The sequence below is a fragment of the Micromonospora sp. NPDC001898 genome, assembly GCF_042891255.1.
Taxonomy (GTDB): Bacteria; Actinomycetota; Actinomycetes; order Mycobacteriales; family Micromonosporaceae; genus Micromonospora.
Genome location: NZ_JBIATC010000009.1, coordinates 1 through 57,671, shown reverse-complemented (window position 1 = coordinate 57,671; position 57,671 = coordinate 1). Strand labels below are relative to the sequence as shown.

The following is a 57,671-nucleotide window of genomic DNA, read 5'->3' as shown; positions in this document are numbered from 1 at the left end:
GAACGTTCGCACGCTCATCCGCGCGTGGCCGGCCAGCTCGGACAGGGTCAATGGTCGATGGAGCCGGTCGAGCGCCCAGTCGCGGGTCATGGACGTGGTGGACGTGGAAGGCTCGGGCACCGGACGTTCGATGAACTGCGCCTGGCCGCCGTCGCGCCAGGGCGGCACGACGCACAGCCGCGCCACCCGGTTGGCGACCTCGCTGCCGTGGTCGCGGCGAAGGAGGTGCATGCACAGGTCGACCCCGGCGGCGACCCCCGCCGCCGTGAGCACGTCTCCGTCGTCGACGAACAGCACCCCGGGATCGACCTTGATCCGGGGGAACATCCGTTGGAAACGGTCGGCCTCGTTCCAGTGCGTGGTCGCCACGCGGCCGTCCAGGAGGCCGGCGGCGGCGAGGACGTACGACGCGGTGCAGATCGACACGATGCGGGCACCCGGCCGGAGGTGGGTGAGTGCCTCGGCCAACTCGTCAGGAAGCAGGTTCCGGTCCTCCGGGGGACCGCACACGAACGGGGGGATCACCAGGGTGTCCGCCGTCTCGAAGACCTCGACCCCGTGCCGCACCGCGACGACGAAGTCCGCGCTCGTCGCGACCGGAGCGCCGTCGAGGCTACAGGTGACCACCTCGTAGAGCGGGTCGCCGTCCTCGCCCGTCGCGCTGCCGAAGATCCGCACCGGGATGCTCAGCTCGAACGGATAGACACCCTCAAGAGCCAGGACGACGACGCGATGCATGGCCAGATCCTTTCACATGTTGGCGATCTGGCCACTCGAAGCACGTACCCGCCTCCCGCAGTGTTGGCCGTACGCCGATCGGCGATTCGTGCGGGAGCAAAGGAAAGATCATGCGTGCTGTCAGTCAGGACTCGCTCGGAGGGCCCGAGGTGTTGAAGGTGGTCGAGGTGGACCGCCCGGAGCCGGGGATCTCGGAGGTGCTCGTCCGGGTCCACGCGGCCGGCGTCAACCCGACCGACTGGTGGCACCGGGCCACCGGGGGGCTGCTGGGCGAGACGCCGGTCAGGCTGGGGTGGGACGTATCCGGCGTGATCGAGGCGGTCGGGCTCGGTGTGACGATGTTCAGGCCCGGCGACGAGGTGTTCGGCATGCCGCGCCTTCCGCAACCGGCGGGCACGTACGCGGAGTACGTGACCTCCCCGGCTCGGCACCTCACCCGCAAGCCGGCCGCGCTCTCCCACGTGGAGGCCGCCGCGCTCCCGGTGGCGGCGCTCACCGCGTTCCAGTCGTTGGTCGACACCGCCGAGGTGCGCCCGGGTCAGCGGGTACTGGTCCATGCCGCGGCGGGTGGCGTCGGCCACCTCGCCGTCCAGATCGCCAAGGCACACGGCGCGTACGTCATCGGCACCGCCCGCTCGGCCAAGCACGCCTTCGTGTACGGCCTCGGTGCCGACGAGGTCATCGACTACACGCGGGTCGACTTCGCGTCGGCGGTGAGCGACGTCGACATCGTGATCGACACCATCGGGGGCGACTACGGGCCGCGTTCCCTCCAGACGTTGCGCGACGGCGGCATCGTGGTGTCGCTCGCTGCGCCGGCGGAGGCCGATCTGGCGTCGAAGGCGCGCGAGCGCGGCGTACGGGCCGGCTTCACGATCGTCGAACCCGACCACGCGGGGATGAGGGCGATCGCCTCGCTCGTCGAGACGGGGCGGCTGCGCCCCGAGATCGAGGTGGTCCTGCCGCTTGAGCAGGTGGCCAGGGCGCACGAGATCGGCGAGACCGGCCGCACGACTGGCAAGATCGTCCTTGCCGTCATCGACTGATCGAGGTCGGGGCCGGGGCGTCCTCGCCCCGGCCCTCGGCGTCCTCCGCTCACCCGCATCGGATCTTCGCCGCATCGGATCTCCGCTCCGCCTCGGACGACTGCGCGAACCGGGGGTCGGTGACCAAGGCTGCCGCCCCGGGGCCGGCCATGGGCGCCTGAAGCGATCGGGGACGTGCGACACAGATCCAGCCGACCATCTGGTCGGTAGTGCTAGGTTCGATGGATGGTAGAAGCGACCGAGCTTCCTCGGGCCGCCGGCCGGCGGGAGTGGGCCGCCCTCGGTGTCCTGACCCTCGCGGTGGTGCTGCTCGCCGTGGACGGGACCGTGCTGGCCCTTGCCGTGCCGGCGTTGACGGCGGATCTGAACCCGTCCGCGACGCAGTTGCTCTGGATCGGCGACATCTACTCGTTCGCGCTGGCCGGCCTGCTGGTGACGATGGGCAACCTGGCCGACCGGATCGGCCGGAAACGGTTGCTGCTGATCGGCAGCGTCGGGTTCGGGCTGGCATCCGTCCTCGCCGCGTTCGCGCCGTCGGCCGAGTTGCTCATCGCGGCCCGGGTCCTGCTGGGCGTGAGCGGTGCCACTCTGATGCCCTCGACCTTGTCGATCATCCGCAACATGTTCGAGGTCCCGGCCCAGCGCACGCGGGCGATCGCGATCTGGTCCGCGGGCGCCACCGGTGGCGCGGCGCTCGGACCGTTGGTGGGCGGGGCACTACTGGAACAGTTCTGGTGGGGCTCGGTCTTCCTCATCAACGTCCCGGTGATGGTCGTTCTGCTGATCGCCGGAGCACTCCTGCTGCCGGAGTCGCGCAACCCCGACTCGGGGCCGATCGACCTGCTGTCGGCCGCGCTGTCCGTGGCGGCGATCCTGCCGGTCGTGTACGCGGTCAAGCACACGGTGTCCGCCGGCTTCGATCCCCAGGGTGTTGGGGTCGCACTGATCGGCCTGGCCGCAGGGGTCTGGTTCGTCCGGCGTCAGCGTCGACTCACGTACCCGCTCGTCGACGTCTCGCTGTTCCGAACGCCCGCCTTCGCCGGCGCGGTGAGCGCGAACACGATCTCGATCTTCGCCTTCAGCGGACTCCTGTTCTTCTTCTCCCAGTACCTGCAACTGGTCCGTGGCTTCAGCCCGCTGCGGGCAGGCATCGCCGAGCTGCCGTCGACGATCGCCGCGATCGGGGTGATCTTCTTCGTCGGCGCGATGATCACACGGCTCGGCCGTGGACCCGCGATCGGAGCCGGACTTCTGGTCGCCGCCATGGGGCTCGTCCTGCTCGCGGTGGCGGAGGGCCTGCCGACCTATCTGTGGATCGCCGTCGCCATCGCCGTCATCGGACTGGGCGTGGGTGTCTCGATGACCCTGGCAACCGACGCCGTCATCGACGCCGTGCCCCGTGAACGTGCCGGCGCGGCCTCGTCGATCTCCGAGACCGGCTACGAGTTGGGCATCGCCCTCGGCATCGCCGTTCTCGGTTCCATCCAGACGCTCTTCTACCGGCTCCGGCTCACGGTTCCCGCCGACGTGTCACAGCAGGACCGTGAGGCGGTGACCGAGTCACTCGCCTCCGCGACCCGCGTCCTCGCGGACCGTGGCCCCGAAGCCATGGCGCTGCTCGAACAGGCACGGCACGCCTTCACCGGCGGCATGCAGGTCACCGCCGTCATAGCGGCGGCGCTCACGCTCCTCGCCGGCATCATCGCCTGGCGCGTGATACCTCCTGCAGGAAAGCGTCCCGTCCAGCCAGCCGATCCACAGAAGCGAAACTAGGACAGCAGATGCCAGGCGATCCGACACCGCACACGCGGAACACCGAACGAACCCGCCGTGCCGTCCTCGACGCCACAGCCCGCGCGCTCGCCACCCATGGGGGCGGCGTCACGCTGGTCAGCATCGCGGAAGAAGCAGGCGTGTCCAAGGGCGGACTGCTGCACCACTACCCCACGCGCAACGTGCTCCTGCTCGCGGTCGCAACCGACGTGCTGGAACGATTCCGAGCGGAGGTCATGAGGTTCCTCGATCTCTCCGAGAACCACCCCGGCAAGGTCCTACGCGCCTACGTCCGGGCGCTGTGCGGCGGCAGCGCCGAGGCGATGAACTTCTTCGCCTACTCCGGGCTGTGGAACAGCGTGCACATGGTGCCCGGCGTGACCGAAGCCGCCCAGGCCGACGCCGAACAGTGGGCCGACGCCTTCGCGCAGGACGGCCTGCACCCCGACTGCGTCCTCATCGTCCAGTACGCAGCCGAAGGCATGGCGGCAGCCGCGCACTACGACCCGTCGATCACCGCCGACCGGCTCGCGCACGCCCGCGAACTCCTCATCGCCCTCACCAATCGCAACGCTCCGTGACAAGATGCCGGGCCGCTGGCGGGCGTACGCTGCCGCGATGAGCGCACCATCTCGCATCCTGATCTACGGGGTGTACGGCGCGGGCAAGTCCACCCTCGCGGCGCGCCTGGCCGAGCGCCTCGGGGTGCCGTGGTACCCGGTCGACGACCTGCTCTGGCAGCCCGGCTGGGTCGAGGTGCCGGTCGCGCAGCAGCGCAGCCGGATCGAGGAGATCTGCCGACGGGACCGCTGGATTCTCGACGGGGCGTACCACGGGTGGCGGGATGTGCCACTGGCTCGCGCCGACCTGGTGGTCTGCCTGGACTACCCGCGTCGGTTCTCCGCGTGGCGGCTGCTGCGCCGTACCGTGCGTCGGCTGGTGACGGGGGAGGAGATCTGCAACGGCAACCGCGAGTCGCTGGGCAGTGTGCTGTCCCGGGACTCGATCCTGGTGTGGCACGTCACCGCGTTCGGCCGGGCTCGCCGGCGGATGCGGGCCTGGCAGACGGATCCGTCCGGGCCGCCGGTGTTGTTGTTTCGCTCCCCGGCAGCCCTGGACCGCTGGGTGACCGGTCTACCTGGCCGCTGAGAGGTTCGCCGGCGATGCCATCGGCCGGTGGCGGCGGTGACCGTGTCGTGGGTCCGTCGTTCGGCCTGGTCGAAGCGCATGGGTAGCAGTGGTGCGGTCTGGTCGAGGGCCTGGATCTGGGATTTCTCGTCGACGCAGACCACCACGGCCTTGTCCGGGGGGTCGAGGTAGAGCCCGACCACGTTGCGATCTTGGCTTCCAACTGCGAGTCGGTAGAGAACTTGAACGTCTCGGCCCGGTGGGGTTGCAGGCCCCAGTCCCGCCAGATCCGGGCGACCTCGGCGAAGCTGACCGGCGTGCCCGCCCTGGTCAACTGGTCGGCCAGGGTTCTGGCCGACCAGTGCGTGATCCCCAGGCCCTGCGGTGGTGGATTCAACGTCGCGCTCACCACGGCGGCCTCTATCGATGACCGGCGGGCGCCCAGTGCGCGGCAGGTCCGCCAAGGCGTCGATCCCGCCGGTGACGTACCGGGCCCGCCACCCGATGACGGTCTGGCGGGTCGTCCCGCCCCGCCGCGCGATCTCCGCGTTGGGCAGCCCTTCCGCCGCCAGCAACACCATCCGCGCCCGCTGCACATGCCCGGCCGGCGCGGTAGACGAACGGGTCAACTCACGAAGACGAACACCATCACCCAGACGGAGAACCAACGGCGCAGCTACAGAAACGCCTCACTCTTCCGCAACCCAACCGTAAAGCCACTTCAGACACGCGACACTAGGGCTATCTCGTGGATTTTGGTGGAGCGAGGCTGAGTCCGGGCGACGATCCGGCAAGGCGGAGGTTCGTCCGGATACCGGTGTCGTATCCGGACGAATCGTTTGGCGAACAGGGCGAGGTCATGGGCCGGGCCGATCGCAGCCGACAGTTCAGGCTGGGCCGGGCGCGACGAAGGAAAATTGCCGATCTCCGCGTTCGTACGCCGGCCGCCAACTGGTGCGGCACTTCCAGTTCGCGCGAGCTGAGCGGCTCGGCGGGCTTGTGCTGCACCGCGGCTCGCTCCCTGACGATGCACTAGAACCGCTGTGCTATTTTTCGCACCACAACGTTGGCATAATAGACCTGCAGGCGAGGCCCAGCGGGTGGCGTGGAGATGTCATGCAGACACTGCACATTGATCCGGTCCGGAGCAGTAAGGGTGACCAGGGCGGTGATGCTGGTGCTTTCATAGGAGCTGGCGAAAACCGAAACGGCATCCCCTCTCAGCAACCCGCCGGCCCCATTGAAGAGGCCACATCTCAGGGTGTCCGTCTGCGTAGTGGAATTGATGAGCATGGTCCCCATGGTGACGTCGTAGTGGCCGGCCGGCAGTACCGGTCCTGGCAGGACCGTGGTGAGACCGCCAGCGCCCTGTGCCAGGAAAACCGGCGCGGACGTCTGGTACTGCGTCGCCGCGGTGCCTGCCGACGGCCAACTCAACGGTCGCTCGGTGGAGTCGCACGCCTGGCCAGCCTCACTGTCAATCACGCGGAGCGCACCAGAGCCGATCGTGTAGCAGGCGCTGATCTGGCCGGAGCCGGAGTGGGGAATCGCCGCCGAGGCAATCGTGGGCATGATCGCCAGAGTTATCGCCAACAGCACCGCACCTGTCAGTAGACGCCTCGTTCTGCGGGGTCGGGGGGGCTGAAAGGTCATCATCTACTCCTTCGTGGTTCTCGAGGGATTCCGACTCGTTCTACATTGACTCACGGCGACAGGGGGCCGTCAGGGCACGTCCTGAGGTAATGACCTGTAGCGCAACTCGACGACTCCTGAAAGGTATCCCACATCTCGCGCGACCCGGTCAACAGCAAGATGTTCGTATTTACGTCTGTCGATAAAGACGCGCTCTGGATCGATGGCTTCGATCTCGGGCATGCTGAAGCCGATCACTGGCTCGCCGTCCGGACCGTTACCCTTTTACGGGATTTCTCCGCTAGTGTCGCGTGTCTGAAGTGGCTTTACGGTTGGGTTGCGGGAGAGTGAGGCGTTTCTGTAGCTGCGCCGTTGGTTCTCCGTCTGGGTGATGGTGTTCGTCTTCGTGAGTTGACCCGTTCGTCTACCGCGCCGGCCGGGCATGTGCAGCGGGCGCGGATGGTGTTGCTGGCGGCGGAAGGGCTGCCCAACGCGGAGATCGCGCGGCGGGGCGGGACGACCCGCCAGGCCGTCATCGGGTGGCGGGCCCGGTACGTCACCGGCGGGATCGACGCCTTGGCGGACCTGCCGCGCACTGGGCGCCCGCCGGTCATCGAGGCACCTTCACCAGCGCGCCGGACCTGATCAACGCGATCCGCACCTTCATCGACGCCTACAACGAACGCTGCCAACCGTTCGTCTGGACCAAGACCGCCGACCAGATCCTCACCAAGACCAACCGTCAAAGAACTGAGACACGCGACACTGGCAGCCCTCGCCCAGTCCTGCGCTCGGGGCTGGGTGACAATCTGGGTGACGACGGCGTAAAGGCGGCGGTGGACGTCCACGGACCACGGTGGATGGCTGTGCCAGCCGGGGCCGGATGCTGCGGCAGGCAACCACCCGGACGTCAAAGCTAGAAGGCAACCACGTACTGGATGAAACCGCGGTTTTCGGCGACCTGGTCGTACAGCCGCCGGGCCGTGTGGTTGTCCTGCTTTGTAGTCCAGTACAGCCGATCACAGCCTTGCTGGCGAGCCCACGCCTCGGTGGCCCTGATCAGCGCCCGGGCGACTCCCTTGCCGCGCGCGTCGACAGCTGTGAACAGGTCTTGCAGATAACACACGTCGGGCGACGTCGTGCTGGCGTGGACCAAGAAATGGGCAATACCGACCAGTCGACCATCCAGCCGTGCCCCAAGCGCGTGCACTCGGGCGCCGCGCCGGAATTCCTGCCAGGCATGGTCATACCGCTCCGCGGGCCACGTGCGTCCATAGAAGGCGTTGTAGCCGCAAAACAGCTGCTCCCACACCGGACGGTCATCTGACTGGAGCCTGGTGACGCTGATCATCGGTCCCTTCCTCATCCAGTGAACAGGGGTGTGATCCCGTGAGCTCATGGCCACTCCGAGCGTCATCGTCCGGGACGAAGCACCACCCGTGTGGCAACCGGACCCTACAGTTCCCACGTTCAGCGTCAAAACATTGCAGGCGCAGACACTAGGCTTATGGCTCATTCGACTTCGATCTCCGCGCGTTGAAGTCAAGTCCGCATCCGAAGCATTTCTGTAAGACTCATGAGCGCAATGATTGCAGTGGCTTCCAATGCGGCCACAATGAGGCAGGCTGTAGACGATAGAGGTTAGTTCCTGACGGGACTGCGCGGAGATCCGGTCACGGTCGAGGATGGCGACGGCACGGTTGGCGAGGGCTTGTCCGGTGGTGGGGTGATCGTGGACGAGTCCGCGTCGGGCGGTGAGCAGTGCCCACAGGTTGTGGATGTTGAGGTCGATGAACGGTGGCTGGCATCGAGGCGTTCGACCAAGTGGCGCAGGAGTCTGGTGCCGCGCCATGCGGTGCTGGTGGTGGGCATGAAGGAGTCGTCGGATTGGTGGTAGGGGATTTCGCCGACCAGTAGGCCGAGTAGTTGAGGCCGCGCGTTGGCAGGCGTCGTCGGGGTGCGCGCGGGCGATGAAATCCCGGAGTGGTTCGGGGGGCGCTGTTGCGTTGGCGGATCGGTGGGCACGCCGGTGATACCTGCCCGACACCGCGCTCGACCAGCAGTTCCTCCACATCCCGGTAGGAGAGGTTGAACCGCAGATACCAACGGACCACCAGCACGATCACCTCAGGCGGAAAACCGGAATCGACGAACGCTGACGGCGGCGGGGACCAGGACCGGGCGCGGGACGACGACCACACCGGCCAAGCACGCCACACCGGGCAAGCCGAATTGGATCATGCTTTCGCCCAACGCAACAGACCCCCCGGGGCCGGTCGCCTATCGAATTCACCACCGTAAATGCACGAACAAAAGTAACGACAGTTCGGATGCCAGTGGCAGATATTGACAAGCCTAGGACTGGTGGGCACACTCGTCAATGCTCGGTGCGCTCGGATGGCGGCGCTCGCCGCGCCGCGCCGTCGGGCCCCAGCGGTCTTCGCCGTCCCTCTCCCGGAGGACTCACATGCCCCTGCCCAGGTTCCGGCGACCGCTGCTGGCCGCCGTCGCGGCGGTCGCGCTCGCCGCCGTCGGCGCCGTCGCCGCCCCCGCCTCGGCCGCCACCCCGCAGCCCGTCTACGCCCCGGCCGGCGGCATCGCCGACCCCGGGGTGGTGCGGCACAACGACAACTTCTTCGTGTTCGCCACCGGCGGTCGGGCCCCGGTGTACCGCGGTGGCACCGCTTCGGGGCCGTGGACCAGCCTCGGCACGGTGCTCGGGTCGGTTCCCGGATGGGCCGAGAGTGGCGCGGTGTGGGCACCGGATGCGGTGCACACACCGGCCGGCTGGGTGCTGTACTACTCGGCCCCGGCCAAGGGCAAGAACGGGCAGCGGTGCATCGGCGTCGCGACCTCCGACACCGTCGGCGGGACGTACCAGCCGGTCGGCGACGCCCCGCTGATCTGCCCGGGTGGCACGCATGGTGCCGACGACGCCGCGCCGGGCCGGCCGGTGGCCGCCGCCGGCGTCATCGACCCGGCACCGTTCGAGGACACCGAGGGCCGCCGGTTCGTGCTGTACAAGACGCAGCAGACGCCGTCGTCGATCCGGATGCTGCGGGTCAACGACAACGGCACCCGCTGGATCGGCAACCCCAGCGCCGAACTGGTCCGCAGCGCCGGCATCATCGAGAACCCGGTGCTGCGCCAGCGGGGCTCCACGTTCGTGCTGTTCGCCTCCCGGTACGGCTACAACAACTGCAGCTACGCCACGGTGTACCTCACCTCCACGGACCGGTGGAACTTCCACGGCCAGGCGGAGCACCCGCTGCTCACCACTGGCAACACCGGCATCTGCGGCCCGGGCGGCGCGGACCTCGTCCCGGCCCTAGTCGAGGACGAGCAGCGGATCTTCCTGCACGGCTGGGTCTGCTCCGGCACCACCCCGTGCCGGCAAGGGGCCGACGGCTCGCTGCCCGCCGGGGCCCGCCGCGCCCTGTACGCCGCGATCCTGCGCTGGGACGGCGCGACGCCCCGCGTCGGCGCGTTCCTGTGACCCACCACCGAGCAAGAAAGGACGACATGCGCATCAGAGCACGCATCGCCGGCCTGCTGGCCGCCGTGCTGGCCGCCGGGGCACTCACCATCGTGACGTTCGCGGGGCCGGCGTCGGCCGCCGCCATGGAGCTGCGGGTGGTGACCGCCAACCTGGCGTTCCGCCAGGCCCCCGGCGTCCGGCAGGACTGGACGAAGATCGGCCCGTACGCCGACATCGTCTTCTTCCAGGAGGCGAAGAACGTCCGGCTCGCCGACGTCCTCGGCGACGGGTGGATCGTCCGGCAGGACACCTCCGCGGAGGACCGGCAGGGCAGCGCGGTGGCGATCCGCCGCGCGCTGGCCGCCGAGATCGTCGACTTCGAGCTGGTCAAGGGCACCGACGGCGCGTCCTGCGGCGGCGAGCCCATCATGACCCGGTGGATCACCAAGCTGCGTCTGCGGCTCACCAACGGCCGACCGGTGCGGCTCGCGTCGCTGCACATGCCGCCGCCGCGCTGCCAGTCCGGGCCCGGCAGCCCGTATGCCGTGATGGCCGACAACGTGGTCGAGTTCGCCAACCGGTCCGACGTGCTGACGATCCTCGGCGCAGACTGGAACAAGATCGTCGACCAGGACCCCAACGAGATCGGCGCGCGCACCGGCCTCAAGCCGCGCGGCCCGAACAGCGGCCTACGCATCGACGGCTTTTACGTCTCGCCTGCCATCACCACCCGGGACGTGCGCCACCTCGAACAGACCGGCAGCGACCACCGGCCGGTCCAGATGCACGTCGGGATCCCGACGGCGTAGTACCCGCCGGCCGGCGCGGCAGCCGTGGCGGCGCCGCCGCCGGTCAGGGGGCGGATGGCCCGAGACCACGACGCATGACCAGAACGGCTAACGAATCAACTCGAACGAGGCCATCCCGGAGGTCAACGTCGATTCGTCTGGGTCAGTGCGTCCGGCCAGGTAGGTGCCGAGCATGGTGTACACGCTGCGCAGACCGGCTGGCGAGTGGTCCGGGGCCTCGGTCACCACGGCGATCTGGCGCGGACCGCCTGGGGCGAAGCCGTCAGCGCCTCGCCGCCCTGGATCGCCGTCACCCGCGAGCGCCTTGCGGCCGGGGACATTGACCCCGTGGACGCCGTCGCCGAAGCCCTCTGGCATCACCGCCATGCCCGTAGGGCGGGACGGTGACCGATGGGAGCCATCTACACCTCGGCGGCCTTCCGCGAGTACGTCAGGGCGCAGGTGGCCTACGCGGACATCCTGCTGACCAAGCACTCCGAGTCGGCCCCTGAGCCTGTGCCGCTGCGGCCGACTCCATCCCTGCGACGATCGCCGACACTGGCTGGAGATGCGAACCCACTTCAGGCAGTTCCTCGTCGGGGAGCAGTACAGCAGCGAAGTACAGCAACCCAGCCCACCGAACCCGCCCCACCGAACCCAACCCGAAGCGACCCCAGCACGCCGGCCAACCTCGAATGACACCCGATCCGACCGGCCTGCCGAGAGTTCGGGACGAAGAGGTCGTCGGTTCGAATCCGGCCACCCCCGACAGAGGTCAGAGGAAAATTTCCTCGATGAATGTGCCCTCCGGTGCTGCTATGCAGCAGACGGCACGGCGGACATGACACAGGTCGAGGCCCGGACGGATTGACGGCGAGCTGCGAGGCCCACGCGGTCTAGGGTGCGCGACGGCTGAAGCCACGCGCGCTGGTAGCGTGACGCGTCTCGCGCGAGAGGTGGAGTTTGCCCGGTGCTCAGGATGGCGCTGCGTAGGTCAGTCGCGGTGGTGGCCGTCTGCATGGTGACCGCGTGCGGTTCTTCAACGGTTCATACGGCGGATCGATCACGGGGCGAAACGATCCCCTCCACGGCGCAGGCGACGGGCTCGGCCACAGCCACGAAGCCAGCCTCCCCAGCAGTTCCGGCGACCGGCGGGTCCGGCTACTCCGCGACGCTTTCCGCACGCTTGCTGACCACGGACTCACTGCCGCCCGGATTCACTGTGGAGATCGCGACAGTCATGGCGTCGGATGCTGGAAATCAACGCTCAGGCGTCGACGTGTCCTGTTCGGAGAGCATGATCCCGCTGCTGTCGGCCACGCGCCTAACCGGGACTCCGTCCGCGATGGCCGCAGCCACCCTCAGCCATGACGCGGATCCCGATGACCCCTGGGTGGGAACCGAAGTCCTCAGGACCTACGCCGACGACGGCGCACGACGAGCAATGACCGACCTGCGAACCCTCATCAGCCGTTGCCCCAGCGTCGCGTCGTCCCGCTTCGGCGACAACTACCGCTACGCAACGGCACCAGGGCCGCGGCTGGGCGATGACAGTATTCACGTCAGCTGCAGCATGACGTCCGGTTCTGGCACGCTGGAATCCGGCAGCATACTCGTCCGGATCGGAACCACTTTGGTGGCCGTCCAGGAGGCGGGCAACTTAGCCGGCGACCGCAAATTCCTCACCCAGCTCGTTGAAGCTGCGCTCCGCAGATACCAGACGACCGAATCCTGAACGGCCTTACGTGCCCCGGACGACGGGGGCTGTTTGTGCAGGTGAGTGCCTGTGGCACTGCTGGTCAAGATCGCTCGTTGGTTGCTTGGCGGTCAAGGCGTTTAGCCGTGAGACAGTGGTCGAGTGGGTCGCATCTATCCGGAGTTCCAGTTCGACGCACCCGGCGAGCACCGGGAGTGCTTCCATGACATCGCGCTTGCGATGGTGTCACGGCATGGGGTGACGTACGAGGAGGCGGTACGCGTGATCAGTCGTCTCTGGGGGGAGCAGGACCACTTCGGCGAGTACAACTGGCTGATCTTCCATGAGGACCCCGAATACTGGGCGGATCACCTGCACAGACTCCGCATCGATTGGTGATGGCGAAGGACGCCCGGCGGTCTGGGGCAGGCAGGGGCACACAAGACACCGTGAAACGTCGTCAACCGGCGAGCAGGCCATGGCAGCCCGCGACGCCATGTGAGCAGGTGTCGGACAACATCGCCGCCACGACACGCCGCGCTCGTGCAGGATCCGCCGCACGGTCTCGACGCTGACCTCCGCGACGTGGCCGGCGGCGACCAGATAGTCGCGCGGCTTGGTCAGGGACCAGCAGGAGAAGGATCGGCCGAGGAAGTGGGGGTCGCACCGGGCGATGACGCAGATCCAGTCTCAGGTCTGCGTCATCGATCCGTCCCGGTGCGCCCCGCTCCACTGTGGGTTCAGCGCGTCGAACCCCGATCGTTGAAGGCGTGGATCACGTACCGGACCTCTGGCCGTCTACCCAGCGGCCACCATCCCCCACGCGAGTCGCAGGGAACAGCCTGCGACACGTCCTCAGAACCGACGGATTACACGGTAAACGTTCGAAGACGCGGCACTAGATGCTGGCGTTCCACCGCGTGAAGATGGGGTACGGGGCGCTGCCGCCACCGCAGACCTCCTGGTGCGCCTTCGACTTGTACACCAAGGCGTACACGGCTGCGCACCCGCCGCTGTGCATGGCCATCAGGTATCCGCTGGACGAGTCGTAGAGCCACTGCTGGTTCGGCACGTTCATGCAGATGTACTGCTGGACGACCGCGCCGGCGGCACTGCTCGTGTCGCGGACGTCCAGGCACTTCTGGCTGGCGACGTTGCGTAGCTGGCCGTAACCGGGGGTCGCGCCCGGGATGTACTCCCACTGCTGGTTGGTGCCACCGTTGCAGTTGTACTGCTGGACCTGCAACTGGTTCGAGGTGGAACCGCCGGGGACGTCCAGGCACATCGGATTGCCCACCACGATCGTCGCGCGGTTGACGATTGTCGTGGTGGAGAACATCGGCCCGGTCGTGGACGCCGGCGCCGCGGACGTCGGCGCAGATCCGGCGACCACGCCGGTGGCCGCGGCGAGGACGGCCATAAGGGCGGCGGACAGGCTCCGTCTGAAGTTGAACATGATGCTCCTCTACAGGCATGTCGAAGCTGTGGCGCGAGGCCACTGACGAACAGGATTGGTTGCGTTTCCCGGATGTTTCGCGGCCCGGTCAGCATTCGGGCCGCAGGGTGCGGTGGAGTCGATGGACCCTTCCGGCGAGGTGGCGGCCGAGAGGAACGGCGGCAATAGCAACCCGGCCGTGCCGGATTGGATATGCGCAGCCCGGAGCAGGTAGCCCCAGGTGCAGGATCCTCGGTCGACACCTACCTTTTCTGCCAGGCTCGCTGGGCGCGCACCCGCCGCTGGCAGTGCCTTTCGTCGCGGACGTCGAGGCATTCATGGCTGTGTCTGGCGAGGTGGTTCCGCCGAACGCGTCTTGGCGTATCCCGCCCACCAGGTTGGCGATGGAGGTGTGCGCCGTCGAGGCTGAAGCGGTGGCGGCGCTGGGCGGGGTGCTCGCGGTGGCGGCGGGCCGGAGCGGGGGAGCAGCCGCGAACACTGTTTTTGTTCACCTCGGTCTCATAAGATCCTTTCGGAGGTTCGAGACGTCTTTGCCTACCGATCGATAATCACCAACTCCTCGGCAGGCGAAAAAGTAACATGACCGTTACGCTCGCCGCAAGTATTCGTCATATCCACTCTGCGTCAGGTTGATCGTGTCTGAGTGGTGTGGCCAGTGAATCCATGCGCTGTGGTGCGGTCATTGATCGACTACTCCGGACCATGGCTGGAGCCTTGCCGCAGCCACTCGTCGCACTTGTCCTGGTCCGCACATTTACCGACAAGGAGCGGTGCGCGCCGGTGTGGGCGCGCAAGCGGTAGACCAAGTTCTCTTGCCATGCTATTTGCCGTCGACCCGCCCATTTAGGATGCGGCCCGGCGTGATCTTCAACCCCGCTTGTCGTGGTCTCGGGCTATTCGAGGTCTTCGTTCTCTCGGTGCAGTTGTTCGGCTGGTGGCCGGTGGCGGCGTCGCCGCTGTCCCCCAGCAGCGGGTTGAACAGATCGAGCTGGCGATGGCGTAGAAGGTGGTTGAGGTGAGGCCGTCGAGTCGCACCCGGCCCGGGGTGTTCCGCAAGACCGGGGTCACCTCGGGCGGGTCTGGTCACCCGGTTCGCGGCACAGACCGGTGCGGTTCCCCGGCGCGGGGAGCGGTGAGGCCGACACCCTCGGCAGGGGGCGTCAGCGCGGCGTCTCCCCGGTGTTCGGCGTGCGCCGCGTCGCGCCGCTGTGGCCGACGCTGTCGACGGTGGCGGCGATCAGGCACATCCCGGAGCTGCCCAGTCGCGGTGCGGAGGGCGTGAAGCCGGCCCGGGTGAGCAGTGCGTGGTACTCGTCGGGCGTGCGGTCCTGGCCGGCGAAGAGCACCATCATCGTCAGATCCCGTAGCGCCGCCTGCGGATCGGCGCTGTCGTGGGCCTTCTCGACCAGGAGCAGTTGGCTGCCGGCCGGCATGACGTCCCGGACGGTGCGCAGAATGTCCACGGCGGCAGCATCCGGCCAGTTGTGGATGACCGACTTGAGGATGTAGACGTCACCACCGCTCGGCACCGCCCGGCGGATGTCGCCGGTCTGCACGGCACACCGCTCGTCCAGGCCGGCCTCCCGCACGGTCGCTGCGGCGTGTGCCGCCATCGAACCCTGTTCGACGGCGAGCCCCCGGGCCTTCGGGTAGCGGGCCAGGACACCACACAGCAACGTGGCGTCGCCCGCCCCCAGGTCCACCACGAGCCGCGCGGCGGTGAAGTCGTAGAGCGCGAGGATCTCGGACAGGGCCCGGGCGGAGTTCCAGCGCATGGTACGGGCGAAACCGGCGGCGAGGTCCGGCTTCCCCGCCGCCATCTCCCACAGCCCGCGTCCGTGTCGGGCGTGGAACGCTGACTCGCCGGTGAGCAGGCAGTGGTCCAGTTCCTGCCAGGCGCCGTAGTACTCGTCGCCGGACATCAGGGCCTGACCGTGCAGCGAACCGGTGTCGCGCCGCAGCAGCCGCCCGAGCGGCGTGACGCGGTACGTGCCGTCGGGCTCGCACCGGACGATTCCGAGCCCCTCCAGGGCCGGCAGGTACCGGTTCAGCGCGGGCGCCGGTATTCCGGTCCGCGCGCTGATGCCGGCGACCGGAAGGGCGTCCTCGGCCAACAGGTCGGGTATCCGGAAGCGAGCCGCCGAGGCGAGCAGTTGCGTGACGGCGTGTCCTTGAAGCAGCGTGGCGAGACGTTCGACCTGGGCAGGATCGGGCGGTACTTCCACTGTCGGACCCCTTCTCGCGTACGGAATCGGTGCCGCCCGCCCTCCGTGGACGCGTTGCCGGCCGGTGCTGCTCCGCTCAGCCCCGGACAGGCGGGTACGCGGCCTGCCGGCCCGGCCCCGCAGCGGTCGCCGCCCGGACGTCCCGGACGTCCTCGGCCAGCCGCCCGAGCACCCACGCCACGGCGGGAACGTTGGCGTCCAGGGCCTCCCGGTTGAGGGTGTCGAGCCGGTCGCAGCGCTGGTGGTAGCAGTGGTCGAACATCTGCCCGGCCAGGCCCCCGAAGCGGGCCTGCTGCGCCGGCGTCTTGACCTGTAGGTTGCCGCCGTCGATCCCGCCGGTCGGGATGCCCACGGCCTCGAACGCCAGGTGGTCGGACCCGACGGACTCCGGGCCGGTGCGCTCGTAGGGCAGCCCCCGCCGGTCGAAGTACCCGGCGAACAGGTCGGCGAGCACGTGTCCGCCGCCGGTCCCCGGGTCCCAGACGAAGCGACCGAAGTTGGGCGAGGCGATCAGCTCCCCGTTGAGCACGGCCGCGACGCGCCGCCGCTCGTCGCCGGAAAGCGCGGCCACGTAGTGCCCGGAGCCGACGTTGACCATCTCCTCCGCGCCCCACCAGGCGAACCGCACCTTGTTGGTCACGGCGTGCTGACGGTTGGCCAGCGCCAGGGCCACCTGTAGGACCGTGGCGGCCATCGCCGCGTTGTCGTTCATCCCGGGTGCCTCGGGGACGCTGTCGAGGTGGGCGCCGAGCAGCACGACGTTGTCCGGGTCGCCGCCGGCGGTCTCGGCGAGCACGTTCACGGTGGTCCGGGCGACGGCCCCGGCCCGCAGCGTCAGGTGCACGCGGGCGCCGTCGCCGCGCGCGGCGCGTGCCAGCGCCTCCCCGTCCCGCTGGGCGACCGAGGCGGTCGGGATCGTGAACGCCTCCGGGGTGAAGGCGTGGAACCGGTAGCTGTTCTCCGGGGACGGGGTGACGTAGTACAGCAGCACCCCCCGTGCGCCCAGGCCGGCGGCGACCTGCTGCTGACGGGTGTAGCCGCAGGCGGCCCGCGCGAGCACCACGACCGCCCCGGCGGCGTCGACGCCGGCGTAGTCGGCCGGGTCGCAGCCGGTGCGCCCGTCGATCGGCGCCGCCACGGGCGCCTCGATGCCCTCGGCCGGCGTCGACGGGGTGAACCGGGTCATCAGCACCGGCACGTCACCGCCGCCGGCCCCGTCGACCCGTAGCCGCTCGGTGGTGATGTCGAAGTCGGTGTAGGGGACGGTCTGCTCCACGACCTGGTACCCCGCGGCCCGCAGCACGGTGCTGACGTACCGGGCCGAGCGGGCGAACCCGACGCGGTTGTAGCCGCGGTCGCCGCCGCTGGCGTCGGCGATGTGCTGGAGCGCCGTCAGGTGACGGTGGACCCCGGCGCCGGTGACGGTCGCGGCCAGCCGGTCGGCCAGGGACCCCGGCGCGGCCCGGGCGGCGCCGCCCGGGGGCAGGGCGACACCGGCCAGCAACAACGCGCCGACCAGCCCGGCCAGTCTGTGGTACACCCTCACGCTACGCACGACACCTCCGGTTGTTGTCGGGCACGGTCAGTCGGCCCGGTGCGACTGGCGCACCGATACGGGAAGCTCGGCCAGCCCGCGCAGGGTGGCCGTGGGTTCGTACGCAGCCGGGCCGGCCGGTGTGAGCCGCAGCCCGCCCGCGCGCAGCGCCCCCAGCACCTCGCGCAGTTGGTGGGTCGCCAGGCCGGCGCCCAGGCAGGCGTGCGCGCCCCGCCCGAAGGCCAGGTGCAGGCCCCTGCGCCGGGTCAGGCGCACGGCGTCGGGGTCGGGGAAGACCGCCGGGTCGCGGTTCGCCGCCGCGATGAACAGCACCAGCACGTCGCCCCGCCGCACCGCCTGCCCGCCGACGGCGTGGTCGCGTACGCACACCCGCGCGTCGGCCTGCACCGGGCCGTCCAACCGGATCAGCTCGTCGATGAGGGCCTCGTCGGTGTCCCGGGTCGCCGGGCCGGCCAGCAGCTCCGGGTGCCGGACGAGCCGGGCGAGGACGCCGCCCAGGAGCCGGCTGACCGACTCGTAACCGGCGTGCAGCACCGCGCGCAACGAGTTGGCCAGCACCGCGGCCGGCACGTCCTGAGCCCGTGCGGCGCGCCGGGCCGCCCCGACGAATCCCCGCTCGTCGGCGTCGGCCAGCCACTGCGTGACGAGCCGGCTCAGCTCAGCCCGCGCCTGGTTGCCCGGCTCCGCCCGGGCGGGTTCGATGCCGGCGTCCATGCTCCGCACGATCGCGTTGGACCACTGCTCGAACTCGGCGCCGTCGGGCGGCGGCACGCCCAGGAAGGCGGTGATCGTCCGCAGCGCGACGGGGCGCGCGAACCGGCTCACCAGGTCGACGGCCCCGGGCTGCCCGGACAGTTCGGAGAGTTGCCGCGCGGCGATCGTCGCGAACTGCTGTCGCACGGTGGTCAGCGGCTGCTCGTGCAATGCCGAAACGAGCAGGTGCCGAATGGCGCCGTGCTCGGGAGGATCGAGTGACTGCACGCTCAACTGGGTGTCCGGGATTTCGACACCGATCCGCCGGAAGTCGGAGCCGAAGTTCGTGGTGTCGCCGAGCACCTGTCGGCACTCCGCATACCCCGTGACGACCCAGGAATCCAGGAACTCGTGCCAGTGGACCGTATCCGTTTCCCGGAGTTCCCGGTAGAACGGGTACGGGTCCGCGATCACGGAAGGGGCCAGTGGATCGTAGATCGGGTCACGCACCGCAGCAGTGGCCTCGTCCGCCACAGGAGACGTCCCTTCCGAGGTGGTGGGCTGTTCGCGGGCACATGGCGCCGCGGCCGTCCGGACGCGCCGGACGGCCGCGGCAGCGCGACGTGTCAGTGGATGTAACGCATTTTGGTCCCCCTTCCGCTCGGCTTTCGGATCGTCGGTGAAGCTGACGGCGATCCGGCAGTAATCCGTGATACGGGTAGGACGAGGCCAGGAGTGCCACACCCCGAAACGGCGAAACGCCGAGATTAAGTTTCAGAGGGTGGGCGCCCCCGTGCCATTCGTCAACCTGCCACAGGAGCTTCGGGGTGTCAACGTTCGACGTCGAACAATGCGCCGACCTTCATATGGTGAACCTTGTGCGGTAAGTCCGACGTATAGCCGGGCCTCTTTTGCTAACCGTCGATCCTGCTGATGTTGCGGATCTTGTTGGACGCGTCCAGGGCGGCCACCTTGTACGCCTCGGCCAGGGTCGGATAGTTGAAGACCATGTCGACCAGGTAGTCGACCGTGCCGCCGCAGCCCATGACCGCCTGCCCGATGTGGACGATCTCGGTGGCACCGGTCCCGAACACGTGCACGCCGAGCAGGCGGCCGTCCGGCGAGACGAGCAGTTTCAGCATGCCGTACGAGTCGCCGACGATCTGGCCGCGGGCCAGCTCGCGGTAGCGCGCGACGCCGACCTCGAACGGCGTCGAGCTGTCGGTGAGCTGCTCCTCGGTCTTCCCGACGAAGCTGATCTCGGGAATCGTGTAGATGCCGATCGGCTGCAACTCGTGCAGCTCGCGGACCGGCTCGCCGCAGGCGTGCTGCGCCGCCAGCCGGCCCTGCTCCATCGACGTGGACGCCAGCGCGGGGAAGCCGATCACGTCACCGACCGCGTAGATGTGGTCCACCGCGGTGCGGTAGTTCGCGTCGACCGCGATCCGGCCGCGACGGTCTGCCGCCAGCCCGGCCGCCTCCAGCGCCAGGTCGTCGGTCTGGCCCTGCCGGCCGGCCGAGTACATGACGGTGTCCGCGACGATCTTCTTGCCGCTCTTCAGGACGCACAGCGCCGCGGTCTGGTGCTTCTCCACGGCGGCGACCTCCTCGCCGAAGCGGAACGTCACGGACAGGTCGCGCAGGTGGTACTTGAGCGACTCGACGACCTCCTCGTCGCAGAACTCGAGCATCCGGTCGCGGCGTTCCACCACGGTCACCTTGGTGCCGAGCGCGGCGAACATGGACGCGTACTCCATGCCGATCACGCCCGCGCCGACCACGACCATGCTGCGGGGCACGGCCTCGAGGTTGATGACGCCGTCGGAGTCGACGATCGTGCGGTCGTCGAAGTCGACGCTGTCCGGGCGGGCCGGACGGGTGCCCGCGGCGATGACGGCCCGGTCGAAGGTGATCCGGGACTCGTACCCGGAGCCGCCGTCCACCCAGATCGCGTGCGGGTCGGCGAACCGCCCGGTGCCGGTGATCAGCGCGACCCGGTTGCGGGCCAACTGGTTGCGGATGACGTCGGTCTGCCGGCTGATCACATGTTGGGTCCGGGCGGCCAGGTCGCTGACCGTGATGTCCTCCTTGACCCGGTAGCTGCTGCCGTACAGGTCCCGCTGGCTCATGCCGCTCAGGTAGAGCACGGCCTCGCGCAGCGTCTTGGAGGGGACGGTGCCGGTGTTGATGCACACCCCACCGATCATGTCGCGGCGGTCCACGATGGCGACCCGCCTGCCGAGCTTGGCGGCGGCGATCGCGGCCTTCTGACCGCTGGGCCCGGAGCCCAGCACCAACAGATCGTAGTCATACACGGCGTAAGCCTCGCAAGCTCACGCAACCCCCGCCAGTGAGGTCGGCAGCCGCTCATTCTGCACCGGGACGCCGCCGCCCGAACGGGCCGGGGGCCCGCTGCCCGTACGGCCGAGCGGCGGGTGTCCCGACCACCCGGGACACCCGTCTCTGGTGGACGGGCGCGACCGCCGGACAGACTGCCGTGCGCCGCTACCGCAGCGGCCGTGGCGCGTTCACCGTGCCGCGAATCAGCGGCCGCCGGCAGCGACGGGTGAGACTCCCCGCCGGCCCGCGCGGTGCACCGACCCACACGGCCGGATCCGGCTCGTGGAACTGCGAAAGGAACCTCGACGATGGACGCTCCGGGCGGACCACCCCACGTTGTCTGTGGGCCGATCGTGCGCCGGGTCGACCCGGGCAGCGTGGCGGTCTTCGTCGCCGTCCGGTCCGCCTGCACCGTCGCCCTCACCGTGTTCGAGGTGGGCCCCGGTCCGGACTTCACCCCGGGTGCCACGGTGGCCACGGGCAGCCGGGCCGCGGTCCGGCTCGGCGGCAACCTGTACGTGGCCACCGTCCAGGCCGTCGGTGGCCTCCAACAGGGCCGGCTCTACGGCTACGACCTGTCCTTCCCGGGCTCCGCCGGCGGCTGGCCGAGCCTGCTGGCCGCAGGGGCGGTGGCCGCCGACAGGACCGCCGCCCGAACGCTGCTCAGCTACGCCGGTGACCCGCTGACCAAGGGGGGCGCGCCCGAGTACCCCAGTTTCGTGACGCCCCCGGCGGACCCCGGACAGCTCCGGATCTTCCACGGGTCGTGCCGCAAGCCGCACGGCGAGGGCCACGACGCGCTGGCCGTGCTGGACCCGATCATCGCGGCGGCCGGCGGGAACCCGAGGCTCCGCCCGCACCAGCTGGTGCTCGGCGGTGACCAGATCTACGCCGACGACGTCGCCGACGTCCTGCTGGCCATGGTGCACGGGCACGACGCGGTCCCTGCCCGCGACGGGCTGCCGGCCGTACCGGCGTCGCCCGGCATCGGGGCCGCCCTGGGCCTGCCGCCGGAGCTGCTCCCCGACGGCTCCGCCAGCCCGCCCGCCGACCGGCTGTTCACCCCCGGCAACCGGGCAGTGACCCTGGCCCGGGACGCGAAGTTCACCTCCGGCGAGGCCGACAGCCACCTGATGTCGCTGCGCGAGTACGCCTGCATGTACCTGCTGACCTGGTCGGACCAGCTCTGGCCGGCGACGTACCCGAGGTTCGAGCACGTCTTCCCGGCCGACACCCGGATCCTGCGCGACCCGCAGAGCGGCGGACCCGGCGACACCGTCTACGACCGGCTGCTGGCCGGTCGCGCCTACGACGCCAGCAGCCAGCAGCAGAAGATCATCCACCGCTACCTGCGGTGGCGGGAACAGAGCCTGCGGCTGATGAACTTCCAGCGCGGGCTGGTGGCCGTGCGCCGGCTGCTGGCCAACGTGCCCACCTACATGGTCGCCGACGACCACGAGGTCACCGACGACTGGAACATGACCCGGGAGTTCGTCACCGGTGCCGTGATCACCTCCGAGCTGGGCCGGCGCGTCGTGCGCAACGCGATGGCCGCGTACGCGGTCTTCCAGGCCTGGGGTAACACGCCGGACCGGTTCGCCGAGCAGGGGGCGGCCGGCGAGCCGGGCCGGGACCTGCTGGCCGCGCTGAGCGGCTGGCTGGCCGCCCCGGGGGCGGTGGACGACCTGCGGCTGCGGGAACGCCTCGGCCTGCCCACCGCGGTCGGAACCGACGGTCGGCCGGTCCGCCCGGCCGGCGCGCTCACCTACCACTTCACGGTCACCTGGCCGCGCTACCAGCTCGTCGCCCTGGACACCCGCACCTGGCGGGAGTTCCCGGCCGGGGCCGAGCACCCCGGCGGGCTGCTGCTCGCCGACCACCCCCTCAACGAGATGATCAGCGGCGGCGGGGTGCTGGACGACGAGTCGGTCACCGTGCTGGCGCAGCCGGTCGCCGTGTTCGGCATGCCGTTGCTCGAACAGGTGGCCCAGCCCGCCATGAAGGCCCTCGCCGGCCGGTACGAGGCCGACGCCGAGGACGCGTGGATCACCAGCGACGCGGCCACCCACAAGTTCCTCGGCCGGCTGCTCTCCGCCGCCCCGCCCGGCCCCGACGGGGTCCGGCGTCGGCGGATCGTCATGCTCGGCGGCGACATCCACTTCGGCTCGGCCGAGCGGATCCGCTACTCCGCGACGCTGCCGTACGCCTGCGGCCCCGACCCGGCCCACCCCTTCCAGGGGGTCAACCGCACCGAGGGTGTGATCGCCGGCTTCGTCTCCAGCGCGTTGCGCAACGAGGTGTTCCTGACCCGCATGCTGCACGACGTCGGCTACGTGCCGCTGCTGGACAGCCTCGGCCGGATCGACCTGGTCGGCTGGGCCAACGAGGACGAGCAGCGGCAGGGCCGGCGCTTCCAGGCAGGGGTCCAGGCCACCGTGGCCGGCGACGCCGTCTCCGGATGGTGGGTCTCCGGTCGGCCAGCGATCAGCGAGTACGACCGGCTGAAGCTGCTCAGCCGCCCGCCGGAGTGGAGCATCCAGGTGCAGTTCGCCCACCACGACGAGGCCGACCCGACGGTCCGGCGGGACGGGGCACCGGAAGGCGTCCTGGACCCGACCGGGTTGCCCCGCGACCAGGCGCTGGCGCAGTACCTGGCCGCTGCCCGCAACCTCGACGGGTACCTCGGCAGGTGGGGCAACGGCAAGGAGATCGTCGGCCACAACAACCTCGGCGAGATCACCTTCGACTGGCCGGCGGGCGAGGGCAAGACGGCCACCCAGCGCCTCTGGTGGCACCTGCCCTCGGAGACCCGGGCCGCCGCGCTGACCAGTTACACCATCGACCTGTCGTACGGCTGCTCGCTGCTGGCCGACCCGCCGTACGGCTACGTGCTGCGCCCCGACGACCACGACGCCCGCTCCGGGGCCAAGGCGCACTACGACGGCGCCGACCGGCCGCCCGCCCTGGTCACCGACCGGTGGGTTACCCGGTTGCAGGCCGACCTGGCCACGCTGGGGTTCGGCCCGGCGCGCAACCCCGGCGAGTTCGACTCGACGACCTACTGGGCGGTGCGCGAGTTCCAGACGTACGCCCGCGCGGCCCGGGTCGCCCACGAACCCGCCGGGGCGACCGCCGCCCGGTACTCCGACCGGTTGGCGCCCGTCGACGTGCCGGAGGCCGAGCGCTATCCCGGACCGGTCAGCGGGGTGGCCGACCTGGCCACCCAGCTCGCCGTCCGGCACTGGCTGGACAAGCGCTGGCGCTGTCCGGTGGTGGTGGAGGCGTGGCAGGTCGCCGGCGGCAGCCCACAACAACTCGCCGCCGGAAACGTCTGGCACGCCGACACCGCCCACCCGGCCGACCAGCGGCTCTACTCGCGGGTGGTGACCGGCCGCCCGGCCGACGCCGGGCCCGCGCCGGCCAACCACCCCGAGCTGATCCCGCTGGGCGGCTGGAGCAGCCGGCCCGCCGCACCGCAGTGGGCCGGCCCGCTGGTCGAGCCGGTGGTCGAACTGCTCCCCGAGGCGCTGATCCCGCCAAGGGAGGGGGAGGCCGGCGTGCTGTCGCTCGCCGCGCTGGTCGCCGCCGCTGGCAGCGCCGACCCCGTGGTGGCCGACCCGGCCCGCCGCCGGCTGTCCACCTTCAAGGTGCTGCGGGCGGTCGCCGAGAACACCCGGCCCGGCTCCGCCGGCGGCTGGTTCGACGTGCTGGACGGCACCGACGCGGGGGTGCTGCGGATCGGCCCGTTCGGCTGGCCGGCGGACGGGCCCCGTGCGACGCCGGTGACCCTGCCGCCCCGGCCGGACTGGCGCACCGAACCCGGCCAGCTCTGGGCCTGGCTGGCCGCGTTGCGCGCCACCGACCGCGACGCGTACGAGGCCATGGGCGGGCTGGCCGGGTTGTCCGCGACGCCCGGCTGGGGCATCGACGGCAGCGCCCTGCTCCACCCCGAGCTGCGGGTCGGTCGGGCCCGACCCGCGATGAGCGACCACACCGGCGGCGCGGGCCAGCCGATCGAGAACGTCGTCGAGCTGCTCGACCTGCGCGGCTGGCACTGGGTGCACCGCTTCACGACGGGCCTGCGAACCCAGCCGGGAGTCCGGCACAGCATCTGGCGCTTCGCCCGCCAGGGCCTGCACGACCTGCTCAGCACCGCGTGGGATCCGCCCGGCGCGGCCCCGGTGACGGTGCCGGACGTGCCCGGCCCGGACGGCAATCCCCGCCGGGTCCGGGTCGGTGACCTGTTCACCTCGGAACGGGCGGTGGCCCAGCTCGCCTGCTGGCAGGCGTACCGCGCCGGACACCTCGTCGCCCTCGGGCCGCCGGTCGCCGGCGAGCCGCCCGAGCAGCGGACCGTGCCCCGCGCCGCCACCGAGCTGCGCACCGTGCTGACCGTGGCCCGGACCCTCGGGCCGGACTTCAGCGGCCCGCCCACCGGCTGGACCGACGCCCACGAGGCCGCCCTGATCACCGCGATCGGCCAGGTCGCCGGGGCCACGGCCGACGCCGAACTGCCCGCCGCGCTGGCCGCGGTGCGGGCCTGGCCGGCGTGGCCGGGCGGCACCACGTACCAGCTTCCGGTCGCCGCGCTGCCGGCGGCCGACCGGACGCTGTCGCCGCGGCGTGGCTCGCTGCGGCTGGACACCGGCGAACTGTCCCGGGTGACCGGATGAGTCCCCGCCGTTCCCGACGCGACGACGACCACCACCGCAGTGAAGGAGACCCGGACGCATGAGCGACGACGTCGAGCGGAACCGTAACGTCCTCGCCCTGCTCTGGGGCGAGCTCCGCACCCTGGCCGAGCCCGTGCTCGGCTCGTACGACCCGTGGCGGCGGGCCCGGCTGATGCGGGCGCTGGGCTGGGACCTGGAGGCGATCAGCGGGGTCGACGCGCACACGTTCGAGACGTGGGTCGGCACCGTCGGGACGGCGGTCGACACCCTGGACGCGGCGATCGCCGACGGCCTGCCCGACTCGCTGGCCGAGCTCAAGAAGATCGCCACCGCGGCCGGCACCGCGTTCGGGCAGGTCGGCACGCTGCCCCCGACGGTGCGCGGGAAGCTGCCCCCGGTGGACGGCCTGCCCGAGGCGCTGGTCGACGACCTGGTCGACCACCTGATCCTGACCTACCTGCTGCGCCGGGCACCCTGGACGGTGCCGCTGCTGACCCTGCTCGGCCTGGTCACCCCCGGCGTCGAGTTGCCGCCGAGCCCGCCGATGCCGGCCGGTGACGCGCCGATCCGGCTGCCCCGCCACCGTGACGAGCTGCACCTGGAGCGGCTCGTTGAGCTGGTCGCCGACCCCGGCGGGTACCTCAAGGACCTCTATGCGCCCGCCGGCTGGGACACCCCGGAAGCCGTCGAGGAACTGGCCGCGCGGCTGCTGCCCCGGCTGGCCGCGACGCTGCGCGCGTTCGGGGTGGACGCCGCGCACGGGGTGCGGCCGGGCATCGGCCCCGACCAGGGCGAGGCCGGGCTGCGGCTGGCCGACGGGCTGCTCCGGGTCCGGTTCGCCGTCGCCGGGCCGCCCGGCGGCGGGGAGCCGGCCGCGCTCACCGGACAGCCGGGACCGCACCCGCTGGCCGGCCCGGCGGACGCCGACGCCGACGCGGACGCGGACGCCCAGCTCCACCTCGGCGTCACCCTCGCCCTGGCCTGCTGGGACGGCCTGCTCACCGGGATCGTCGCCCCCACCGGCGAGGCGCACCTCGAAGGCGCGCTCGGTCGGTGGAACGTCGCCGTCGACCTGGCCGGGGCCGGCCCGGCCATCGCGATCAACTCGGCCGGCGTGACGGTCGCCGGCGGCGGACCGGCGGTGAAGTTCTCCGCCGAGGTCGCCCGGATCGCGCCCAAGGACGAGCCCGGCTGGGTCATCGGCGCGCCCGACGGCACCCACCTGGCCATCGGGCAGCTCGTGCTGCGCGGCCGGGCGGCGCTCGGCACCGGCCGCGACGACATCGAGCTGATGCTCGCCGCCGGCCGCGCCGAACTGGTGGTCAAGGCCGGTGACGGCGACGGCCTGCTGGCCCGGCTCCTGCCGGCCGACGGCCTGCGGTTCGGCTTCGACCTCGGCCTCGGCTGGTCGCTGCGGACCGGCCTGCACCTGTCCGGGGCCGCCGCGCTGACCGCCGAGTACCCGATGCACCTCTCGCTGCGCGGCGTACACCTGGAGGGGCTGCGGGTCGCGCTCGCGGCCAGCACGCACACCGCCAGCGTCGGCCTGACCGTCACCACCACCGTCCGGGCCGAGATCGGTCCGCTGCACGCGGTCGTGGAGAACATCGGCATCCGCGCCGACCTGACCTTCCCGCCCGCGTTGCCGGCCGGCACCGGCAACCTCGGCGGCGCCGACCTGGTGCCCCGCTTCAAGGCCCCGGACGGGGTGGGGCTGCGGATCGACAACGGCTTCGTCAACGGCGGCGGCTACCTGTTCATCGACGAGCCACGCGGCATGTACGCCGGGGCGCTCCAGTTGGGCATCGCCGCCAAGGACGGGCTGTCGCCGATGCGGGGCTTCCTGCTCCAGGCCACCGCGATCCTCAACACCCGCAACCCGGACGGCAGCCGACTGGCCGAGGCCGACGGCGAGCACACCTTCTCGATGCTCGTCGTCGGCACCTTCCAGTGGTACCCGGGGCTGATGCTGTTCTGGGGCATCTCGATCACCGGCCTGGGCCTGGTGGTCGGGCACAACCGGCGCAGCAACCCCGAGGAGGTCCGCAACGCCGCCCGCGCCGGAACCCTGGACTCGCTGCTGTTCCCCGAGGACGCGGTGGGCCGCGCCCCGGCGGTGATCGCCACGCTGAGCCGGATCTTCCCGGTGGACCCCACGGGCACCGTGCTCGGCGCGATGGTCCGGCTGAACTTCCTCTCCGGGCAGATCGTCGCGGACCTGGCCGTGCTGGTCGAGTTCCCCGACCCGGTCCGGGTACTGCTGCTCGGCAGGCTGGTCATCGACTTCCGGCCGGCCGGTCGGCTCCGGCTGGACTCGGTCGGCATCGTCGACGTGGCCCGCAAGGAGATCAGCCTCGACGCGGCCCTGATCGACTCCAACCTGTTCGGCCAGCCGGTCTCCGGCGAGATGGCCCTGCGGGCCCGGTGGGGCGGGGACAAGTCGTTCGCCCTGTCGATCGGCGGGTTCCACCCGAGGTTCTGCCCGCCGGCCGGCTTCCCGGCGCTCAAGCGGTTCGAGATCAAGCTGCTGAAGCTGGGCAAGGGGATCAAGCTCAACGCGTACCTTGCGGTCACCAGCAACACCGCCCAGTTCGGCGCCGAACTGCTGATGCGCTTCGAGGCGGCCGGGTTCGTCCTCGACGGCCGGGCCTGGCTGGACGTGCTGTTCCAGTTCAAGCCGTTCTGGTTCACCGCCGAGATCGGCGCGTACGTCGCCCTGACCTACGACGGCACCGAGCTGCTGGTCATCCGGCTGTTCATCGGGGTGAGCGGCCCCGGCCCCTGGCGGGCCTGGGGCGAGGCGCGCATCAAGTTCCTGTGGTGGGAGGTGTCGGCCAAGCTCGACTGGACCGACGGGAAGAAGTACGACCAGCCCGAACCCACCTACCTGGAAGCCGCGGACCTGCTCCAGCCGGCCCTGTCCACCCCGGACGCCTGGGAGATCCGGGCCGCCGCCGTCGGGGCCGAACCGGTGGCCCTACGGGCGGTCGAGGACACCGGGGGAGCGCTGCTGCTCTCCCCGGGGGCCGCCCTCGGCGTACGCCAGAACGTCCTTCCCCTCGGCGTCGAGTTGCAGCGGATCGGCACCTCCCGCCTGCGTGGCCCGAACCGGTTCACCCTCACCGAGGTCAGCGCCGGCACCGGCGACGCCACGGTACGCGGCACCCTCGGCGCGCCGATCCTCGACGACTTCGCCCCCGGCCAGTTCCGCGACCTGACCCCCGAGCAACGGGTGCTCACCCCGGGCTTCGAACGGCTGGAGGCCGGCCGCGGGGTGGCCCTGCCGGACGGCACCGCCCTGCCGGTGGACGGCAGCACCGTGTTCGCCGGGCTCGACGGCGACGGCGCCTACGACCGGGTGATCATCGACGACCCCGACGACGCCGGCCGGGAGATGCCGGCGGCGGCGCACCCGCTGTCGGCCGCCGACGCCGTACCGGGCGGGCTGCTGGCCCTGTTCGCCGCCACCGGCCCGGCCGCCAACGCCCGCGCCCGCACCAGCGGGGCGGCCCGGTTCACCGGCGCCGGCCTCGGCCTGCGCGACGCCGGACCGTCCTGGCTGGCCGGCCGGGGCACCCCGTACCCCGCCGCCCGGCGGGCCCGTCAGGCCCCCGCCCGGGTCCGCCCACCGGTGACCACCCTGCCCACCGCGACCCAGGCCACCGAGGTGGCCCCCGGGGGCGACCGCGGTCGGCTGATTCGCCGGGCCGGCGTCCACGTGCCCGAACCGACCATCGTCCTGCCCGAACCCGAGAAGGTGTCCTGACATGGGTGGCCTCCGCTTCCTGCCCTGGGTACGCGACGGCGTCGCCCGGCTCGTCTCCGAACCCGACCCGCTCACCGGTCCGCTGCCGGCCACCCGGTCCGAGGTGACGCTCTCGGTGACCGCGCGCGGCACCGGCCCCGCCGGGGTCGACCCGGTGGACGTCGTCGGCACCACCACCGCGCTGCTGCACGGACCTGGTGACGTGACCGGCCTCGACGGCCAGCAGATCATCCGCAGCCACCCGGCGGCGGGCGCGGACAACGTCGACGGGACGCTGTTCGCGGCGGTCGAGTTCGACCGGCCCGACCTGCCCTGGCTGTACACCCCGGCGAAGCCCGACCCGCAGGGCCGGCTGCGGCCCTGGCTGGTCCTCGTCGTCGTCCCGGTGGGCCCGCAGGGCCGGCTGGAGACGGCGGCGGGGCAACCGCTGGCCCGGCTGGGCACCATCGTCGGGCAGCTGCCCGACCTCGCCGAGTCCTGGGCCTGGGCGCACGCCCAGGTGCTGGTCGTCACGGAGAACGAGGACGTCGCCGACGTCATCGCCGACGCACCGGAGCGCACCCTGTCCCGGCTGGTCTGCCCCCGGCGGCTGGACCCGGACACCGACTACCTGGCCGCCGTCGTGCCGGCCTTCGACGCCGGCGTGCGCGCCGGACTGGGCCTGTCGCTCGACGACGGCCCGCTGGTGCCGGCCTGGGGCCCCGGCTCCCCGGCGGCCGATCCGCAGGCCCCGATCGTCCTGCCGGTCTACCACCACTGGACCTTCCGCACCGGCCCGGACGGCGACTTCGAGTCGCTGGCCCGGCGGCTGCGTGGCCGGGCCCTGCCGGCGGACGTCGGCCGGCAGCCGGTGGACGTCGGCGCCGCCGGCGGCGGGCTGCCGGACCTTGAGCCGGCCGGCGTGGAGGGCCGCTCCGTGCTGGCCTTCGAGGGCGCGCTCGCCTCGCCCGCGATGACCCCCACCGTCTGGCAGCCGGCCGCCGCCGGGCCCTGGCAGGCCCGCATGACCGAGCTGCTGGCGCACGTCGAGGACTGGCTCACCCCACCGCTGTACGGCGAGATCCACAGCAGGCAGGGGCAGGTGCCACCGCCGGGGAGCGAGCCGCGGTGGCTGGCCGGGCTGAACCTCGACCCGCGCTACCGGGCGGCGGCGGCGCTGGGCACCCGGGTGATCCAGAAACACCAGGAGGACCTGGCCGCCGCCGCCTGGCAGCGGGCCGCCGAGCTGCGCGAGGTCAACGAGCAACTGCTGCGCGGGCAGGCCGCCCGGGACAGCGCCGCCGCCCTGTTCGCCAAGCGGGTGGACCCGGCCGCGCCGGGGAACGCCCTCGGTGACGACCAGCTCGTCGCGCTGGCCCGGCCGGTGCACGACCTGGTCGCGGCCCCGGCCGCGACCGGGCTGGCCGGCTCCGGCGCGGCCCCGGTCGAGTCGCTGGACGAGCTGCTCGACGGCAACGCCGGCGCCCGGGCGGCCACCAGCGCGCCGTTCCGCCGGTTGGCCCGCCCGCGCGGTCCGCTGGCCCGCCGGCTGCGCCCCGCCGCGCCGTCGTCGTCGGCGCTGCTGCGGCTGGCCGGCGGGGCGAGCCCGGTGCCACCGGCCCGGATCCCGGCCGGCGGCATCGTCTTCGACACCCTGGTCCCGCCCGGGCAGGGCATCGCCCGGCTGACCCGGGCCGCCATCGAGGCTGCCGGCCGGAACCCGTGGTGGCACACCGCCGCCACCTGGGCCCCGGCGGCCTGGGCCCCGGCCGCGACGGACGATCCGGTCACCACGCTGGCCAGCAACGGTGGCGACCTGCTAGGCCCGGACCGGTTCTTCGTCGCCGCCGCCGACGGCCGGTTGTTCGAACGCCGCCGGCTCGACGGCGTCTGGACCTGGCGGGACCACGGCGCCCCGGCCGGTACCCAGGTCGTCACCTCCGGCGCCACCGTGGCCCCCGACCGGGTGTACGTGCGTACCCGCGACAGCCGGCTCTACGAGCGCCGCTACGACGGCGACCGCTGGGTGTGGACGGACTGCGGCAGCCCACCCGGCGGCACGGCAAGCCGGCCCACCGCCCGGGGCATCGACGTCTTCATGCTCGGCCCGAGCGGTGACCTGTACCGCTTCGGCACCGTGGCCCGGACCTGGGCGTCACTGGGCCGCCCACAGCTCGCCACCGGAGAGCGGTTGTGGGGCTCGCCGCGCCCGACCCCGGCCGGCGTGTTCGTGGCCACCACCGCCCAGCGGCTGTTCGTCCACGACGGGCAGTGGAGCCTGGTCGCCGACGGCCCCGGCCAACCGCCGCCGATCTGGGGCTCCCCGGCGGCGTACCACACCTTCAGCCATCCCCGGGCCGACGGCTTCGGCTACCTCACCCCGACCGGCGAGCTGGTCACCCGGGTGCCCGGCTGGGGTGGGTTCCTCAACCACGGCCGGGTCTCCTTCCGCGCGCCGCTGCCGCAGAACCTGCGGATCGTTTCGCTGGGCCAGCAGACCGTGGCCAGCGGCCACGACGAGGAGCCGGAGCTGCTCGTCCTGGCCCACCCCGAGGCCGACCCGGCCGACCTGCGGCTGTACGGCCGTTACCAGTGGCGCAACGACGAGACCGGGGTCTACTCCTGGTCCTGGGAGGAGATCGGCCGGCCGGCCAACGGGATCGCGGCGCACCGGCCCGGCCCGGTCACCGGTGACGACCGCGACGGGGAGGTCTTCGTCCGGACCGCCGATGGGCGGCTGGCCGCGTACTCCTGGGGCAACCGGGGCGGCGGGTGGGTCGACCACGGCACCCCGGCCGATCCCCGGGGCGCCGGCCCGGACGCCGCCCCGGCCCCGGCCCACGTCCGTTTCGCGCCCCGGGTCGGCCTGCTCTCCTCGCTGCTGGTGTCGTACACGGTCGACGAGGGGGCCGGCAGCCGGATCCGCTCGCAGGCCGCCCACCACCTGGGCGAGGACGGCGTGCTGCGGGAGAACACCCTCACCGCGGCGGCGGCCGGACCGTTCACCGGCGTGCCGGCGGTGGCCACCGCGGTGACCGCCGCGCCGCTCACCGGGGGCCGGCCGTCGCAGCTGTTCGCGGTGGCGGTCCTGGCCGGCAACGTGCCCGGCACCCGCCGACTGGCCTACTGGGTGGGCAGCGGGATCGGCGCCGACGGTGCCGCCACCGGCGGCTGGGCCGGCCCGTACGACCTGCCCGACCCGGTCGGCGGGTACGCCGGCGCGCTCGACGTCACCGTCGCCGACCTGGACGGCGACGGGTCACCCGAACTCGTCGTCGGCTACGCCATCGACGGCCCCGACGCCGCCGCGAACCGGGTGTACTACCGGGTCGGCTGGGGGCTGGACACGGCCGGCCGGGTCACCCGGGGCTGGACCGACTCGCTGCCCACCCCGTACACCTTCAAGGCGATCCGCTCGGTCAGCGTCGACGTGGTCGACATGACCGGGGACCAGGTGCCGGACCTGCTGGTCTTCGTGGCCGGCGAGAACACCGCCGGGCAGAAGGTGGCCCGGTACTTCACCGGCCGGGGCGTCAACCGGCGCGGCCGGATCGCCGACGCCGGGTGGACCAGCCCGCTGCCGGTCGGCGGCGAGGCGGAGGTGGCGGCGGGCGTCGCCGCAGGCGTCGCGGTCGTCGACGTCAGCGGTACCCGTCGGCCCGACCTGGTGGTGGCGCACCGCTCCCGGGTGGGTGTGCTCACCACCAGGGTCGGCTTCGACCTGGACCCGGCCGGCGTGCCGGTGGTCTGGAGCCCGCCGCAGGACATCCCCGGGGCGGCGGACGCGGCGGCCGGGCGCGGGTGCGGCCTGCTCGTCGCCGACCTGCGTACCGACCTGGTGACCGCCCGCGCCACGATGGGCGACCGGTTCATGGCCGCCGCCGCGAACCACCAGGACCGGCTGGCCCCGGCCCAGGCGTTGGCCGTCGACCCGAAGCCGCCGACGGTGCCGCTCGGCCCGGCGGCCGGCGCGGTACGTGCCACGCTCCGCCCGGAGACCGCGGTCGCCGGTGAGGTGCTGGCCGGCCTGAGTGTCGGCGGTGAACTCCTGGCTGACGCGCTGCCGGACACCGGGGACCCGCTGCGCCGGCTGCTCGCCGGGATCACCTTCGATGTGCCCAGCTACGAACTGCTGCGCGGGCTGTCCCAGGAGCACGTGGTGCCGAACCTGCCGGCGGTGGCGCCGGAGACGATGACCGCGCTGGCCGCCAACCCCAGGTTCATCGAGGCGTTCCTGGTCGGGCTCAACCACGAGATGAGCCGGGAGATGCTGTGGCGTGGCTTCCCCGCCGACCCCCGGCAGACCTGGTTCCGGCAGTTCTGGGACGTCCGCGGCGCGGTGTCGGCCGGTGCGCCGTTGACCGACATACCGCCGTTGACCGACGCGGCCTGGCTCACCGGCCCGCTCGGCAGCCACCTGACCGCGGTCGGCGCCCCCGGCGAGCAGTCCCTGGTCCTGGTCATCCGGGGCGAGGTGCTGCGCCGCTTCCCGTCCACCGTGGTCACCATGCGCCGCGCCCGCTGGACCGGGCCGCAGCGGCGGGAACCGACCGGGGTGGACCTGCCGCCGATCTTCAACGCCTGGCTCTCCCCGGACCTGCTGCTGTTCGGCTTCCCGTACACCGCCGACGAGGCCCGTGGCGCGACCGACCAGGCGCTCGGCGATCCCGGCTACTTCTTCGTCCTGCGGGAGCAGCCCACCGCGCCCCGGTTCGGCCTGGACGCCGAGCCGGACGACTGGCCGGAGTCGGACCCGCCCGACATCCCCGCCTGGGCCGGCGAGCACTGGGACGACCTGCACTGGGGCCACCTGCCCGGTGGAGCGCTGTTCCTCTCCCCGTACGCGCCGGGCTTCCCGGGCACGGCGGTGGACGGTGCGGTGTTCGGCCGCAACGCCGCCGACATGGCCCGGGTGGCGCTGCAACGGCCCGTCATGCTCGCCCGCCACGCCAGTGACCTGCTGCTCACGCCGGAGACCCAACCATGACCGTCACCCCCCGCCGCTCAGTCGGCACCACCTCCGCCGCCCCGGCCGCCCCGCCGCCGCTGTCCGACGCGCTCACCGGCACCCCGTGGACGCTGTCCACCGGGTACCCGGTGGCGCTGCTGCCGGTCCGGCTGGAGACCCGGTTCGCCGGCGCCACCCTGCGGATCAGGGTCTACCCCGACCAGATCCACATCGACGGCCACGAGCCCCGGCTGACCGACGACGAGGTGGCGGCCGGCCGGGCGTACTGGCTCGGCCCGACCGCCGACGGCGACCCGGCGTCGCCCGGCGTCGACGGTCCGGTCGACGGTCCGGTCGACGGTCCGGTCGACGGTCCGGTCGACGGTCCGCTGCGGGCCCCGCCCGGCGCGGAGGCCTGGACCGAGCTGGTCCGGCGGTTCGGGGCGACCCGGGCCGGCTGGATCGCCCGGGTGATGGAGCCCGACCCGGCCACCGGCGAACTGCCCGATCCGCTGCGCCGGCCGGCGCCGTGGTGCGAACCGGCCCGGGTCCGGCTGCTGCCGACCCGCTGGTACGCGGTGGGCCGCACGACCGGCAACACACTGTTCACCGGTGTCTCCGGGCCGGTCACCCGCGACCTGGCCGCCGGGCCGACCCCGGTGCCGCCCGGTGGCCCGGCGTCCGGGCCCCCGATCGGGACGGGCACGGCCGAGTCGCCCCCGGTCGACGAGGGCATGCGCTGGATGGTCGACTACCCGGCCGCGGTGGCCGCCGGAATGGCCTTCGCCGTCGACGTACCCACCGACGGTGCCGGCCGGCCCCAACCGGTGGACCGCCTGCTGGTCTTCGGCGTCGACGCCGACACCGCGCCGGACATCTCCGCAGCGCGGCTGGACCGGCTGCTGGAGGCCCACGCCGCCACCGACGGGCTGGCCTTCCTGCCACCGGGCACCCCGACCAACAACACCGAGACGGTCACCGTGGCCGAGCGCTCCCCGGTCGCCCCGGTCACCGGCACGGACGCGGTACCCGGCGGCACCGGGCCGCAGGTCGAGAACGCCGCCGCCCTGGCCGGCCGGGCCCTGGCCGTACCGCTCAGCGCCGGGCCGGCCGAGTCGACCCCGACCGCGGGCGCACCGCCCCAGCCGGACGCCGAGGACCTGGCGACCGTCCGCCGCCGGGCGGTACGCCCCGACGCGCCGACCGCGCTGGCCCGTGCCGCCGCAGCCGACCGGGACGAACGCCGGCTGGCCCGACTGGTCCGCCGGGCCCTCTGGCCGGCCGGACCGGGCAGCATGCTGCGGCACCTGCTGCCGGTGGCCACCCCGGCCGAGCAGCGCAAGTTGCGCGCCCACTTCGTCGAGCACCTGCACCCGGAGGGGCCGTTGCCCACCCTGCGGATCGGCGCGCAGCCCTACGGACTGCTGCCGGTGGCGGCGCTGCGCGGCTGGCAGCCGGCCAGCCCCGCCGAGGCACGCGCGGTCACCGTGCTGCGCAACCTCTGGCAGCAGGTCTGGCTGGCCGCCCCGGCGCCCCGGATCCGGCCCGGGCTGGCCGACCCCGAGCAGACCATGGTGGAGATCCTGGCCACCGACGCCCGGGTGCTGGAGGTCCGTGCCCGCAGCGTGCTCGGCAACGAGTACGTGAGCTGGCTGTGGCGCTTCGCCCGGCTCGACCTCGGCCCGGGCTGGCGGCAGCAGGTCGTCGAACCCGGCCGCGCGCTGCTGGCCGCACTCGGCCTGGGCGGACCGGTCGACCCCCGGTTGTCCCTGGCGGTCTTCGCCAAGGGCGCCTTCGCGCTGGGCACCCCGCTGGTGGCCGCACCCGGTCAGGACCGGGCCGGCCGGATCCGCGCCTACCTCGCCGCGCTCGCCGCCGTGGGCCTGCGCGGCGACCAGATCCCGGCGGCACCCGCCTCGGCGGGGCCGGTGCCGCTGTTCCACCGGCTGCTGCGGGCGGCGCTGATCGCCGAACACTCGGCCGCCGCGGACCTGCTCGCCGAGGCCGCCGGGCTGCCGGCCGCCGCCGAGATCCCCGAGCCGGAACTGATCGACATCCGGCCGGGCGAGGTAACCCCGACGCTGCGCCGACGGCTGGCGGTCACCGTGCCCGGCACCGGCGGCAGGAGCGTGGGCGAGTACCTCGCCGCCGCAGCCGGGGACGACGACACCCGGCACCGGCTGGCAACCGCCGACCTGCGCGGACTACGCGACGCGCTGGACGATCTGGCGACCGGGCTGGCCCCCACCGGGGGTGACCCGGCGGCCCTGGACCCGGACGACCTGGACCGGTACGTCGCCGGGGCGCTCGGGCTCACCGCACACCGACTGGACGCCTGGATCACCTCGCTGGCCAGCACCCGGCTGGACCGGCTGGTCGCCACCCGGCCGGCCGGGACGCCCGACGGGGTGCACGTCGGCGCGTACGGCTGGCTCACCGACCTGCACCCGGCGCCGCCGCCCACGCTGGTCGACCGGCCCGCACACGTACCGGACACCGCCGCGCCCCCACAGCTCGTGGCGGCCCCGGCCGGCGCCGGCCACGTACACGCCCCGTCGCCGGCACAGGCGGTCACCGCCGCGGTGCTGCGCAGCGCGTGGCGCTCGCACGGCGGCGGCGACGACAACCCCGTCGCGGTCGACCTCTCCTCGCGCCGGGTCCGGCTGGCCGGGCAGCTCCTCGCCGGCATGCGCGACGGGCAGGCGCTGGGCGAACTGCTCGGCTACCGCTTCGAACGCGGCCTGCACGATCACCCGGGCGGCCCGCTCGACCAGTACATCCCGCTGTTCCGCCGGCTGGCCCCGGTCCGCGCGCACCGGGTCGACCCGAACGGGGACGGCCCGCCGGACATCGTCGGCACCGTCGCGTCCACCGCCGTCGCCGACGGGTTGGAACTGCACCGGCTGCACCGGGCCGGCGCGCTCGCCACCGAGCTGGCGAAGCTGCCCGGCAGCGCCCGGATCGCCGTCGGTGAGGTGCTCACCGAGCTGGCCGACCACGCCGACGCGGTGGCCGACGCCCTGCTCGCCGAGGGCGTGCACCAGCTCGCCGTGGGCGACATGGACCGCGCCGCCGCGGCGGTGGACGTCGCCTCCGGCGCGGCCACCACCCCGCCCGAGCTGCACTTCACCCGCACCCCGGCCAGCGGGGTGAGCGTCACCCACCGGGTCGCCGTGCTGTTCAACCTCGACGGCCGGTTCGCCAACCGACGCGCGGACTGGCCGGCCGGCCAGTCCACGCAGCCCCGGATCATCGCCGCCGCGGTCGACGCGCTGACCGCCGCGCTGCTGCCGCCCGCCAACCGGGTGTGTTGGCGGGCGCGCTGGCACGCGCCGGACGGCGTCGTCGTCACCGACCACGTCGTGGGCAGCCTGGACCGCCTCCAGGCGGCGGCGGTGGACCACCTCGCCGCACCGCCGCATCCGGGGGCCCCGGCCGGCACCGACCTGGACCGACGGATCGAAATGGTCTCCTGGAGCCGCCTCGCGCCGTCCCAGGTGACCCCCGAGTGGCGGTTGGAGCTGGACTACGGCCGGGGACCCGGCTGGCCGGCCTCCCGGGTCAGCCTGGCCGAGTTCCTCGCCGCGGTCGCGGCCCTGCGCGACCTGTTCGGCCGGGGCCGGCAACTGCTCGCTGCCGACCTGGGCACCGACTCCGACGCGCCCGCGCAGGTCGACGACGCCACCCGGCACCAGGCCACCGAGCTGTGGCAGCGCGCCCTCGACACCGCCACCGGGCTGCGTGCCGCCGGCAGCCCGGACGACCCGGGCTGGAACGAGACCACCGTGCACACCCTGCTGCGGACGGCCGCCGGCTTCGGGATCGTCGGGGTGCTCCCGCCGTTGCCGGGGACCGGCGCCGCCACCGCGGCGGAGGCCGCCCGGTCCGCCGGGGACGAGCTGGCCCGCCGGGTCGCCGCGCACTGCCGGCTGGTGGCTGAGGCGCGCCGACGCACCCCGTGCCCGGTGGGCGGCTGCGTCTGCGACCCGGAGACCGACTTCGACACCCCGACCGCGCCGCCGGCGGACCGGCGCGAGCTGCACGTCGCCCGGATCCGGGCGCTGCTCGGCGCCGACATGCCGGTGCTGTCGGCCAGCCGGGCCCCGGACCCGGCCGCGCTGACCACCGCGCTCGCCGCCAGCGACGCCCTCCAGGGCGGCTCGCCCCACCCGGTACGGCGCTGGCTGGCCCGCTACGGCCGGGTCCGCCCGGCGGTGGGCCGGTTGCAGGAGGTGCTGACCTACGCCGACGCGCTCGGCGCGGGCGGGGTGGTGCGGGTGCCGGCGCGGGTCCGGGTCGCCCAGCTGCCGTACCAGGCCGGCGACCGGTGGGTGGGTGAGGCCGCGCCGCGGCCGGACAGCCAGCCGACCTCGCTGGTCCTGGTCAGCCTCGGCGACCTCGACCTCACCCAGCCGGTGCACGGCCTGCTCGTCGACGAGTGGACCGAGGTGGTGCCGGCGGCCACGACGCGGACCGGGCTGACCTTCGAGTACGACGCGCCGGCCGCCGCCGCCGGCCAGGCGGTGCTGCTGGCGGTCAGCGCCGACGGCGCCGCGACCTGGCAGCCGGCGGGGCTCGCCCAGGCCGTCGAGGAGACCCTCGACCTGGCCGTCGCCCGGGTCACCGACCTCGACTCGCTCGGTGCCGGCGGGCAGTACCTGCCCGCGTTCTACCTGCCGACCAACGTCGCCGAGGCGGCGACCACCACCGACTTCGTACCGGACGCGGCACCCGTCGCGCCGGGTGAGCAGGAGGGCCGATGAGCCACCTCGTGCACGACAACCAGGTGGCGCCGGACGCCGGGCCGCCGGCCGCCGGCCCGGACACGCCGCAGGACCCGCCGGGGTCGGTGACCACCTGGACCCGGCTGGAGCCGCGTACCCGGCGCGGCGACCTGAGCCCGGCGCTGGAGGCGCGCATCGCCGACCCGCTGTGGCTGCTCGCCCGGCAGTGGCAGCTGGGCGAGTTCACCGGCGAGGACGCCGGCTCGCCGGTGGTCGCCCGGGTGCACGCCGAGGTGACCCCGTTCACCCGGTACCGCCCGGGAGTCGCCTCGGGCAGCACCATCGGGCTGCCGTCCGGCATCCCGCTGGAGGCGCTCGTCGAGCGGGAGGGCGCGGCCACCGCCGACGACCTGCGCCTCTCGGCGGAGACCGGCCAGCAGTTCCTGCGGCTGCTGGCCGAGGCCGGCGCCGGCGAACTGGGCCCGGCGGTCGCCGACCGCTACCGGATCCCCGCGGCGCCCCCGGACGCCCCGTCGGCGGCCGACGCGGGCACGGTCGGCTACCTGCGGGTGGTCGCCGGCCGGGTGCCGCACGGCGACCTGCTGCTGCGCGCCTGTGCGGCCGGGACGGTCGAGGACGACCTGCCGGTGCCGCCGGCGCTGGCCGGCGCGCTGCGTACCGCGATCACCGGCTGGCTGGCCTGGCTCGGGGTGCCGCCCCGCCCGCCCGGCCCGCCCGGGGGGTACCTGTTGCAGCTACCGGCGGTCATCGCGCCGGGGGTCGACCCCCGGCCGGACACGCCACCGTGGCCACCGGCCGACTTCCACCCGCTGATCAGCGTGGCGGGGCTGGAGGGCACCGCCTGGCAGCGGGAGCGGATGGAGTACGAGTTTTCCGTCGGCGCCGCCGGATCGGCCGGTGAGCTGGTGCTCGCCGCCCGGGAGTACGACGGTGACCGGCTGGACTGGTACCACTTCGACCACGCGCCGGTCGACACCCTGCAGGCGCAACCGGCCAGCCAGCAACTGGTCCGGATCACCCTGCCCACCCCGGTCGGCTACGCCGGGATGCCGGCCACCCGGTTCTGGGAGATGGAGGACTCCCGGATCAACCTGGGCCAGGTCGGCGCGGGCGCCGGTGACCTGGCCCGGATGTTCCTGCTCGAGTACGGCCTGGTCTACGCCAACGACCACTTCATCGTCCCGCTGGAGTTGCCGGTCGGCTCGGCCACCCGGATCCGGTCGCTGATCGTCACGGACACGTTCGGCACCCGGACCCTGGTGCCGGCGGCCCCCGGCGGGCGGGGCTGGGCGTTGTTCCGGCCGTCCGGCGCCGTCACCGACGGGCCCGCCGACGTGCTCGTCCTGCCCGCGACGGCCGCCGCCACCCTGGACTCCGAGCCGGTCGAGGAGGTCCGGTTCGGCCGGGACGAGATGGCGAACCTGGCCTGGGCGATCGAGCGTACGGTGACCGGCGCGACCGGCCGGGCGATCGACCGCAGCGCGCAGGTCGCCCGGCCCGCTGTGCCGGCCCGCCCGCCGGTGCCCGACCCGCCGCCGGTCGACCCGGCGACCGGCCGCCCCGTGGTCGTGCCCGAGCTGTCCTACGCCTTCGCCACCACCGTGCCGGAGAACTGGGTGCCGCTCGTGCCCACCCCGCTGGCCGGCGACCCGACCGCGGTGCGGCTGCGGCGGGTGCCGATCCAGCAGCCGACCCGCGACGGGCCGCCGGTCCCGGTGCTCGGGCACAGCCGGGTGCTCGACTGGCGGCCGGGCCCCGGCGGTGCCGGGGTGGTCGAACTGGCCGTGCCCGAGGAGGAGATCGGCCGCGCCGGGGTCCGGGTGCTGCGCCGGTGGCAGTTGGCCCGTGGCGTGGACGGCTCGGTGCACCTGTGGCTCGGCCGCTCCCGGCACGCCACCGGCGGCGACGTCTCCAGCGGCCTGCGCTACGACGCCGTGGAACCCCGATGAGCCCTGCCGCCCCGCCCGTATCCACCGATCTCGACACCGCGCGGAGAAACCGATGACGATCAACTGGAAGAACGACGTGCCGCTGCCGATGGCCCGGCCCCGGTACTACGACCACCAGTACCTGCGGGCCGCCGACCTGGCCCAGGCGGTGGACTACCTGCTGTCCCGCCAGCACCTCACCGCCCGGCTGCGGCAGCCGGTCGGGGTGGTCAGCGGGCTGGAGCTCACCGCGACCGGGGGCGACGTCACGGTCGCCGAGGGCGCGGCGGTCGACGCCGACGGGCTGCTCATCGTGGTGCCCGCCAGCCGCCGGGTGAGCCCGCCCGGCGACGGCACTTTCCACGTCACCCTGCGTTACCTGGAGACGCTGACCGACCGGCGCGACGAGGGCGGGGTGGCCGCCGAGACCCGGTGGACCGAGGAGGGCCGGGTGGAGCTGACCAGCGCCCCGCCGGTCGACCCGGGGCGTGCGATCGTGCTCGGCCGGGTGGTCCGCAGCCAGGGCGTGGTGACCGTGCAGGCCACCGGCCGGCTGGTCGCCGGCCTGCGGGTGCCGGCCGGGGCGATCGTGCCGTCCGTCGGCAACTCGCCGCAGGCCGGCATCCAGTTCCCCGCCAACGCCGGGGGCGGGGTGGGCGATGAGGCGTTCATCCGCTACTGGGCGGTGGCCGGCGAGAACACCGTCCTGCGGATCGGCAACAACAACGACCCCGACGACGCGATCACCTTCCACCAGGCCGGCGCGGACCGGCTGCGGATCAGCCAGAGCATGCTGCACCTGGGCAGCCTCGACGGCACCGCCGTGCAGGCCGACCAGGTGGTCGGCGGCCTCGGCTTCTGGGGGCCCGGCGTCCAGCACGGGCAGCTCTCCTTCCGGGCCGGCCGCGGCTTCGAACTGGTCAACCGCAGCAGCGACACCCCCTCGTTGGGCTACCCGCTGCACAGCCGCCCGTACGCGGACCTGGAGGTGCAGGAGTTGCGGGCCGCCCGGGTCCGCGGACGCGGCGGGCTGAACCTGCTCAGCGACGGCCAGGTGGCGGTCCGGGCCGGTGCCGGGCTTTTCGTGGTCAAGGAGGCCGGCGCCAGCGGGGACCTGACCGTGCAGGGGGCGCTCGGGGTGGGCGGGAACGTCCACCTCCCGGCCTCGGGATATCTCCTCGGGGCCGGCCGGCTGCACCTGACCGGCCCGGAGCGGCTGTACCTGCTCAACACCCAGGGCGTGTACGTCGGGCACGGCGGCAGCTCCGAGCCGGACGCGGGCTGCCTGTGGGTGGAGAAGCGGGGCCTGATCGGCGGCGACCTGCAGGTCAACGGCCGGCTCGGGGTGAAGACGAGCCCGAACTCGATTCCCGACTGGAGCGGCGGGGGCGTCAGCACCTTCGACCTGTTCGTGTCCGGGGCGATGTACGCCGGGCCGGCCGGCGGCCCGTACCCGATCTCGTTGGAGGCCGCCTCCGGCAAGATCGTGGGCCGGACCAAGCAGTTCGTCATCGACCACCCGCTCGACGACCCGGCCGACCCGGACCGCCGGCTGCTGGTGCACGCCGCGTTGGAGGGCCCCGAGAACGGCGTCTACTACCGGGGCGAGGGGCGGCTCGTCGACGGGGTCGCCACCGTCGACCTGCCCGAGTACTTCGAGGCGCTGACCCGGCTGGAGGGCCGCACCGTCCAGCTCACCCCGGTCTTCGACGACGACGAGCCGGTGTCGCCGCTGGCGGCGTCCCGGGTCACCGCCGGCGAGTTCCGGGTCCGCACCGTCGACGGGTCGAAGGCGTCGCACGCCTTCTACTGGCAGGTCTCGGCGATCCGCGCGGACCTCGACCCGTTGGTGGCCGAGGTGCCCGCCGCCGCGCCGCACACCGTCCGGCCCGCCCCGGCCGGCACCGATCCGACGCCCGAGCAGGCGTCGGCGACCCCCACCGCCGCGTGACGACCCCACCGGCGATCAGCAGAGAGGAGCACGAGGTGGACGCGGTGATCGAACAGGTCGACGTCGACCGGACCCCGGAGGACGACGATCCGGGCAGCCGCATCGGGGAGGCGGTCGAGTACGACCTCTTCGCATCCGAGGAGGAGCCGTCGCCGGAGCCAGCCGGGCTCGTGGCGTACCACCTGGCGCCGACGCTGCGGCTGTTGCGCGACGAGATCGACCGGCGCTGGCCGCACCGGGACCGTGCCTCGGACGGCTGGATCGGCGACGCCGCCCACCAGGCCGGCACCTCCGACCACAACCCCGACGCGGACGACCGCTCGGTCAACGCGCTCGACGTCGACCGGGACGGCATCGACCCGCCGCTGGTGATCCGCAAGTGCATCGCGCACCCGTCCACCCAGTACGTGATCTTCAACCGGACGATCTGGAGCCGGACGCGGGGCTTCACCCCGGCCCGGTACACCGGCAGCAACCCGCACGACAAGCACCTGCACGTCAGCGTCAGCCACACCCCGTCGGCGGAGCGGAGCGACCGGAGCTGGGGGATCGTCACCGCGCCCGTGCCGAAGCTCGGTGACCGGGTGCTGCGGCGCGGCAGCCGGGGCAGCGACGTGCGCGAGTTGCAGACCGTCGCCGGCCGGCTGGGCGCCAGGCTGGCCGTCGACGGGGACTTCGGGGTCGCCACCGAGGCGTGGGTGCGTACCTTCCAGCAGGCCCGGAAGCTGGCGGTGGACGGCGTCGTCGGCCCGTGGACGGTCGCCGCCCTGCGCGAGGCCACCACGCCGCCCGCGCCGACGCCGGCCGGGCGGACGCCCGGCTCGCGCACCCTGCGTCGGGGGACGAACGGCGACGACGTGGCCTTCGTCCAGCGGTTCGTGGGGGAGCGGCGGTGCGGCCGGGCGACCGGCGCCTTCGACGCTCGGACGGAGGCCGGCGTGCGCTGGTACCAGGGGATGCGCGGGATCACGGTCGACGGGGTCGTCGGTCCGCAGACCTGGCGGCAGATGCAGGTCAAGGTCGGCTACTGACCCTCGGAACGGGTACGGCGGTCACCCGGGACCGCCGTACCCGTTCCCGCCGTCCCGGGAACGGTCACTTCGCCGCGATGTCCTCGTTTGCCAGAACGGCAAATTTACTTGTCGGATCGGCGGGGCCCGCGGAACGGTTGGCCCAGACGAGCGGAGGGACGCACATGACGGACGAGACGTACGACGTGGTGGTGGTCGGTGGGGGCGCAGCCGGGCTGAGTGGGGCCCTGGCGCTGGCGCGGGCGCGACGGTCGGTGCTGGTGGTGGACGCCGGACAGCCGCGCAACGCGCCGGCCGGGCACGTGCACAACTACCTGGCCCGGGAAGGCACGCCGCCGGCCGATCTGGTGGCCGCCGGGCGTGCCGAGGTGACCCGGTACGGCGGCGAGGTCGTCGCCGGGCGGGTCGAGACCGCGTCGCGGGAGGGTGACGGGTTCGTCGTGACGCTGGACGGCGGGCGCGGCGTGCGGGCGCGGCGGCTGCTGGTGACGACCGGGCTCGTCGACGAACTGCCCGACGTTCCGGGGGTGGCCGAGCGGTGGGGGCGTGACGTGCTGCACTGCCCCTACTGCCACGGGTGGGAGGTCCGGGACCGGCGCCTCGGCGTCCTGGCCACCGGCCCGACGGCCGCGCACCAGGCGGACCTGTGGCGGCAGTGGAGCCCGCACGTGATGCTGCTGCTGCACGGCACGACGCCCGGCGCCGAGGAGACCGAGCGGCTCGCGGCGCGTGGGATCACCGTCGTGGACGGCCCGGTCGCGGGGCTGGAGGTGGCCGGCGACACGCTGACCGGGGTACGGCTGGCCTCGGGCGAGGTGGTCGCGCTCGACGCGCTGGTCGTCGCGCCGCGGTTCACCGCCCGCGCGGGCGTGCTGGAGTCACTCGGTCTGAAGCCGGTTGACATCGAGTTCGGCGGGCAGGTGATCGGCAGCCAGGTCTCCGCCGACCCGACCGGGGCCACCACCGTGCCCGGCGTCTGGGTGGCGGGCAACGTGGCCGACGTACGCGCCCAGGTGATCACGGCCGCCGCGGCGGGTCTGGCCGCCGGCGCGGCGATCAACGCCGACCTCGTCGCCGAGGAGACCCGCGACGCCGTGGCCGCCTACCGGCACCAGGCAGCCACGATGTTCGAGGAGGCCGCCTGGGAGGAGCGTTACCGGGCCCGAGCGGCGGTGTGGAGCGGACGCCCGAACCCGCAACTCGTCGCGGACGCCACCGGGCTGGCCCCGGGCCGGGCGCTCGACGTCGGCTGCGGCGAGGGCGCCGACGCCGTCTGGCTGGCCGAACGGGGCTGGCGGGTCACGGCGGTCGACATCTCCACCACCGCCCTGGAGCGGGCCGCCGCCCACGCCGCGACCCTTGGTCCACAGGTCGCCGGCCGCATCGAGTGGAGGCACGCGGACCTGCGTGACCAGCCGCCCGCCGAGGGCGCGTACGACCTGGTGTCGTCGCAGTTCATGCACCTGCCGGGCGAGGCGCGGCGGGAGCTGTTCGCCCGGCTGGCCGCCGCCGTGGCCCCCGGCGGAACCCTGCTGATCGTCGGGCACCACCCGCTCGACCTGCGAACCACCGCCCGCCGGATGCACTTCCCGGAGATGATGTTCACCGGCGAGGAGGTCGCGTCCTCGCTCGACCCGACCGCCTGGCAGGTGCTGGCCGCCGAGGCCCGGCCCCGCGTGGCGGTCGACCCCGAGGGACGCGAGGTCTCGATCCACGACGCCGTCCTGGTCGCGCGCCGCCGAGCCTGACCGGCCCCGACGGTCGCTGCCCGAGCCGGCGTGCCGGTCGGCGCCCGCAACCGCCTCCCGGCGCGGCGGGGTCTCCCACTTCGGGCGCGGGGAGGAGAGGGCTGCGGTCAGGCCGGTACACGTCACGGCGGGGCAACTCGTCGGACAGCAGCTCCTCGACCATGGGCGGTGCCTGAGATCGGGGCGCTGCGCCCGGTGGCTGGTCGGCGAACGGCCCTTCGGCCGATCCGCACGGGCGTTCCAGCCCGTCTTGACCGCCCGAAATAGCATCGAAGCTCGTCATGTCGCGAGGAGGGGTGTCGATGGGGCGAACGCTACGGGTGGGTATCCCGATTCTCCTGCTGGCCGCCGTCGGCTGGTACGCCTCGTACGTCACCACCATTCTCGTGTGGGAGGTGCGCAAACTGGTGCCCTGGCTGGTGGCGCCGGTCCTGGTGGCCCTGTTCGCCGGGGCGCCGCTCCTGGTGCGACTGCTCACCCACCGGTTCCGCCGACGGGGGACCACGCCCGCGGCGGCCGGCGGGATCGTGGTCCTCGGCTGGCTGGGCGCCGCCGTCGGGCTGGCCCTGGGGGCGTTCTGGCTGGCCTACGGCGAGTACCTCCAGGACCGGGCGTACGTGACCACCATGCGGGTCGTGACCGATCCGGTCCCGGAGCTGACAGCACGCGCGCCGTACGTGGTCGGCCAGGCACAGGCGGCGCCCAACCTGGGCGACGTCACCGGCGAGATCACCGACGTCAGCTACCTGCCCGACTCCGACCGGTTCGCCGTCCTGGTCGAGCGGCGGGGCTGGTTGACCGGTTACGAGGTCGGCCTGGTGCAGGAGGTGCCGCTCGGCGGCAACAGCCGGGCGCAGCAGCGGTGCCAGTTCGATGTGTCGACCGCCGACGCGCGGATCGGCGGCTGGTTCACCCACAACCTGGGCCGGAAGATCTCCGCCGAGCGGCGTGGGGTCCGGTTCTCCGCCGACGACGCGTACGTCCACTGCCGGGGCGACACCCCGGTCGTGGTGGTGCCGCTGAAGCGCCAGACCGGAGTCCTGGTGGTGACCGAGCGGCCGGCCGGCGTGGCGCTGTACGACGGCCGGACCGGGAAGGTCACCGTCACCGACGACACGACGAAGGTGCCCGGACCGTCCTATCCGATCAGCCTGGCCGCCGAGCAGCGGGAGGGCACCGCCGCCGTCGGCGGCTTCGCCGACTGGTGGTTCGAGCGCAGCGGCTGGGACGCCTCCGAGGACGGCGCGAACGAGGGCAACGAGTCGGAGTTCACCCTGCGCCACCGCGACGGCAGCGGAGGCAGCGCGTACGTCACCCCGCTCACCCCGCAGGGCGAGGCCAGTTCGGTGGTGGCGGTGTCGACGGTGCCGACCCGGCACTCCGGCGGCGGGCTCGCCCCGCTGACCGTGCACCGGCTCAGCCCGACCTGGTCGTCGCCCCAGGCGATCGTCGCCCTGATCAAGGCGGAGTACCGGGACGTCTGCTGCTGGAACGACGACCAGGTGTTCGAGGTGGTGCCGACCGGCGGCAGCACCTGGACCGCCACGCTGGGCAGTGCGCAGAGCATCCGGTACCGGGTGGAGGGGCGGGGTCAGGTCGACGGGCGGGAGGCGACCTGCCTGAAGAACGCCGACGGTGTCCTGGTCCGGTGCGCGTACGCCGCCCCCGGCTCGCCCGAGGAGCAGGAACTGCAACGCCGGGAGCGGCAGAAGCAGCAGGAGGAGGCGGCGAACGGCAGCCCCGACCTGAAGGGCCTGGCCACGTACACCGACGAGCGGTTGGCCGAGCTGAACCGGCGGATCTCCGAGGAGGTCAACCGCCGCCTGAAGCAGCGGTAGCGGTGGTTCCCGGCCCGACGGCACGGGACAGGGCATTGATATTCCCATGTGTGTACATGTAGGAATACCTCTGCCGTGGTTGATCAGCCACGCTCGCGAGAGGAAAGCACATGGGAGTCGCGAGGAGAAGTCTCATCCGTGGCGTGGCGGCCCTGTCCGGCCTGTCCGCCGGCGGGCTCCTGTTGCCCGGTCGGGCCTTCGCCGGCCCGGCGATCCACAACCCCTTCGCGGGCTACCCGATCACCAACGGGTGGCAGGATCACCTGAACCGGGGCTCCCGGGGCGGCATCGACTTCGGGATGCGCGTGGGCACACCCCTGCCCGCCTGTGGGGCGGGTACGGTCACCAACACGCCGTTCAACGGCGGTGGCGGACACACGGTCACCATCAGCCATTCCGAGGGCTACCGCAGTCAGTATCTCCACCTGTCCCAGTTCGCACTGGCCAACGGGACGTACGTTCCGGCCGGCGCGGTCGTCGGATTGTCCGGCGGCGCCGCGGGCGCGCCCGGATCGGGCAGCTCGACCGGGCCGCACCTGCACTGGCACATGATCAACCCCGCCGGGGCCTACCTCAATCCGCTGGCCTACATCGCGCAGAACCCGCCGGTGGACGCCGGCGGCCCGATGTTCCACCAGATCCGCGTCGCCAGCGGGGCCTGGACCGGATTCCAGCCGCTCAACGGTTACCAGACCCCCGCGCACGGCAGCGCCAAGGACCTGGCGGTGGCCGGCCTCCCCAACGGCACGGCGCAGATGCTGATCGTCGGCCTGGACGACGGCGTCTACCACCGCGTCCGCAACGCCAACGGCACCTGGAGCGAGTTCCAGCCGCTCAACGGCGTCGGCACCACCGGCACCGCGCGGGGGAAGCGGGTGGCCATCGCCGGCCTGCCCGACGGCTCGGCCCAGGTCGTGATCGTCGGCGCCGACGACACGGTCTACCACCGCATCCGCAACGCCGACGGGAACTGGACCGCATTCGGCAGGCTCAACGGTTTCGGCACCCCGAGCCCGGCCGGGGCCAGGGACGTCGCCATCTCGGGGCAGCCCGACGGCACCGCGCAGGTGGTCATCGTCGGCATGGACAACGGCATCTACCACCGGATCCGCAACACCAACGGCACCTGGAGCGAATTCCAGCCGCTCACCGGCACCGGCACCAGCACCACGGCGATCGGCAGCGCCGTGGCCGTCGCCGGCCTGCCCGACGGGTCGTCGCAGGTCGTCATCGCGGGCGTCAACGGCTACCTGCACCACCGCATCCGGTCCGCCAACGGCACCTGGAGCCAGTTCCAGCCGCTCAACGGCGTCGGCACCAGCAGCCCGGCGGTGGCCAAGGACGTCACCGTCGCCGGGCTGCCCGACGGCACCGCGCAGGTGGTCATCGTCGGCTCGGACGACGCCATCTACCACCGGGTGCGTGGCACCGGTGGTTCCTGGACAGCGTTCAACAGCCTGCCGGGCGTCGGAACCCCGACGCCGGCCAGGGGCAGCCGGGTCTCGCTCGCCGGCCTCCCCGACAACTCCACCCAGTTGGGGCTCGTGGGTCGGTGACCAGGGGTCCGGTGCCGGACGCGTTCGCCGGCGCCGGACAGCGGGCGGTTGGCGCCCGGCCACGTACGTCGTGCGGCGCACCGCCGACCGGGCCCGTGGTCAGCGACCCTTGCGCACGTGGCGGGTGATCTCGGCGCCCTCGGACAGGCTGAGCGGCCCGGTGCTCTCCAGCGGTGCGACGCCGAGCGCGACGGCCAGCGTGCGGCCGTGGACGTCGAGCACGGCCTCGCTGAGATCGGCGAGGCCGGCCACGGCTGCCCTGGCCCGGACCCAACCGGTCAACCCCACCGCCAGCGCGATCAGCAGCGCCGGCCACCACACGATTCCCAGCACGAGGTACGGCAGCGCCCACGCGGTGGTGACCACCGTGGCGGCGAACTGGCCGTTGGCCGTGCCGAGATCGGCCCGTACGGTGTCGGGCAGCACGAGCCACAGGCGCGACCAGCCGAAACGCAGGTCCAGCCCGTACCGGTCGAGGGCGACCTGTTCCACCGTCGCGATCCGGTCACCCATCCAGGTCGGTCGCGTCGGTGCGGCCAGGGCGAGCCGATTGACCCGGGCTGCCGCGTCGTCGATCTCGGCCTGCTGAGCGGGTGTCCGGCTGGACACCGGATACCCGTTCTGAAGTTTCCACCGGTTCGCCACCAACCGGTGCCAGCGGCGGCTCCGCGCGCCGGCCAGCCGCTTCCGTGCCCAGTGCAGCCCGGGCGGCCACAGCCCCAGCAGCCAGGCCCGGACCGGCGCGGCAAGTGCCTGCACGGTCAGTCCGACACCGCTGGCGGCGAGGAGCAGCCCGATCGCGACCAGCGCCTGGGCCGGCCCGGGGGCCCTCCCCAGGGTGGATCCGAGTTCGGTCGCCCCCGACGCCAGCAGCGGCAGGTCGACGGCGTGCGACCAGCCGAGCTGGAGGCCGGCCCAGGCGGTGGCGACGAAGAGCAGACCGGGTACCGCGAGTAGACCGACCCAGCGCTCCGCGAGCTGCTTGGCCAGTTCCCCGAAGAAGTTGTTCACCGGTCATCGCCTGCTCATCGGCAGGCCGGTGAGCAGGCATCGCGGTGCCGGCCCGGCCGGCACGGCGGCGATCACCCGGTCGCACGCGTGGTCGGGGCAGCCGAACGACTCCTCGTCGGCCCGTCCGGGGCCGGAGCCCGGTAGGCCGGCGCCCAGGTTGCGCGAGGTTCCGGTGGCCCCCGCGCCCAGCAGCCGGGTGACCAGCCCGGCGACCGGTCGGCGTGCCCGGGCCTCGGTCTCGATGCTGGCGAGCAGCAGCCGTTGCTGCTCGGATCCTGCGGCGAAGTGCGCCCGTAGCGCCGGCAGGTCGTCACAGAGTCTGGCCAACGTGCACCGCTCGACCAGCCTGACCCGCTCGTCATCCACGGCCGGGAATGTATCGGTAGGCGGCGCACCGCGCCAAAACCGGTGCACGAGACGCAGGTGTGTCCCTTGTGGTCGGTTGTGCTGACGCGGCTAGCATCACGTGGGTGGCCAGTGATCCCATCGCGGAATTTCCCGTGGACGACACGCGCCGGGTCGCCGTCATGCAGTGGGCGGTCGACGAGCCGGCTGCGGTGAGTAGCACCGTGCACCTCCAGGTCGGGACCGTCGCGGGCGGCGGATGGTACGTCCGGCACCGGGGGTTCGGCCTTCGCGAGTTCGGCGACCGGCATGCGGCCTGGCGGGCCGTCCGTGGGCTGATGGGCCACCACGACGGGCAGTGGAAGCAGATCGACATCGATCATGCGCCCTTCTGGGCGGTGTGCCGGCCCGATGGTTCACGGGTGCTCTACGCCACCCACGAGGATTCGCTCTACGCGTGCTGGGGCCGGGGACGGGAGCGGATCTGGGGCAAGTTCCTCCGGGCGATCAACGAGGGCACCACGCTGCGCCGCACCGAGACGCATGCGCTTCTCGACGGCGCCATCGAGCTGGTGAGGTACCGGGACCCCTACCACGGGCGGGACCGCTATGCCGCGTCGGCGGCCCGCGAGTCGGGGGTGGACTGGCTGGTGGTCGACCACGCCGATCAGGCGATGGCGGACGCCGACTACGAGGAGTCGGTCCGCGACAACGCAGACGAGGACCTCCCGCACCGGTCCAGCGACGTGCCCGACGCACTGGTCAGCCGCAGGTCCAAGCCGCCGGCGGGGCTCCACGTCCTGGATGACGGCGTCATTCTCGCCGCGGACGACCTCGACGAGTACAACAGCCTCTACGGCCTGCCGTACCGGTCCCGGTGGCCGGTCACCACAGACCCCGCGCCGGTACCGCCGGGCGCGGTGGGCCCGATGACCGCCGAACCCCGGGACTGGGGCCCGACCTCGACCGATGTCCGGGAGGTCACCCCCGCCGCGTGGCGCAACGAGGACTGGCCGTCGTCCGTCAACGCCCTGGCCCTGGCTGTGCTCCCCGACGGCCGGCAACTCCTCGCCGCCGGCCACGACGACGGCGCGACGCTGTGGAACGTCCGCACCGGCCGGCGCGTCCTCGACGTCTCCGGCCACAGCGAGTGGGTGCTGTCGGTCGGGACGGCCGTGCTCTCCGACGGCACCTCGGTGCTGGCGACCGGAGGTAAGGACGGGCTGGCGCGGGCCTGGTCGACCAGGGACGGGACAGCCCTGGTGGAGATCGAGGCGCACCGGCGTCCCGTCAACGCGCTCTTCTGGGCCCTCCCGCAGGGGCGGGTGCCGCTGCTGGTCACCGGGGGCGACGACGCCACGATCCGGGTCTGGAACGTCGAGAACAGGGCGCTGCTGACGGAGCTGACGGTGGGGGAGCCGGGCGTCAACCTGGTGTGGTCGACAGCCGGCGCGCTGCTCGCCGACGGGCACCTGTGTGTGGTGGCGGGGGTGGACCCGCTTGGCGTCGCGCCGGCCCAGGTCTGGGACGCCACCACCGGGCGCCGGTTGCACGAGCTGACGATGGGTCAGGACGGTTTTGGCCAGCACCGGCCGGCGGTCGCGGTGGCGACGCTGGCCGACCGGTCGTTCCGGGTGGCGGCCGTCGCCGGTGCCGAGGTGCGGGTCTGGGACGGGCACACCGGCCGGGAGATACGGACGCTGACCATGCCCGAGCCCGGCATCGGTGACGTTGCCCTCGCGGTGCTGCCCGACCTGCGGGTGGTCGTCGTGGCCACCGTCGGCCGACACACCAGGACCTGGGAGGTCGAGTCGGGGGCACTGCTCGCCAGCCTGGACCACGGCGACACGAGGCCCCACCCGGCCGTCGACCTCGCCGTCGCGCCGGACGGTCGACTGCTGCTGGCGGTCGGCGGCGCGACCGTCCCGCCCCGCGTCGTCCAACTGGACGTGCGCTGGTGACGGCGTACGCGGCATAGGGCACCCACGTGCTCATCGACGAACTCACCTGGCTGGTGGCCGACCGGGTCACCGGCTACCACCAGGGCAGTGGCCCGGAGCCGCTCTTCTCCGTCACCGCGGAACGGGACGCGACAGCTTTGTGGCGGCTGCTGCGGACGTTCGACCCGGAGACCGCCTCCGCCGCCGTCGAGGCACGGGTCGCCACGGCGAGCCTCAGGCTGGGCTGGTTCCACTACCACCGCTGGCGTCATGCGCCGCAAGGCGGTGGTCACGTCGATCTGGCCCGGTCCCTGCTCTGCGTGGACGAGGTCGCGGACGACGTCCGGGCCGTCCCGGCGCAGTTGCGGCCGATGGTTGGCCGGTTCACCGAGCCCGGCGAGCAGGCGGACGCGGCGGTGACGTTGCTGGACGCGTCAGCCGTCGACCACGAACCGGCCCTGCTCGACGCGGCCATCCTCCTGCTGGAGCCCGCGGCCCGACGGATGCCACGGCGGGATCCGCGCCTCGCCGGCCTACTGGGCCGGCTCTGCCTGGCGCTGCGCCGCCGCCACGAGCGGGACGGCTCCGCGGGCGATCTCGACCAGGCCATCACCTGGGGCGAACAGGCGGCAGCGGTCGCACGCCGCGACGGTGGCCCACCCACCGGGCTGGAAGCCGATCTCGCCCGGGCCTACCGGTGCCGGCACCGGTTGCGGGCGGAACCTGCCGACCTGCGTCAGGTCATCGACCTGCTCACCGCGGCGACGGCCCGGGACGGCCGGGACGCCGCCCTGTTGACGGAGCTGAGCGCGGCCCACCGGCAACGCTACGGCCAGGACGACGAGCCGGCAGACATCGAACAGGCGGTGACCCTGGCGGAACGGGCCGCCGCGCTGTCGGGCGGTCGGGAGAGCACCACGGTTCTGGTGAATCTCGCCGAGGCGTTGCTGTGCCGCTACGAGCGGTCCGGGAACCGGGCGGACCTGTGGCGGGCGGCCGACCTGGCCGAGCAGGTCGTGACCCAGGTCCCGGACGACGATCCGCAGCGGGCCGTCCAGCTGGCGGACGCCGCCGCGATCCTGCTGAAGCGGTACGAGCGCAGTCACGAGCTGCTCGACCTGCGGCGGGCCGTGGAACTCAACGAGGACGCGCTGGCGCTGCTGGAGGATGAGGATCCCCGCCGGCCCGACGTGCTCCGCTGCCTCGCCGCCGCTCTGCACCAGCGCTACCGCCGTCTCGGCGCGGACACCGACCTGAACCGCGCCCTGACCCTCCTCGGGTGGGCCCTCGCCGCGATCCCGGCCGGCCGTCCCGGACGGGCGCAGGTCTCGATGGACCTCGTGGCCGTGCGGCTGACCCGTCACCTGGCGACGGGGGTGCTCGCCGAGTTGGCCGCGGCGATCGAGCTGGGGGAGCAGGTGACCGCCGGCGCGCCGGCCTGCCGGCCGGAATGGTCGTCCGTCCTGGGACAGGCGTACCAGGTACGCAGCCGCGTCAGCCACGAGCCGGCCGATCTGGACCGGGCGGTCGACCTCGGCGAGCGGTCGATCGCCGCCACCGGTGACGACGACTTCGCCCTCGCCGCCCGGCAGGCCCGGACCGCCGCCGCCTACCTGAGCCGGCACGTCCAGCGGCCGGGCCGGAAGGACCTGGACCGGGCGGTCGACCTCGGGGGCCGGGCCGTGGCCCGCACCCCGGACGACCACCTCGACCTGCCGGAGCGGCTGGCGGACCTCGCCGCGGCCCGGTTGACCCGCTACCGGTTCGCCCGGTCGCCGGCGGATGTCGAGGCCGCCGTCGTCCTCGCCGAGCGGGCGTTGGCGGTCACGCCGGGCGGCCACCCGGCCCGGTCCCGGTTGGTGGCCCTGCTCTGTGCCGCCGGGGAGGAGCGCGCCGGTGGCGAGGGTCGCGGCCTGGACAGGGCGCGGCTTCGGGAACTGGCGGGGGAGGTGCGCGAGGCGACATCGGCCGCACCGGTCGACCGGGTGGCGGCCCACCACGCGGTCGGTGCCCTCGCTCAGACCGTCGGCGATCCGCAGCTCGCCGTGCGGATGCTGGACGCGGCGGCGGCGTTCCTGCCGTCCGTCGCGCCCCGGGAGGCCGGGTGGGCGGACCAGCAGCACCGGCTCGGCGAACACTTCGGTCTGGTCGGGGCCGGGGTGGCCGCGCACTGCGTGATCGGCGACCCCGCCGGGGCGGTGGAGTTCGCCGAGCGCGGCCGGGGGGTCCTGCTGGCCGGTCAGGCGAGCACCCGCGTCGACCTCGACGGGCTCCGCCAGCAGGATCCACGGCTCGCCGCCAGGTTCCGGTGGGTGTGCGAGCGGCTCAACACTCCGGGCTTCCCCGCCGGGGAACGGAAGCGGTGGTGGTCGGACTACGACGGCCTGCTGGCCGAGATCGGTGCCCTGCCCGGGCTGGACGGATTCCTGGCCGCGCCACGGCTGGTCGACCTGCGGCCGGCTGTGCAGGGCGGGTACGGCGTACTGATCAACGCCAGCCGGCACCGCAGCGACGCCGTCATCGTGCCGGCGGACGCCGACCCGATCCTGGTGGAACTGCCCGACCTGCGGATGGTCGACGTGGTGGCCAGGGTCGACACGCTGCTGGCCGCCGTCACCGCCGCGCCGAGCCTGACGGCCTCGCTGCGCAGGCGTCAGGTCGTGAGCGACGTGCTGGGCTGGCTGTGGGACGTCGCCGTCGCCCCGGTGGTGCGGGCCCTGCCGGACCGGCCGGCCGGTGGGCATCGGGTGTGGTGGTTGCCGACCGGCCTGCTGGGGCTGCTGCCGCTACACGCCGCCGGGCGTCCCGGCCGGCCGGGCGCGCTCGACGCCCTCGTGTCGTCGTACGTGCCCTCCCTACGGACGTTGCGCGAGGCCCGCGAGCGTCCGCCCGCCGGGAACCGACGCCCCCTCACCGTCGCGATGCAGCAGACGCCCGGGCAGGCCGAGTTGCCCGGTGCCCTGGACGAGGCGACGGTGCTGGGTGGGCCGACGTTGCTCAATGAGGACGCCACCACCGACCGGGTCCTCGGCGCGATGACCGAGGCCACCTGGACGCACTTCGCCTGTCACGCTGTCGTCGAAGCGTCCTCCCAGGCCGACAGCGGACTGTTGCTGCACGATGCGACGCTCCGGCTTCCCGACATCGGCGCCCTGCGGTTGCCCCGGGCGGAGCTGGCCTACCTGTCCGCCTGCTCCACCGCGAACCATGGCAGCAGGTACGCCGACGAGGTGCTCCACCTCGCGTCCGCGTTCCACCTCGCCGGTTTCCGGCACGTGGTGGCGAGTCTGTGGCCGCTCGTCGACCAGGTGGCCGTCCAGGCGGCACGCTCGTTCTACCGCAGGTTGCCCGACACGCCGACTGCGGACGCCGCCGCGCACGCGCTGCGTCAGGTGACGCTCGAACTGCGCGACGAGCACCCGGACTCCCCGGAACTCTGGGCCCTGCTGGTGCACAGCGGCCCGTAGTGCCCCGGCGCGGGACGCCGACGCGTCCGGGCCAGCGCCAGCACGATCGGCGCGGCGGCCAGGGCCAGTAGGCCCCAGGGATAGCGGGCCGCCTCGACGGTGAAGGCGAGCGGCCGGTCGGGCGGTTCGATCCGGCCGTGCAGCTCGTGTCGGCCGACGGTGTCGACGTCCAGCGGGATCCGGATCCGGTACTGCCGGGTCTGTCCGGCCGCGATCGTGCCGAGCGCCGGGGCGTCGACCACCCCGTGGACCCGCCCGGGGCGGCCGAACAGCAACGTGAACGGGGGGTCGACCACGTCGACGGGGCCGGCGTTGCGCAGGGCGAGGTCCACGGTCAGGTCCCCGGGGAGGCCGAACCAACCGGCGATCCCGGAGCGGTCGGCGGCGCGCAGGCCGACGACGACCAGCTCCGGCGTGCCGGCCGTGGCCGGGGCGGGAGGCGCGGTCACGCCGGTCAGCGGCAGGGCGACGGTGGCGCGGGCGGAGCCGGTGGGTGTGCGGGCCCTCAGCACGCAGGGGCAGGCGACCGGCGGGGCGGCGAGCACCACCGGCAGGGTCGCCGTCCCCGAGGGCGGCACGTGCCCGTCGCTCGCGCGGTTGGCCGCGCAGTCGAGTGCGCCGCGCCGGCCGGCGTTGCCGCAGACCTCGATCTGCACGGTGCCGGCCGGCCAGCCGCGCAGGCCCACCAGGACCTGCTGACCGGCCCGGAGTGTGCCGGCCGGCGCGGCGATCCCCGGCACCGCCGAGGGCGTGCCGGCCGGCGCGGCGATCCCCGATACCGCCGAGGGCGTGCCGGCCGGAACGGGCGCGGGCACCGCGGCGGCCAGCGCCAGCAACGCGACGCCGATCGGCGTGAGCGGGGTCACGGCGTGCCGGTCGCGGGGCCGGTGGCGGGCCGGGGTGCTGATGGCGGGCCGCCGCCCGGCCGCCCCGGGTCCGCCCCCGTGGCCCCGGCCGGTCCGCCGGCGGAGGCGGCCCGCGTGGCGGCGACGCGGCGGCGCCAGCGGGCGGCGAGCCAGCCGGCCAGCACGGCCAGCCCGGCGAGCAGCAGCCACGGCGGCGCCCAGGTGGACGCGGTGCGCAGCACCGGCGGCAGCGCGGTGTCCACGGTGGTCGGTGCGAGGTCCACCTTTGCGGTCAGCCGCAGCGCCGGCGGCACGCCGGTGACCCGCTCGGTGACGGTGAAGACCGCGCCGGGCAGCAGCTCGGGCAGGTCGACCGGGTCGGTGCGGGCCAGGCTCCAGCCGAGCGGCCCGTCGAGGGTCACCGTGCCGGTACCGCCGAGGCGTACGTTGCCGGTGTTGCGCAGCCGGTAGCTGACGACGGCGTCGCCCCCGCCGGCCGGGTTGACGGGGTTGTCGTAGCTGACGCGTACCGACTCGATCGTGGCGGCGGGGCGGAGGTCGCCGGCGACCCGGAGGTAGACCCGCGCGGCCAGCCGCTGGTCCACCCGGACCTGCTGCCCGTCGGCGGTGGTGCCGGCCTGCGCGATGGCGGCGATCACCCCGCCCGCATGGTCGCCGGGGGTGGCGTTGGCGGGCACGTTCAGCCGGAACGGGAGGTCGGCCCGCCGGCCGGGCTGCACCGTCCAGCTGCGCCGGTCGAAGCTGATCCAGGAGCCGACGTCGGTGGCCGCCCGGTCCGCGGGCAGCAGGGCGAACGCGCCGTCGGCGGTGGTGTACGCGTCGGTGCCGTACACCTGGAAGGTCAGCGGCCGGTCACTGAGGTTGCTGACGCCGACGTGGTCGGTGAGGGTGCTGCCGGGGGCCAGGTCGTAGACGAAGTAGTTGCGTCCGGTCGGGCCCTTCGGCCCGGACGGCTGCACCGCCCACCGGGTGGCGGCGGGGCCGGGAGCCGGCGACGTCGGTCCGGCGCGGCCCGGCGCAGGCGGGGTGCCGACCGGCGACGGCGTGGACGCGGCGGCCGGCGTGGGGGCGGCGGCCGGCGGCGCGGCGGCGGCCGGCGGCGCGAGCGTCGCCGTGAGCAGCGCGGCGGCGAGGGCGGCGCCGGTCCGGGACAGGAGGGTGACGAGGGACATGCCGGGCTCCGGAGGGGTGGACGCGGTGGGCCGGACGGGGGGGGGGGGGGGGGGGGGGGGGGGCCCCCCCCCCCCCCCCCCCCGCGCCCCCCCCCCCCGGGGGGGGGGGGGGGGGGGGGGGGGGGGGGGCCCCGCCCCGCGCCCCGCCCCCCCCGGCCC

At 73.3% G+C, this 57,671-nt stretch carries 35 protein-coding genes and 1 pseudogene (1 of these 36 running past the window's edge); 21 read left to right on the top strand and 15 right to left on the bottom strand.

Features of this window, described 5'->3' with window-relative positions; translation table 11 throughout:
* Positions 1–738, bottom strand: the 5' portion of a protein-coding gene (locus ACFYZF_RS20100; protein ID WP_387022872.1) for a GlxA family transcriptional regulator. Its footprint begins 246 nt before the window's first position; only the first 738 of its 984 coding nucleotides appear in the window; the start codon lies at positions 736–738; its stop codon lies off the left edge, out of view.
* A gap of 110 nt (positions 739–848) precedes the next feature.
* On the opposite strand from ACFYZF_RS20100, the gene ACFYZF_RS20095 reads away from it, so the two are divergent.
* The 4 genes from ACFYZF_RS20095 (at position 849) to ACFYZF_RS20080 (ending at position 4,706) form a co-directional block, all read left to right on the top strand.
* On the top strand, positions 849–1,784 hold the full coding sequence (locus tag ACFYZF_RS20095; protein ID WP_387022870.1) for an NADP-dependent oxidoreductase: 936 nt from the start codon (positions 849–851) through the stop codon (positions 1,782–1,784).
* A gap of 300 nt (positions 1,785–2,084) precedes the next feature.
* A complete protein-coding gene (locus ACFYZF_RS20090; protein WP_387022868.1) occupies positions 2,085–3,557 on the top strand; it encodes an MFS transporter in 1,473 nt (490 codons plus the stop codon).
* 8 nt (positions 3,558–3,565) lie between these two features.
* Positions 3,566–4,138, top strand: a complete 573-nt coding sequence (locus ACFYZF_RS20085) for a TetR/AcrR family transcriptional regulator (RefSeq protein ID WP_387022867.1) — start codon at positions 3,566–3,568, stop codon at positions 4,136–4,138.
* A gap of 37 nt (positions 4,139–4,175) precedes the next feature.
* Positions 4,176–4,706 carry an AAA family ATPase gene (locus ACFYZF_RS20080; protein WP_387022865.1) on the top strand — a complete coding sequence of 177 codons (531 nt, stop codon included), beginning with the start codon at positions 4,176–4,178 and terminating at the stop codon, positions 4,704–4,706.
* A gap of 425 nt (positions 4,707–5,131) precedes the next feature.
* Here ACFYZF_RS20080 and ACFYZF_RS20075 read toward each other — a convergent pair.
* From ACFYZF_RS20075 to ACFYZF_RS20065, 3 genes and pseudogenes are all read right to left on the bottom strand, one after another.
* A pseudogene (locus tag ACFYZF_RS20075) lies at positions 5,132–5,266 on the bottom strand (helix-turn-helix domain-containing protein); the annotation flags it as partial.
* Positions 5,267–5,717: 451 nt separating this feature from the next.
* A complete protein-coding gene (locus tag ACFYZF_RS20070) occupies positions 5,718–6,257 on the bottom strand; it encodes a hypothetical protein (RefSeq protein WP_387022863.1) in 540 nt (179 codons plus the stop codon).
* A 150-nt stretch (positions 6,258–6,407) separates the two neighbouring features.
* Positions 6,408–6,575, bottom strand: a complete 168-nt coding sequence (locus ACFYZF_RS20065; protein WP_387022861.1) for a hypothetical protein — start codon at positions 6,573–6,575, stop codon at positions 6,408–6,410.
* A 153-nt stretch (positions 6,576–6,728) separates the two neighbouring features.
* Here ACFYZF_RS20065 and ACFYZF_RS20060 point away from each other — a divergent pair, with 153 nt between their 5' ends.
* Positions 6,729–6,962 (top strand): helix-turn-helix domain-containing protein, encoded by a 234-nt coding sequence (locus ACFYZF_RS20060; RefSeq protein ID WP_387022859.1) that lies wholly within the window; start codon positions 6,729–6,731, stop codon positions 6,960–6,962.
* A gap of 271 nt (positions 6,963–7,233) precedes the next feature.
* Here ACFYZF_RS20060 and ACFYZF_RS20055 read toward each other — a convergent pair whose 3' ends face one another.
* The gene (locus ACFYZF_RS20055) at positions 7,234–7,668 is read right to left on the bottom strand and encodes a GNAT family N-acetyltransferase (protein ID WP_387022857.1); all 435 of its coding nucleotides are present in this window, start codon (positions 7,666–7,668) and stop codon (positions 7,234–7,236) included.
* Between the two features lie 1,116 nt (positions 7,669–8,784).
* On the opposite strand from ACFYZF_RS20055, the gene ACFYZF_RS20050 reads away from it, so the two are divergent.
* On the top strand, positions 8,785–9,813 hold the full coding sequence (locus ACFYZF_RS20050; RefSeq protein WP_387022856.1) for a glycoside hydrolase family 43 protein: 1,029 nt from the start codon (positions 8,785–8,787) through the stop codon (positions 9,811–9,813).
* A gap of 26 nt (positions 9,814–9,839) precedes the next feature.
* Positions 9,840–10,604 carry an endonuclease/exonuclease/phosphatase family protein gene (locus ACFYZF_RS20045; protein WP_387022855.1) on the top strand — a complete coding sequence of 255 codons (765 nt, stop codon included), beginning with the start codon at positions 9,840–9,842 and terminating at the stop codon, positions 10,602–10,604.
* An 87-nt stretch (positions 10,605–10,691) separates the two neighbouring features.
* On the opposite strand, the gene ACFYZF_RS20040 is transcribed toward ACFYZF_RS20045, so the two are convergent.
* Positions 10,692–10,970, bottom strand: coding sequence for a hypothetical protein (locus ACFYZF_RS20040; RefSeq protein ID WP_387023141.1), 279 nt, complete (start codon positions 10,968–10,970; stop codon positions 10,692–10,694).
* 835 nt (positions 10,971–11,805) lie between these two features.
* Here ACFYZF_RS20040 and ACFYZF_RS20035 point away from each other — a divergent pair.
* Complete coding sequence (locus ACFYZF_RS20035; RefSeq protein WP_387022853.1) at positions 11,806–12,318, top strand: hypothetical protein; 513 nt, start codon at positions 11,806–11,808, stop codon at positions 12,316–12,318.
* Between the two features lie 123 nt (positions 12,319–12,441).
* A complete protein-coding gene (locus ACFYZF_RS20030) occupies positions 12,442–12,678 on the top strand; it encodes a hypothetical protein (protein ID WP_387022851.1) in 237 nt (78 codons plus the stop codon).
* A 499-nt stretch (positions 12,679–13,177) separates the two neighbouring features.
* On the opposite strand, the gene ACFYZF_RS20025 is transcribed toward ACFYZF_RS20030, so the two are convergent.
* The 5 genes from ACFYZF_RS20025 to sthA form a co-directional block, all read right to left on the bottom strand.
* Complete coding sequence (locus ACFYZF_RS20025) at positions 13,178–13,735, bottom strand: RICIN domain-containing protein (protein ID WP_387022849.1); 558 nt, start codon at positions 13,733–13,735, stop codon at positions 13,178–13,180.
* 1,160 nt (positions 13,736–14,895) lie between these two features.
* A complete protein-coding gene (locus tag ACFYZF_RS20020; protein WP_387022847.1) occupies positions 14,896–15,960 on the bottom strand; it encodes a methyltransferase in 1,065 nt (354 codons plus the stop codon).
* Positions 15,961–16,036: 76 nt separating this feature from the next.
* Entirely contained in the window at positions 16,037–17,500 is a 1,464-nt protein-coding gene (locus ACFYZF_RS20015; protein ID WP_387022845.1) for a M28 family peptidase, read from the bottom strand.
* 42 nt (positions 17,501–17,542) lie between these two features.
* The gene (locus tag ACFYZF_RS20010; RefSeq protein WP_387022843.1) at positions 17,543–18,682 is read right to left on the bottom strand and encodes a cytochrome P450; all 1,140 of its coding nucleotides are present in this window, start codon (positions 18,680–18,682) and stop codon (positions 17,543–17,545) included.
* 440 nt (positions 18,683–19,122) lie between these two features.
* On the bottom strand, positions 19,123–20,523 hold the full coding sequence (sthA, locus tag ACFYZF_RS20005; protein ID WP_387022841.1) for a Si-specific NAD(P)(+) transhydrogenase: 1,401 nt from the start codon (positions 20,521–20,523) through the stop codon (positions 19,123–19,125).
* A gap of 333 nt (positions 20,524–20,856) precedes the next feature.
* Here sthA and ACFYZF_RS20000 point away from each other — a divergent pair, with 333 nt between their 5' ends.
* The 10 genes from ACFYZF_RS20000 (at position 20,857) to ACFYZF_RS19955 (ending at position 48,711) form a co-directional block, all read left to right on the top strand.
* On the top strand, positions 20,857–25,221 hold the full coding sequence (locus ACFYZF_RS20000; protein WP_387022839.1) for a hypothetical protein: 4,365 nt from the start codon (positions 20,857–20,859) through the stop codon (positions 25,219–25,221).
* 58 nt (positions 25,222–25,279) lie between these two features.
* Positions 25,280–28,987 (top strand): DUF6603 domain-containing protein, encoded by a 3,708-nt coding sequence (locus ACFYZF_RS19995; RefSeq protein WP_387022837.1) that lies wholly within the window; start codon positions 25,280–25,282, stop codon positions 28,985–28,987.
* A 1-nt stretch (position 28,988) separates the two neighbouring features.
* Complete coding sequence (locus ACFYZF_RS19990; protein ID WP_387022835.1) at positions 28,989–33,953, top strand: hypothetical protein; 4,965 nt, start codon at positions 28,989–28,991, stop codon at positions 33,951–33,953.
* A complete protein-coding gene (locus ACFYZF_RS19985) occupies positions 33,950–38,677 on the top strand; it encodes a hypothetical protein (protein ID WP_387022833.1) in 4,728 nt (1,575 codons plus the stop codon). Before ACFYZF_RS19990 ends, ACFYZF_RS19985 begins: the two co-directional genes overlap by 4 nt.
* Positions 38,674–40,608: a hypothetical protein gene (locus ACFYZF_RS19980; protein WP_387022831.1), complete on the top strand. Its 1,935-nt coding sequence runs from the start codon at positions 38,674–38,676 to the stop codon at positions 40,606–40,608. Before ACFYZF_RS19985 ends, ACFYZF_RS19980 begins: the two co-directional genes overlap by 4 nt.
* Before the next feature lie 52 nt (positions 40,609–40,660).
* Complete coding sequence (locus ACFYZF_RS19975) at positions 40,661–42,538, top strand: hypothetical protein (RefSeq protein ID WP_387022829.1); 1,878 nt, start codon at positions 40,661–40,663, stop codon at positions 42,536–42,538.
* Between the two features lie 35 nt (positions 42,539–42,573).
* Positions 42,574–43,569 carry a peptidoglycan-binding protein gene (locus tag ACFYZF_RS19970; protein ID WP_387022827.1) on the top strand — a complete coding sequence of 332 codons (996 nt, stop codon included), beginning with the start codon at positions 42,574–42,576 and terminating at the stop codon, positions 43,567–43,569.
* 164 nt (positions 43,570–43,733) lie between these two features.
* Positions 43,734–45,317, top strand: coding sequence for a methyltransferase domain-containing protein (locus ACFYZF_RS19965; RefSeq protein ID WP_387022825.1), 1,584 nt, complete (start codon positions 43,734–43,736; stop codon positions 45,315–45,317).
* 302 nt (positions 45,318–45,619) lie between these two features.
* Positions 45,620–47,155 (top strand): hypothetical protein, encoded by a 1,536-nt coding sequence (locus ACFYZF_RS19960; protein WP_387022824.1) that lies wholly within the window; start codon positions 45,620–45,622, stop codon positions 47,153–47,155.
* Between the two features lie 110 nt (positions 47,156–47,265).
* On the top strand, positions 47,266–48,711 hold the full coding sequence (locus tag ACFYZF_RS19955; RefSeq protein WP_387022822.1) for a peptidoglycan DD-metalloendopeptidase family protein: 1,446 nt from the start codon (positions 47,266–47,268) through the stop codon (positions 48,709–48,711).
* A 99-nt stretch (positions 48,712–48,810) separates the two neighbouring features.
* On the opposite strand, the gene ACFYZF_RS19950 is transcribed toward ACFYZF_RS19955, so the two are convergent.
* Both ACFYZF_RS19950 and ACFYZF_RS19945 read right to left on the bottom strand, forming a co-directional pair.
* Entirely contained in the window at positions 48,811–49,722 is a 912-nt protein-coding gene (locus ACFYZF_RS19950; protein ID WP_387022820.1) for a hypothetical protein, read from the bottom strand.
* 3 nt (positions 49,723–49,725) lie between these two features.
* Complete coding sequence (locus ACFYZF_RS19945) at positions 49,726–50,088, bottom strand: hypothetical protein (protein WP_387022818.1); 363 nt, start codon at positions 50,086–50,088, stop codon at positions 49,726–49,728.
* 104 nt (positions 50,089–50,192) lie between these two features.
* On the opposite strand from ACFYZF_RS19945, the gene ACFYZF_RS19940 reads away from it, so the two are divergent.
* A complete protein-coding gene (locus tag ACFYZF_RS19940; protein WP_387022816.1) occupies positions 50,193–52,028 on the top strand; it encodes a WD40 repeat domain-containing protein in 1,836 nt (611 codons plus the stop codon).
* A 26-nt stretch (positions 52,029–52,054) separates the two neighbouring features.
* Positions 52,055–55,474, top strand: coding sequence for a CHAT domain-containing protein (locus ACFYZF_RS19935; protein WP_387022814.1), 3,420 nt, complete (start codon positions 52,055–52,057; stop codon positions 55,472–55,474).
* Here the strand turns inward: ACFYZF_RS19935 and ACFYZF_RS19930 are convergent.
* Positions 55,396–56,340, bottom strand: coding sequence for a hypothetical protein (locus ACFYZF_RS19930; RefSeq protein WP_387022812.1), 945 nt, complete (start codon positions 56,338–56,340; stop codon positions 55,396–55,398). The two genes, ACFYZF_RS19935 and ACFYZF_RS19930, sit on opposite strands and share 79 nt — an antisense overlap.
* Positions 56,337–57,512 carry a WxL protein peptidoglycan domain-containing protein gene (locus ACFYZF_RS19925; protein ID WP_387022810.1) on the bottom strand — a complete coding sequence of 392 codons (1,176 nt, stop codon included), beginning with the start codon at positions 57,510–57,512 and terminating at the stop codon, positions 56,337–56,339. The genes ACFYZF_RS19930 and ACFYZF_RS19925 overlap by 4 nt, the downstream gene beginning before the upstream one ends.
* Positions 57,513–57,671: the final 159 nt, after the last annotated feature.

Bases quoted from the DNA above. Each gene is read 5' to 3' on its own strand.
- ACFYZF_RS20050 (WP_387022856.1), top strand. From the start codon at position 8,785: ATGCCCCTGCCCAGGTTCCGGCGACCGCTGCTGGCCGCCGTCGCGGCG.
- ACFYZF_RS20085 (WP_387022867.1), top strand. From the start codon at position 3,566: ATGCCAGGCGATCCGACACCGCACACGCGGAACACCGAACGAACCCGC.
- ACFYZF_RS19995 (WP_387022837.1), top strand. From the start codon at position 25,280: ATGAGCGACGACGTCGAGCGGAACCGTAACGTCCTCGCCCTGCTCTGG.
- ACFYZF_RS19960 (WP_387022824.1), top strand. From the start codon at position 45,620: ATGGGGCGAACGCTACGGGTGGGTATCCCGATTCTCCTGCTGGCCGCC.
- ACFYZF_RS20095 (WP_387022870.1), top strand. From the start codon at position 849: ATGCGTGCTGTCAGTCAGGACTCGCTCGGAGGGCCCGAGGTGTTGAAG.
- ACFYZF_RS19925 (WP_387022810.1), bottom strand. From the start codon at position 57,512: ATGTCCCTCGTCACCCTCCTGTCCCGGACCGGCGCCGCCCTCGCCGCC.
- ACFYZF_RS20080 (WP_387022865.1), top strand. From the start codon at position 4,176: ATGAGCGCACCATCTCGCATCCTGATCTACGGGGTGTACGGCGCGGGC.
- ACFYZF_RS19965 (WP_387022825.1), top strand. From the start codon at position 43,734: ATGACGGACGAGACGTACGACGTGGTGGTGGTCGGTGGGGGCGCAGCC.
- ACFYZF_RS20055 (WP_387022857.1), bottom strand. From the start codon at position 7,668: ATGATCAGCGTCACCAGGCTCCAGTCAGATGACCGTCCGGTGTGGGAG.
- ACFYZF_RS19985 (WP_387022833.1), top strand. From the start codon at position 33,950: ATGACCGTCACCCCCCGCCGCTCAGTCGGCACCACCTCCGCCGCCCCG.
- ACFYZF_RS20045 (WP_387022855.1), top strand. From the start codon at position 9,840: ATGCGCATCAGAGCACGCATCGCCGGCCTGCTGGCCGCCGTGCTGGCC.
- ACFYZF_RS19955 (WP_387022822.1), top strand. From the start codon at position 47,266: ATGGGAGTCGCGAGGAGAAGTCTCATCCGTGGCGTGGCGGCCCTGTCC.
- ACFYZF_RS20000 (WP_387022839.1), top strand. From the start codon at position 20,857: ATGGACGCTCCGGGCGGACCACCCCACGTTGTCTGTGGGCCGATCGTG.
- ACFYZF_RS20070 (WP_387022863.1), bottom strand. From the start codon at position 6,257: ATGCCCACGATTGCCTCGGCGGCGATTCCCCACTCCGGCTCCGGCCAG.
- ACFYZF_RS19990 (WP_387022835.1), top strand. From the start codon at position 28,989: ATGGGTGGCCTCCGCTTCCTGCCCTGGGTACGCGACGGCGTCGCCCGG.
- ACFYZF_RS19980 (WP_387022831.1), top strand. From the start codon at position 38,674: ATGAGCCACCTCGTGCACGACAACCAGGTGGCGCCGGACGCCGGGCCG.
- ACFYZF_RS20040 (WP_387023141.1), bottom strand. From the start codon at position 10,970: ATGGCGGTGATGCCAGAGGGCTTCGGCGACGGCGTCCACGGGGTCAAT.
- ACFYZF_RS19975 (WP_387022829.1), top strand. From the start codon at position 40,661: ATGACGATCAACTGGAAGAACGACGTGCCGCTGCCGATGGCCCGGCCC.
- ACFYZF_RS20025 (WP_387022849.1), bottom strand. From the start codon at position 13,735: ATGTTCAACTTCAGACGGAGCCTGTCCGCCGCCCTTATGGCCGTCCTC.